Below are 56485 nucleotides of genomic sequence, written 5' to 3' on the forward strand. Positions count from 1 at the left end.
GTGTGGCCGTCGCCATTTCCCGTGTGGGACAACGCGTCGTCGACGGCGGCCTTCAGGGCGCTGGGCTTGCCGCGGCGGTAGGTGCCGTCGGCCGTGACCACAAGCTTGGCCTCCGCGTCGTCAATCCGGGAACGCAGGGCCTCGGCGGAGAAGCCGCCGAAGACCACGGAGTGGATCGCGCCGATCCTGGCGCAGGCCAGCAGCGTGATGACGGCCTCGGGGATCATGGGCAGGTAGACCGCGACGCGGTCGCCCTTGGCCACGCCCAGGGACTCGAAGGCGTTCGCGGCCTTCTTCACTTCCTCGGTGAGCTGTGCGTAGGTGTAGGTGCGGGTGTCGCCGGGCTCGCCCTCGAAGTAGATCGCCACCCGGTCCCCGTGGCCGGCCTCGACGTGGCGGTCCAGGGCGTTGTAGGCGGCGTTGACCTCCCCGCCGACGAACCACTTCGCGAACGGCGGGTTGGACCAGTCAAGCGCCTGGGTGAAGTCCTTGGACCAGCTCAGCAGTCCCCGGGCCTGCTTCGCCCAGAACGCGGGGCGGTCGGCGTCGGCCTCGGCGTACTCGCCGGCGGTGACCACCGCATTCGCCGCGAACTCGGCCGAAGGCGCGAACCGGCGGTTCTCCTGGGACAGGTTTTCGAAAGCGTCGCCTGCCTGGATGAGGCCGGGTGATACCACGGTGCGGGCGTTGGACATGGGTAACCCCTGTTCTTTCTTACATATTCTGCGGTGACAAATGCGTGCCTGCGGCGGCGGCGTATCCCCAGGGTGCCTAGGGATACGCCGCCGGCGCAGCCAGCCGGGATTGCTCAGTACTTGATGACCACGCGGCCGTCGATCTTGGCGTGCTTCATCTCGTCAAGAACAGCATTCACTTCGGAGAGCTCCCTCGTGGACACCGTGGGGTGGATCTTGCCCTGGGCGTAGAACTCCAGGGCTTCCTCCAGATCCTGCCGGGTTCCCACAATGGAACCGCGGACCGTCAGGCCCTTGAGCACAATCTCGAAGATCGGCGCCGGGAAGTCCCCCGGCGGCAGCCCGTTGAACACGATCGTTCCGCCACGCCGTGCCATCCCAATGGCCTGCCCGAACGCTGACGGGTGCACTGCCGTGACCAGGACTCCATGGCATCCTCCGGTTTCGCGCTGAATGACTTCGACGGGGTCTTCGTGCAGGGCGTTGACGGTCAGTTCGGCGCCGTGCTTCTTGGCCAGGGCGAGCTTGTCGTCGGCAATGTCCACTGCCGCGACCCGCAGCCCCATGGCTACGGCGTACTGGACGGCGATGTGCCCGAGTCCGCCGATCCCCGAGATGGTGACCCACTGGCCCGGCCTGGCCTCGGTCATCTTCAGGCCCTTGTAGACGGTGACGCCGGCGCAGAGCACGGGTGCGATTTCCACCGGGTCCGATCCGGCCGGAATGCGGGCGGCAAAACGGCTGTCCACCAGCATGTATTCGCCGAAGGAACCGTCGACGCTGTAGCCGGCGTTCTGCTGGGTCTCGCACAGGGTTTCCCAGCCGGTCCGGCAGTACTGGCAGTCGCCGCAGGCTGACCAGAGCCACGCGTTGCCGACCAAATCGCCGACGGCCAGATCGGTGACGCCCTCGCCGAGGGCCACGACCTCGCCGACGCCTTCGTGGCCGGGAATGAACGGCGGTGACGGCTTGACCGGCCAGTCTCCCTCCGCGGCGTGCAGGTCGGTGTGGCAGACACCCGTGGTGATGACCTTGACCAGTGCCTCGCCGCGTCCCGGGGTGGGGACAGGAAGGTCCTGGATCTGGAGATCCTTACCAAATTCAGTAACTACAGCTGCTTTCATCGTCGTCATTGTCGATATTCCTTCGTCGTTTTGTAGCCGCAGCAAATAATGCGCAGGCATGAATTGAACATCGGGCCAGAAGCCGGGCGTGAAGCCCGTTGTCCGCCGAAAGCCTCACCTGGGGTGTGCGGTGAGGCCCGCGGATTGTCAGGGTATGGATAACCCGCCACAGTTCCAGTCCGCGTCGCTGCCGTGGAACGTGACCCAGGCAGTCCTGGTCTGGAGTGTGAAGCACAATCATCCCCGGCACTTCTGCTGAGCAGGATGATGGCTGTTGCCTAAAGCTTAGGGAAGGGAGGGTTGCGACGAGGTTGCAGCCTTGTGAGTCAGGTCACCCGGGCTGGCGTGTTCCGAGTTCGGATTCCAGGCGCTCCAGGTCGGCCACCACCGCAGCCCTCTTGGGTGAGCGGGGCGGCAGCAGCTTCAGCGCTGCCATGCGGACGGCAATGTCATCGCTCGCTTCGGGAAGTTCCGCATACTGGAGCAGGGCTTCCGCGCTGCCGTCCGTTAGAACCGCCTCCCGAAGGAGTGTGGAGACGCGCCTCCGCAGCGTCACCACACCCGGAGCCTCCGAGCGAGGCAACACCGGGCCGCGATAAATTTCCAGGGCAACCCTGTGTGCCCCGCGCTGGAGGCAACTGAGAACCTGTCCGGCGTCCGGCAGCACGTCCACGGTGAGTCTGTAGGGCCGGGATTCCGGCACGGCGGCAGGATTGAACTGCTGAAGGACTTTCCTCAACCGGACCATCTCCGCCCGAAGTGTCATGGCTGAGACTTCCCCGAACAGCATGCTGCCCAGCTCCTCGCCGCTGAGACCATCCGGATGGATGCTCAGCAGGGCCAGCATCTCACTGTGCCGCGGAGACAGCGATACCGTTCTTCCTTCGATGCTGAGCAGCGCGTGGTCGCGGCCGAGCAGCTGCAGGCTGTTGCGATAGAGGCTTCGGACCGGGCTGCTGGGAACCGTTCTGGGCCCGGTGGCGGAAACAGGTTTTCGCCGCCGTGCGAGCCGGTCGCGCTTCGCGGCGGCCAGCAGAAGACGCTCCACGCGCAGCTGCGCCTGTGCGGCCGCGACCGCAGCCTCCACGAGGGAAAGGGTATGCGGAGCGACTGCCGTCTCGGTGCCGGTGATATCCAGGACTCCGATCACGGCCCCGGTATCTGGATCACGGAACGGCACCGCCGTGCAGCTCCACGCGTGAACAGCCCGGTTGAAATGCTCGGGACCGGAAACCTGGATGCTGCGGCCCAGCGCCAGGGCGGTTCCAGGAGCGCTGGTGCCCACGCTGGCCTCGGACCAGTCCGCGCCCTCAACGAAGAGCATGCCCTCGGCACGCCGGCGCAGGGCAGCATCCCCGTCGACCCACAGGAGCCTGCCCAGCTCATCCCCGACGGCCACGAGCAACCCTTGTTCGGAACTGGGCTGAATCAGCAGTTTGTTAATCACCGGCATGATTGACGCCAGCGGATGGCCGCGACGGTACTCCTCAAGCGCCTCACCATCGAGGAGTACCGAGGACGGCGGCATGTCAGGGTTGGCCTGCAGCCGCAGCGAACGCTTCCAGGACTCTTCAATGATTCTGCGAAGCGGCCCCTGCCCGGACCTGATGCCGAGCTGCATCGATGCTGTGACACGCCTGGCAGCAGACGGCGTCGGGGCCGTTACTGGGGTTGGAGATAGCGACCGGGGACTACGCACGGTGGCTCCATTGTCGTCAAGCGAAATTGGGGCCCAACTGTGGCCCAATCACAAGCATACTGCCGCTGGGCACCTTGATCGCGGCCTGGCCCCTTCACAACCTGCTGACGGAGTTCATCTAGACGCGCCCCAGGTCGTCGATGTCCTCGAGGAACTGCTGGTGCACTTCGGCGCTGACCGTGGTGCGGGTGTCCGCGATCGCATCGAGGTAGTCCTGGGTGGCCGGACCCTTCCGGACCGCCTCGCGGACTGAGGCGCTGCCGCCGGACGCCAAGCCGCCGTCGTCGTACACCGCTTTTTCGAGAGCCCGCTGGGAGGCGCTGCGGGCCGCATACTCGATGTCCGCAGGGGAGAAGCCCTCGGTGCGGTCCACCAGGAGTTCGACGTCGACGTCGTCCACCACGGCGACGGGGATGAAGCGCTGCCACATCGCCTCGCGGGCCTGCCGGTCCGGCAGGCCGATCGGGATGACGTAATCGAACCGGCCGTGGCGCAGGAACGCCGAATCCAGCGCCCGGATGAAGTTGGTGGCGCAGACCAGGAGCCGGCCGGGCTGTTCGCGGAAGGCGGGGATGATCTTGAGGAGCTCGTTGGTGACGCCCTGCAGGGGAGAGGGCGGTTCGCCCGAGCGCTGCGCGGCGATCTCCTCCACCTCGTCGATGAAGACCACCGCGTGCTCGAGTTCGGCGATCTCCAGGAAGGTCTCGCGCAGCGCCCCGGCCAGCCCCTTGGGGTCGGAGGCCAGCCGGGAGGGGAAAACCTCCACGAACGGCCATTCGAGCCGGGACGCGATCGCCTTGGCAAACGTCGTCTTGCCGGTACCGGGCGGTCCAAAGAGGACCACTGCCCGCGGCGGCACCACGCCGTATTCGTCGGCGAGGTCGGCCTCGGCGAGCGGAAGGACCAGCCGGCGTTCCAGCAGTTCCTTCTCGTTGCGCATACCGGCCACGTTCTCCCACAGGTCGCGGGCCAGGATCCGGCCGCCAAGCAGGCTGAGGGGTTCCAGCTCCTGGCGCTGGACCGGGATTTTCCGTTCGAAGTAGCGCAGATTCTTCTTCAGCGCGAATCCGCGGCCCAGGAACGCCTCCACCCGGGTTTCGGATTCGGGCATCAGGGCCGAGAGCTTGTTGAGCCCGTGCGGGGCCATCCGGTTCTCGACCGAGGCCAGCAGCGAGGTGCCGATTCCGCGGCCCCGGAACTCGGGCAACGTGGCCAGGAAAACGATCCAGCCCTGGTCATGCGCGGCCCGTCCGACCGCAGCGCCCACCACCTGCTCGCCCTGCACCGCGACGACGGCGTGGTCCTTTTCGCAGGAGGCCAGGACCTCCGAGAGCGCGTAGACGGGCTCCACGTTTGATTCTTTGAGGGATTCCCAGAGGTGCAGGATGCCGTCGAGGTCGGCCGAATGGAAGTCCCTGATCCGCCAGTTGGTCATGAAGTGTCTCCCGGATGGTTCGTCGCTGAGCCGGTGGGCGCCAGTGTGGGCTGGTCTGCTGAGCATATGCGAACGGGGTGCATGAGAGGTTGCGGGGACGTTGCGTTACGCGGAGGCGGACTGCCGGGGTGTCACTCCGAATCCCCGTCGGCGCTCCCATCGGCGCTGCCCATGGGCCGGTTGGCGACGAGCGGATACGGGCCGGTGAACCCGTCGCGGACCGCGGCAATCTCCAGGATGCGGTGCCGGCAGAGGCGCCAGCCGAGCATCAGGAGCGGGATGATGACTGCGAGGGAGGCGATGGTCCACGTTCCTACAGGCGAGTCGAAGGCCATGAGGACCAGCACCGCCAGGAGGAAGGCCAGGGTGATCCAGCCCGTGACGGGTGCGCCCGGCATCCGGAACGCGGGCCGGAGCAGTTCTCCGCGGGCTGCGAGCCGGGCAAGCTGCATCTGGCACAGGACGATCATGGCCCAGGTGCTGATGATGCCCAGCGATGCGACGTTAAGGACGATCTCGAAGGCCTCGGCCGGGACCACGGCATTCAGGATCACGCCCAGGACAGCCACGCCGGCAGTGAGGGCGATGCCGCCGTAAGGGACACCGGACTTGTTCATCCGGGCGGCGAACTTCGGCGCGGAACCCGAAACGGACATCGAACGCATGATCCGGCCGGTGGAGTAGAGGCCCGCGTTGAGCGAGGACAGCGCCGCGGTAAGGACCACGAGGTTCATGATGGCGTCCACGCCGTCCACCCCGATGGAGCCGAAGAATGTCACGAAGGGGCTTTCGCCGGCCTTGTAGGAGCTGTAGGGCAGCAGCAGGGAAAGCAGCACGAGCGAGCCGACGTAGAACACGGCGATGCGCACAATCACCGTGTTGATGGCCCGCGGCATGATCTTCTCCGGGTTTTCGGTCTCGCCGGCGGCGGTGCCGATCAGTTCGATCGAGGCGTAGGCGAACACGACGCCCTGCATCACCACGATGGCCGGCAGCAGGCCGTTGGGGAACATGCCGCCGTTGTCCGCGATGAGGCTGAAGCCGACCTCCTGGCCGGCCACGGGCGTGCCGAAGATGACGAAGTAGATGCCCACGAGCAGGAAGGACACGAGCGCCACGACCTTGATGAGCGCGAACCAGAATTCAAGCTCGCCGAACACCTTGACGCTGATGAGGTTCAGGCCAAGGACCAGGATCAGGGCCGCCAGGGCCCAGGCCCACTGCGGTACGTCCGCGATGGGCGCCCAGTACTTCTTGAAGAAGTTCATGTACAGCGCGACGGCGGTGATGTCCACGATCGCCGTCATGGCCCAGTTCAGCCAGTACAGCCAGCCCGTAACGAACGCGGCTTTCTCGCCGAAGAATTCGCGGGCGTAGGAGACGAAGGAGCCCGACGACGGCCGGTGCATCACGAGTTCGCCGAGGGCGCGCAGGATCATGAAGGCGAAGAACCCGCAGACCGCATAGCTGATGATCAGGGCCGGTCCGGCGGTGGCGAGGCGGCCGCCGGCGCCCATGAACAGGCCGGTGCCGATGGCGCCGCCGATCGCGATCATCTGGACCTGCCGGGGTTTCAGGCCTTTGTGGTAGCCCTGGTCTTCGGCGTGGAGCGCGGCCCCGGAGGCGTGGGCATGCGCCGGAATGGTGTGGTCGGAGATGGCTTCTCGTGGTGGGGCCGGTAGTTCTTGGGTTGGCTGTTTTAGGGCGCGGGCAGTGTCGGGATGAGTCATGAGGGTCCTTCGGGGTTCGGAGGTGCGCTACTTGCTCAGGTTGGCCAGGCGTTGTGGGCTGAGGAGCTCGGTGAGCTGCTCGGCGGTGAGCAGTCCATGTTCGAGTACGAGCTCCGCGACGCCCTTGCCGGTGGCGAGGGCTTCCTGCGCGATGGCCGTGGCCGTGGCGTAGCCCAGTTGCGGGTTCAGGGCGGTGACGAGGCCGATTGACTGTTCCACCGTGAGGCGGAGGTGTTCGGTGTTCGCGGTGATGCCCCGGACGCAGCGGGCCGTGAGGGTGCGGCAGGCGGCTTCCAGGTGGGAGATGCTCTTGTGGAGGCTGTGGACGATGATCGGTTCGAAGGCGTTGAGCTGGAGCTGGCCGGCTTCTGCGGCCATGGTGATGGTGACGTCGTTGCCGATCACCTCGTAGGCCACCTGGCTGACCACTTCCGGGATGACCGGGTTGATTTTGCCGGGCATGATCGAGGAGCCGGACTGCACGGCGGGGAGGTTGATTTCGCCGAATCCGGCGCGCGGGCCGGAGGAGAGAAGCCGGAGGTCGTTGCAGATCTTGGAGAGCTTCACGGCGACCCGCTTGAGCACCCCGGAGAGGTGCACGAAGGCGCCGACGTCCTGGGTGGCCTCGATCAGGTCCACCGCCGTGACCAGCGGCAGCCCGGTGATCTCGGCCAGGTGCCGGCAGGCGGCCTCGGCGTACCCGGCCGGTGCGTTCAGGCCGGTGCCGATCGCCGTGGCGCCGAGGTTGATTTCGTGGATCAGCAGGTCGGCTTCGGCCAGGCGGAGCCGGTCCTCGCCGATCGTGACGGCGTAGGTGCCGAATTCCTGGCCGAGCGTCATGGGGACGGCGTCCTGGAGCTGGGTGCGGCCCATCTTGACCACCGTGCGGAACTCGAGGGCCTTGGCGGCGAAGGCGTCCTCGAGTTCGGTGAGGGCTTCGAGCAGTTCCCGGGCGGCGAAGATCGTGCCGAGCTTGACCGCGGTGGGGTAGACGTCGTTGGTGGACTGGCTGAGGTTGACGTGGTCGTTGGGGTGCAGCCGGGCGTAGTCGCCCTTGGGGTGTCCGAGGATTTCCAGGGCCCGGTTGGCGATGACCTCGTTGGCGTTCATGTTCGACGACGTCCCGGCGCCGCCCTGGATGACGTCCACCACGAACTGTTCGCTGAGCTTGCCGTTCATGACGTCGGCGCAGGCTTCCGCGATGGCCGCGGCGCGCTCGGCGTCGAGGAGCCCGAGTTCCTGGTTGGTGCGTGCGGCGGCGAGTTTCACGGCGGCCAGCCCGCGGACCAGGTGCATGTTGGAGGACAGCGGCTGGCCGGTAATGGGGAAGTTCTCCACGGCCCGGAGGGTGTGGACGCCCCAGTAGGCGTCGGCGGGGACATCCCGGTCGCCCAGGAGGTCGTGTTCCGAGCGGAATTCTGCACGTTCGTCGAGCGAGGTCATGGCGGTCCTTACAGGTCGTCGGGGGCGCGGGGGGTCGTGGGGGCAGCGAGGAAATCGGTGGCCTGCAGCAGCCCGACGGGCCGGCCGCCGCCCAGCACAGGGGTCGCGGCGAGGCGCCCCAAGGACGAGGTGTCGACGTCGAGCGCGGTCAGGACCCGCACGGTGACGGGCATCCTGGCGCGGTCGCCGCCGTCGGAGACCTTCACGGCGACGGCGCGGCCGTCCGGGAGGCCCACCAGCTGGACGCCCTCGAAGCCGTCCTTGGCCAGCATGCCGGGAACCAGCCGCATCAGCGCGGTGACGTCTCGGTCTTCGCCGGCAACCATCTCGGGGTGGCGGCGCATGGCGCGGGCGACGGCGGCTTCCGCACTGGATCCCGCTACTGCACTGCCGCCGGCTCCGGCGGCCGCGGCCAGGCGGCCGAAGGCCCGTGCCATGCCGCGCAGGGTGAGTGCGAACAGCGGGGTGCCGCAGCCGTCAGTGGTGGTGGCCTGAGGGTCCTCGCCGGTCAGGTCCACCACGGTTTGGGCCACGAGTTGCTGGAGCGGGTGCGCCGGGTCAAGGTAACCCTGGACCGGCCAGCCGTTGATGACGCAGGTGGCAGCCATCGCGGCGTGCTTTCCGGAGCAGTTTTGCGCCAGCTGGGTCGCCTGGCCGCCGTCCCCGAGCCAGTCCTCTCGCTCGCGGGCGCCGTAGGGCAGGTCAGTACTGTTCTCGAGGTCCGCGGGCGTCAGGCCATGCAGGTCCAGGATGCGCCGCGCGCCGTCACGGTGGGTGGCGGCTCCGGAATGGCTGGCGGCTGCGAGGGCGAGGAGATCGTCCGGGAGCTCCAGCCCGGCACGGACCATGGCGACGGCCTGCAGGGGCTTCAGGGCGGACCGCGGGTAGAACGGGGCGAGGGGATCGCCGGCGGCCAGGAGGATCCGGCCGTCCGCTGCGGTGGCTATGACCGAGCCGTAGTGGACGCTTTCGACGATGCCGTCCCGGGTCTGGACCGCGAGCGGGGCGTGCTGCGGGAGCCGCTCCGGGGCCAGCGGCGTCGGGGCGTGCGCGAGAGCAGGGGAAATCATTGCGTCCTTTGGTGGCGGTCGGTGTGGTTGTGGTGGCTGGTCACTCTGTTGGTGCTTTTGGTGCTGACAACGGCGTCAGGAATCTGCCGTCAGGCGTTGAGGATCGAGTCGAGGGCGATGCCAACGGCATGGAGGTGCTGGCTCATGGCGATGCGCGCCGTCGCCGCGTCGCCGGCTTCGATCGCGGCCAGGATGCGCCGGTGCTCCTCGTCGGAAGCGTGCTGGCGGTCCGCCACCATGTTCAGGGTTTCGGACTGGTGGGCGAGGGCATCCCGGATGTCCGCGACGACGTTTTCGAACACCTTGTTCCCGCTGGCCCGCGCGATCATCGCGTGGAAGCTGGAGTCCAGGCCCACCCACACTTCCGGGTCGTCCTCGCCGCTCATCGCGGCAACGATCTCCCGCATGGTGTCCAGCTCCTCGGGTGAACGGCGTTCCGCGGCCAGTCCGGCGGCAGGAACCTCGATATGGGGACGGGCCTCGGTGAGGTCTCGTGCGGAGTATTGGCCCAGGACCAGGTCCTTGGCCACGTGGTTGGCGACGACGAACGTGCCCCGCCCGGTCTTGGTGACGGTCAGGCCCAGGGCGGTGCAGGAGCGCAATGCCTCGCGGACCACGGAGCGGCTCACGCCGTACTGCTGGGCGAGGCTGGCCTCGGAGCTCAGCTTGGCGCCGACGCCGAGCTTGCCGGATTCGATTTCGGAGCGGAGGACGTTGAAAACGGCTTCGGCGGCACTGAGGCGGGCCAAAGGCTGTCCTGCTGTCCGGCTGTCTGACAGGTTCACCCTTAAAACATGGCAGGGATCACACCGCGGTGTCAATTGTGACGGCGGCCCCGGATGTCCGGGGCCGCCGTCGTCTCTCGCGCCGGAGGTCCGGGGCAGGTTACTTAACTGCGTTACTTGCCTGAGTTACTTGACCCGGACGGGCGGGTGCGGGCCAGGGCCGTCAGGCCCGCGGCGAGTCCGAGCAGGCCTGCGGCCAGGCCGATCCAGCCGGCCACGGAGCCGGCATCACCGGATGTGCTTGCTTCCGCGACCGGGGCGGCGGACGGCGAGGGGGCCGTCGTAGTCGTGGCTGCGGCGGGGGCTGCGGCATGGGCATCGGCGTCCTTGGCCGTGGTCACGAACGAGGGCGCCGGGTGCTCGGGTTCCGCCTGCCCCTCTACCGTCTTCTCGTCCCATTTCACGACAGTCCCGTCGGTGTAGGTCTGGGCCGTCGGCAGCGTCACCGTGGTTCCCGCGTCCGGCAGGACGCCGACGGAGAGGGAGAAGGCCTGGTATTCGTCTGGCCCGATCTGGTGGGCCTCGTCGGCCGTCCAGACCACGGAACTCGGAGCCTTGGTGACCGTGGCGCCGGCGATCGTGATCGGCTTCGGCAGCTCGCTCGTGGTGATTACGGCTTTCCAGCCCTCGACAGGCTTCACCGACACCGAAGTGAACGGCGTGTCCGTGGGCAGCGTGACTTCGAGCTTGCTGGTCTTGGCCGAGTCGGACTCATTGGGGACATTGAACGTCAGGTGGCTGTAGCCGCCCGCGGCCGGGTCGTCGGAGTCGACGTGGACGTGGGCGGAGGCGGCTGCAGCGCCGGCGGCGAGCAGGCCGGCGGTCATCGTGGCGGCCGCGGCGGTCTTGAGGGTGCGGCGGAGGGAGGATTTCATGGCAAAGGGGCCTTTCACTAACGAATAAACGGTGGGAACCGGCCGGTCCGGTGTTCGTCCGGCGGTAGCAGCGGGTGGCCGCCCGTGGCCCCCGTCCGTGTGTGAAAGGGGTTGGTCAGGCGGCGGGCAGCGGTTCCGGAGGTCCGCGCCGGGTCGGCAGGCGGAGGCCAACCCGGATTTTGGGGAGGGCCAGGTTGACTGTGCAGGGGCCGGGAGCGCGCATCGGCATTGCGGGGCAGGGGCGGGGCAGCTGCACGAGTGGGCGCAGCCAGGAGGCCAGTGCGGACAGTGCCCGCTCACCGCGGGCGAGCAGCAGCGCCGTGCCGAGGGTAGCCACCGCGTGGGCGGCGAACATGGCTCCGCCCATATCGGCCGCGGACACCGCCATGGACGGGTCGAGCATCTCCGGGGAAATGGCAGCCGCCGCATGGCCCGGATGGCCCTCGACCATCCGCGCCCGGCCGGCCGCGGGCGCCCCTGCGGACAGAGCGCCGAACGACCAGTGCAGCCACAATTGGCCCACTCCCAGCAGCCCGGCAAGGGCAGGAAAGGACAGTCGGAAGCGGGTCAGGATGGCCACCGGGACGATTGCCACGGCACACAGCGCCGTCACGATCACCGGCTCGGGCAGCCGCCCCCCGCCGGCCAGGTGGCCGCCGGCCGCCAGTGCCACGATGATGGATCCGATCAGCCCGGTGCGGAACAGCCGGAAGGAAGCGTGCGTCATGCTGAGCAGTCCTTTCCGGATTCCCTGGGCGGGCTGGTTTTCTTGGGCCCCTTAAATCCTAAGGGTCATTGTGCACCGCTACGCCCCCACCCGGCAGAGCCGTCCGTTCTGTGACTGCGGGCGCCATGAATCCCAGGCCTGCATCCCCAGCAGGCTGTCCCTGCCATTTGCACCCGCGCCGGTACGAACGTGCCGGAATAGCACTGTGCAGGCGCATTTGTTCGCTCTATACTGAAAATGCACGCAAAACGGCACGTTCGTACCTATGGGGGCAGGGTGGCTCGGGCGTATTTTGATCAACGGGGAGGCGGCCATGGAGAACTCGTTTCCGGACGAGCTCGCAGCCGACGTCCGGGCCCGGCGCGGGTCGCTCCGGTTGAGCCAGCGCGAATTGGCCGAACTGGCCGGGGTCTCAGAGCGCTTCGTCCGGTTTGTCGAACAGGGCAAACGCACGGTGCAGTTGGATTCCCTGCTGGCGCTCATTGACACGTTGGGGCTGGAGCTCCGGGTCCAGACCCGCACCAGCGCCGCCGCCCGGAGCCTCGCCGGCCCTCGGGACAACGACGAACTTCGGGCCCACAGCGAACTGCGGAACGGCCCGGAAGTCCGGCCATGAGGCACCGCATCGCAGACATCTACAAGGCCGGCGTGCTGGCGGCACGGCTGGAACGGCACGACGGCGGCACCAGGTTCAGCTACTTGCCGGCCTATCTGGCTTCCGGGGGACCAGCTGTCGCGAGTTCCCTGCCGCTGGCTCCGGACCCGGTGCTGTCCGCGGCGGGGGCAGCCCCGCCGTATTTCACCGGGCTCCTGCCGGAGGGCCGGCGGCTGAATGCACTGCGCCGCTCCATCAAGACCAGCGTGGACGATGAGCTGTCCCTGCTCATCGCGGCCGGTGCCAACCCGGTGGGTGACGTGCAAATCGTTGGCCATGGCGAGAAGCTGGACCCGGACGAGCACGCCGTCGAGCTTGACCCCGGGACGCCCCTGGATTTCGAGGCCCTTCTGGGGGATTCCGGGCTGATCGACCCGGTGGCGTTGGCCGGCGTGCAGGACAAGCTGTCCGCAGGCATGATCTCCATGCCGGTGGCCAGCGCCGGCCGACGGTACATCCTCAAACTCAATGCGCCCGAGTTCCCGCACGTCGTCGAAAACGAATTTGTGATGTTCCGCTACGCGGCCCGGCTGCGGATCCCCTTGAGCCGGGTCCAGCTGATCCGCGACGTCGCTGGCCGGCCGGGGTTGCTCGTGGAGCGCTTCGACCGGGTGCCTGTATCCGGTGAGCCTGTATCCGGTGCGCCCAAGGCGGCGGCCGGGGCGGTGCAGCGGCTCGCCGTCGAGGACGGGGCACAGGTGCTGGGGCTTTACCCTGCGGACAAGTACAACGTGGGATACGGGCAGGTGTGCCATGCGCTTGCGGCGTATTGCGCGGCGCCGCTGCCCGCGCTGCGGAATTTGGCCCTCCAGGCGGCATTTGCGTGGCTTACGGGCAACGGTGACCTGCACGCAAAAAACGTTTCCATGGTGCAGCAACCGGCCGGCGAGTGGTCCATTGCGCCGGTGTACGACATCCCCTCCACTGTGGTCTACGGGGACAAGACACTGGCCCTGACCCTGGACGGCAAACGGACGGGGATCTCCCGGAAGCACTTCCTGGGCTGGGCCGCGGGGATGGGGCTGACCGAGCGTGCGGCTGTCCAGGTGCTGGAACTCGCGCTGAGGGCGTCGGAGCCGCTGCTGGCGGACCTTCAGGCGGGCACGGCGTTCCGCTCCATGACCGACGACGGCGCCTCGCCGTTTTCGGCGCTAGTCACCCGCGACTGGGTCAAGGAACTCAAGCACCGGCGCAGGCTGCTGGCGGGCTGAGGCCGCCGGCGTCGGTTGTTGCCAGCGTCGGATGCTGCTGCGTGAAGCCTCAGAGGTGCTGGATGCCGGCCCGCTGCATGGCGTCTTTGTAGACTTCAACGTTCTTGGCGAGCAGCTCTTCCTGCTTGGCCGGAGAGACTGCGAAGGCGCGGCCGCCGAGCGCGGTGGCCTTGTAGATCTTGACGCCATGGTTCTTCAGCGAGGAATGGTAGGTCTTCTCGAAGAGCGTCAGGAAGGAGTGGGCGTCCGCGCCATGGGCAATAACGGCCGAGACGCGCTTGTTGATCTTGAGGAACTGGCGGAAGGGCCGAAGGCCGTCCGTCTTCTCCTGGACGTTCAGGGCCGAGGAAGCGTCCGGATCGCGGATCCACGGGTACGCGTTCCACGGCATCACATAGCGGGGATCGAGCTCTGCGGCCTCGTAGATGGAGGTGGCGCGGCGTGCGGCTTCATCGTCGTTGAAGTGCGAAACAAAGCCCGATTCTGTGCCCTTGCCGGGGCTGATATGCAGGCTGACGATCCGGCATTCGTCCTCATCATGGATGGGGTCGATGTACGGGACCACCGATCCAGGCTTCTTCTCCATGAGTTCGTCGCACAGTTGCGTCACGGCGGCGATGTTCGGCTCCTGCAGCAGGGTCTTTTTTTCGTCCCAGTCAATCGTCACGATTTCTCCCTCAGCACTTGGCGTCCAGAATCAGGCGGCTTCCTCCACTCTACGCTTTTGCGGCGGGGGGTGTTTCGGCCGGGGCCTTTGTGGCCGGGCCTCCATAGTGGGGTTGTCACGATGGTCTTCGTGGTGGGGCCGGTGGCTTTCGGCCTCTGGTGATGGAGTTGAGGCGGGCGTAGGCTTAAAGCGCCTGCAGGTAACCAACTGATGACGCCGGGTTGTTCGGGACATGGAAGTGTCCGAGCCGTCTCATAGCGAGATCGCGAAGGTACCTGCAGGCCTGACGTCAGCCCGCCACCCGGGGTGGGAGGGCGTTTTTCTTTGTCGCCGTCGCCGTCGCCGTCGCCGGGTCAAATTTGTCAGCGCGGCCAGAGGCTGGGACCGGTCGCTTTCCAACCGAACGTGGAGCCCCCGTCGCGGGCAGCTCCCCGTCCCAGCAAGGAGCATCGCCATGGCACTTTCCGTGGTTTTTCATAAGGTTGCCGACTACGACGAATGGCGCAAAGTCTACGATTCCGTGGCCGAACTGCAGTCCAGCAGCGGCGTTACCCAGCAGTCCGTCCACCAGTTGGCAGGCGACCCAACGCCGTCCTCGTGCTTCACTACTTCGATTCCGTCGACAACGCGCGGTTTTTCTTTGCCAACCCAGAACTGCTGGACGCCATGAAGCGTGGCGGAGTCCAAGGCGAGCCGCGAATCGAGTTCTTCGAGTAGCGGCCCGTCGCCCGACCTCCGGTGGCCCGGCCAGCGTCAGCCGGGTCCCGCACGGCAGCCAGCTGACTGGTCCCTAGGCTGCAGCAACCACATTGAACCTCCCGCGCTTCAGCGTTTTGGCCTGGTGACGGAGCTGGCGCCGGTCGCGGGAGCCCGGCTGATCCGTGGCTGATCGGCGGAGCGGCGTGCCCGGCAGGGGTGGCGCGGTGGAGTGGTAGGTGTGGCTCGTGGGGGTGGTGAGTTCGATGGTGTGCCTGTGCCTGTCCCTGAGGCTGGAAGCGGATCCGGGTGCGGGGCGGGCGGTCCAGCCGGGCGTTTCCTTGGTGTGGTTGCAGGCTTCGCAGAGTCCGGCGCCGTTGGCCTGGGAGGTTTGGCCGCCGTGGTGCCAGGGGATGATGTGGTCCAGGTGGCGGATGGGCGCGTCGCAGTACGGGGTGCGGCAGGTTTCGTCGCGGACTTGGATGAGGCGGCGGAGCCCGGGCGGGAAGATCCGGGTGCGGGAGTCCATCGCGACGAGCCCGCCGGTGCCGGGGTGGGTGTAGAGCCGGCGGATCCACACGCCGAACGCGGTGTCATCGGATGTCCCGGCAGCGCCCTTTGGTCTAGGGGGACTGCCGGGTCCCGGGGAACCGCCGGCTATGCCGCCGGGGCCCGTGCCGGGGGCGGGCCCGCCCCCGATGCCAAGTCCTGTCTCCGTGTCCGTGCTCTGGGCCGCGCCGCCGACGGCTTCCGGGGAACTGCCTGCCGAGCCACCGGGTTTAGGGGATCCGGCGGATTCTGTGGCCGCTGTGCCGTTGATGAGGCTGCGGGCCCAGCCGGCGGGGACGGTGCCGTAGCCGGGGAGCCGGGCCGGTTCGGCGTCGGCCTGGAAGAGGGTGCGGTCGGTCATGACGAGCTGGATTTCGACCCCGGTGATCCCGCCGGGGGTGCCGGTGCTGCGTTCGACCAGGGCATCAGCCATCAGCTGCCCCCGGCCCCTCGGATCCCCGCTGTTCCTGAGGGCGTCGGCGTGCCGGGTCAGGGCGGTGTAGACGGCGACGCCGGCGGTGACCGGGAGCAGGGCGGTGAGGTGGCACATGGTGTCCGGGGCGGGGCGGAGGCTGACGTGCCGCTCGGTGGCGGCGTGCGCGGCGCGTTCGGTGACGGTGCGCGCATCCAGCCGGTACGCGGCGGCACGGGCGGCGGCCACCAGCCGCCGGTCACCCACCCCGGCGAGGGTGCCCGTGTCCGCGGCGAGGTCCGCGTCCACGGCGGCCCGGTCAACCGCGGCCAGGCACGCGGTTTCGCGCACGAGCAGGGTGGCGCGCCATTCGTTGAGCTGTCCGGTCTGCAGCGCGGCGAGGGTATGCGGCATCTCGGTGACCAGGGCTTTGGCCAGGCCCAGGAGCCGGCCGCCCTTGGCGGGGGATTCGCGCCGGGCGAGGGCGATCTGCGCGCCAATCCCGGCGCCGAGTTTCTCGGCCGGGACCCCGGCGGCGGTCTGCTCGTGGCGTTGGAGCAGGTCGAAGGCGACGGCGTGCCGGGCCTGCCGGGCTGCCATGGCGGACTTCAGGTCCTCCAGGTACCGGATCTCGTCGATCAGTGCGGCGGCGCTGTCCGGAGCCGGGAGGAAGGCCAGGATCCGGGCCAGTGCAGCGACCGTCACAGCATTTGCCGGTGCCGAGTCTGCCGGAACCACTTCGGGCCCCTGATTGCCGTCCATGAATCAAGTCTCCCAAGGGGGTCTGACATTAATAGGCACAGCCGGAGGAGCCCGCGAGGTTCGCGCCATACGTGGTTTCGCGGGCGGGTGTCGAGGTGGGGACGTGCGGGTCCTGCGGATGCCGGGACACCGCGGGGCGCCAGAATGATGCTGAGTCCAGAGCCAGAGCCAGAGCCAGAGCCAGAGCCAGAGCCAGAGCCAGAGCCAGAGCCAGAGCCAGAGGCGGAACCGGAGCCGGAGCCGGAGCCAGAGCCAGAGCCAGAGGCGGAACTGGCGAGGGTGAAAATGTCTGAGTTTCCTACGGGCTGGCAGACCCGCAGAACGGCCGGCCGGCCCGAGTGCCCCCGCCTTCCGTCGGCCGGCCCGAGTGCCCCCGCCTTCCGTGCCCAGCCTCGATGCCGCCCCGAGCACCCCGATAGTCCCTCGGACCCGACATCCCCTGTCTCAAACACCGGCGCGGGTCCATCATGGGAGAGGGCGTCAGCTCGACGCCCCAGGCGGTATCGGGCGGAGGGTTGTCCATGAAACAAAGGGAATCTATCGCGATGAGGGTCGGCTCGCTGCCCTCGGACCGCCGCTCGCTACTTAAGGCGGTCGGCGTCGGGGCCGCGGGCATAGCGGGGATGCCGCTGCTGGCCGCCTGCACGGCCCAAACTGCCCCCGCCGGTGCCGCAAGCAGTGGCCCCGGCGCCTCCGGTACGCCGTCGGCATCGTTGCTTCCGGCGCCGGAACCGCAGGTCAAACCACTCCTGGACCAACAGAAGGTCAACGACGCCTTGGCCAAGCTGGACGGGATGGTCCAGGGCGCGATGGAGAGTACCGGTGTTCCCGGGGTCGCCGTTGCCGTGGTCTACAGGGACCAGATGGTGTACGCCAAGGGCTTCGGCGTGCGGGAGTCGGGCAGGCCCGAAACGGTGGACGCGGACACCGTTTTTCAGTTGGCCTCGGTGTCCAAACCCCTGGCCTCCACAGTGGCGGCCGTGGCCGTGGGCCGCAAGGCCATCTCCTGGACGGAGCCGGTGATCAACCACAGCCCCGGCTTTGCGTTGAAAGACCCCTACGTCACGCGAAACGCCACGGTCGCCGACTTGTTGTCGCATCAAGGCGGCCTAAGCACGGGGGCGGGCGATCTGCTCGAGGACCTCGGATTCGACCAGTCCTACATTCTCAGCCACCTTAACCAGGAGCCGCTGGACTCCTTCCGCTCGAGCTATAACTACAGCAACTTCGGCTACACGGCTGGCGCATTGGCAGTTGCCGATGCCATGAAACTGCCCTGGGCAGACCTCGCCGACGAAGTCTTGTTCAAGCCTCTGGGGATGACATCCACGAGCTATCGCCACGCGGACTACCAAAAGGCGTCGAACAGGGCATTGATCCACGTGCCCGCTGGTAACAAGACCTGGGTGGCCAAATACACCCGGAACGCCGACGCCGAAGCACCCGCCGGCGGGGCCAGCTCCTCCGTGCATGACCTGGCCCGCTGGATCCGCCTGCAGCTCGCCAACGGCAGTTTTGAGGGCAACGAGGTTATCGCCACGGACGCGCTGGGTGTCACGCATGTCCCGCACGCGGTATCGGGCCCTCCCGGGACACCGGCCGCCCGCACCCGCTTCTACGGCCTGGGCTGGAATGTCTCCTACGACGACCACGCCCGGCTCTCGCTCGGGCACTCGGGAGCCTTCAACCTTGGTGCCGCGACCGCCGTCTCGCTGCTCCCCGGTGAGCAGTTAGGCATTGTGGCCCTGACGAACGGCCGGCCGCAGGGCATCCCCGAAGCTATCTGCGCCGCATTCCTGGACACGGCCCAGAACGGCGCCCCGACAGTGGACTGGTTCGGATTCACCGCCGGCGTTTTCCAGAAGATCGATGAGGCGGAGAAGCCAAAAGTCGATTACTCCCAGGTGCCGCCGCAGGTCGAACCGGCACGCGGCAACGATTTCTACACCGGAAGCTACGCGAACTCCTACTACGGTCCGCTCAAAGTTTCGGTGGAGAGCGGCGTGCTGACCCTGGAGCTGGGCCCGGACGGCAGGGCCACCAGGTTCGCACTCAAGCACTTCGACGGCGACACCTTCAGCTTTGAATCCATCGGAGAGAACGGCAACGGCCTTGCGGGGGCAATCTTCGCCCCCGGTGCGGACGCTGCCCCCGGCGGCACGGCGTCGAGCGTCAGGCTCGATTTCTACGATCAGACCGGACTGGGCACTTTCACCCGCGACTGAGCCCGGACTTCCGTGATCTTCTTCCGTAAGCTTCTAGGGCGAACACCCCCAAGCCAAGGAACCTATGCCGATCAACAGACGCTCACTCAAGGAAGACGGGTTTACGGGGTTTAGGACTCTCGCCGCACTGGACATCAACCGGATCCCGCAGCGGACCGGGATCTTCGCCGTGCTGCAGCCCGCAGGCTATGAGCCGCGGTTCCTGCCCAAGAGCACGGCAGGGGTCTTCAAGAAAAAGGACCCTTCCGTCCCGGAACCCGCGCTGACCGCCGAGTGGATTGACGGCGCCGACGTCGTGTATCTCGGCAAAGCGGGCGCCGGCAGCAAAGGCAACCGCGGCCTTCGCCGGCAAATCCAGGAGTTCATCGATTTCGGCAAGGGCAAGCCGCCGGGCCACTGGGACGGCAGGCTCATCTGGCAACTCGCCGATCCCGGCTCCCTCCTGATTGCCTGGAAGGAGCTGCCAGCGGAGGCAGTCAACGAAGCGGAGGCCGGATACCACGCCCGATTCCGCGACGACTACGGCCGGCTGCCGTTCGCCAACCTCGTCCAGGCCCGGGTCAAAGGCAAATAAGTCAAAGGCAAATAGCTCAAAGGCAAAACAGCAGGCAGCTATTGACCACCGTGGGTGAACCGTCCCGCCAACAGTGTGGCGGCTACCGGCATCGCGGCGAACTCCGCGTCGGGAACAGTCAGCGGGTCGCCGTCGAGCACTGCAATATCGGCGGGATCCCCGGCGCGGAGCCGGCCGCGGCCGCGGGTCGAGGCCGTCAGGGCCTCCTGCCGGGTGAGCGCCTGCTCGGCATGCCACGGCCCGCGGCCATCCTGCCGGGCCCGCGCCGTGGCAGCGGACATGGCAGTCCACGGGTCCAGCAGGGACACCGGAGCGTCGGAGCCAAGGGCCAGCGCCGCACCGGCGGCCAACAGTGAACGGAGCGGGAAGGACCGGTCCGTGCGCCCCGGCCAGTTCGCCTCGGCGGCGTCCCGGTCATCGAGGGCATGCGCCGGCTGGACGCTCGCGGTCACACCCAACCGGCCGAAGCGGGCGAAATCCTCGCTCCGGACAAATTGGGCATGTTCCACCCGCCCGGCAATGCCCGCCGCCTCAAACGCATCCAAGGCGACCCGATTGGCCGCGTCGCCAATCGCGTGGACAGCCGGCACAAAGCCTGCCTGCCGCGCCCGGACCAGCAGGGCGAGCAACTCCGGCTCGCTTACCGTCAGCAGGCCGTGCCCGCCGTTCGGATAAGGGTCAACGCAGTAGGCTGTGCGGGTATTGAGCGAGCCGTCGATCAGCACTTTCAACGGGCCCACGGTCAGGAGCCCGCCGCTGCCCGCCACTGCCAAACCTGTCCGCAGGCCCTCGGCCACGGCCCGGTCCAGATCCTGCGGGTAGACCCCCGCCTCAACCTTCAGGGCAGCGAAGCCGCCGGAGATCCGCCGCAGCCAGGCGTCGCGGTTCCATGTCATCTCGAAGTCCACGATCCCGACTACGCCCCGCGCCGCGGCAGCCTGCCCCGCCTGCTGCACCCACTTATCCACCACCGCATCCGGCAGCCGGCCGAGCGCGCGGGTCAGGGCAAACGCCGGATCTTCCCGGAGCAGCCCGTCCGCGTCCACCCGCACTCCGTAGCGTTGGGCCGCTGCGGAGTTTAGCCAGACACAGTGGAGGTCGTGGCTGATCAGCGCCGTCGGCCGGCCGCGCGTCACGCCGTCGAGGAGGCCAAGGCTGGGCAGGTCCGGCCAGACGGCGTCGCGGAAACCGACGCCCACCAGCGTTTGTACATCTCCCGGAGCCCCGGTGCCCCTGCTGACGCCAGTGCCGCCGGTGAATCCGTCGCCGGCCCCGGTGACGCGGGATCCGGCGATATGGGACCCGACGACGGCGGCCGCCTCGCGCGCCGAGCCGGCGTCGGAAAGGTCCATCCGGTTGGAGGCCAGCGCCCACTGCGTCATGTGGACATGCTCATCCCACAGCCCCGGAATGACATAGCGGCCGTCCAGGTCCACCACACGGGTAGCGGCGGGGACCGCTGGCGCGTCCTGGCGCGACGGGATGATCGCAGACACGGCACCGCCGCGTAGATGAACGTCGAAGCATATTTCGTCCCCGGGTTGCCGCGCCGAGGCCAGCACGAGGTCCGGCGCGAGGCAGGGATCGAGCGGAGCAGACATAGAAACAGGCTAGGCGTGCGCCGCTCTTGAACCTAACGAGGAGCACCTAAACCAGAAGGACCTAAAACGCACACAAGGGACTTTTGCCCCTTACCCCTCCCAGACGTGCCCACCAAGCTAAATGTGGGGAGGTTCCTGCACGGCCACTTGGGGGAGGTCGCAGTTGAGGGAGGAACCACTTCATGGAATGCGGCACGGGTCTCACCGCGACTTGGGGAAGGAAATGGCGTTTGCACTTTCCGGCTTCAGCAGGAAAAGGCAGGAGACCACGGCCACATGACTATGCACCACCATTCGGGGGACCCCAAACTCAAAGTTTTCATACGCCTGAACGCCGACGCCGAAACAGCTCGAATCGACGTGCATGGCGTGGTGACTGTAGCCAACGTGCGGGCACTGTACGTTGTTTGCCGACGCGTCACCAGCAAGCTCCCCAGTTTCGAGCTCGTGCTCGACCTCGCGCACGCCCGCGTGTCGGCCGCCGCGATCGAGGAACTCCGTGAGCGCGCCCGCGCCTCGTTGATGTATTCGGGGATCGATGGCACTGAGACTCCGTGCCGTCTGCGCCTCGTGGACCCGCTGGTCATCCTCAAAGCCAAGGAGCACGTATGAAAGCCCTCGTCTACGGTGGGCCCGGACAGAAGTCGTGGACCGATGTCCCCGATCCCACCATTCAGAGCCCCAGCGATGTGATCGTCAAGGTGGACACGACAACCATCTGCGGCACCGATCTGCACATCCTCAAGGGCGACGTCCCGACCGTGGCCAAGGGCCGCATCCTGGGCCACGAGGGGGTCGGCACCATCACGGAGATCGGCGCGTCCGTCACCAGCCTCAAGGTCGGGGACCGTGTCATCATTTCCTGCATCAAGTCCTGCGGGCACTGCGCCAACTGCAAGACAGGCCTCTACTCCCACTGCCTTGGGGAGGAAGGCACGTCCGGCATCGGCTGGGTTTTCGGGCATCTGATCGACGGCACCCAAGCCGAGTTCGTCCGCGTCCCGTACGCCGAGAACTCCCTGCACCTCCTGCCTGAGGGAGTCAGCGACCAACAGGCCGTGATGCTCTCCGACATCCTTCCCACCGGCTTTGAGATCGGCGTGCAGTACGGCCGGGTCAAGCCCGGCGACACAGTCGCCGTGATCGGCGCAGGCCCGGTCGGACTCGCCGCGATCTGTACCGCCGGACTTTACGGCGCCGCGACGATCATCGCCGTCGACCTCGACGCGAACCGGCTCGAAAAATCCCGCGAATTCGGCGCCACTGATGTGGTCCTGTCCAGCGCTGCCAACTGGAAGGAACAGGTGATGGTCCTGACCGACGGGCAGGGCGTGGACGTCGCGATCGAGGCCGTCGGCATCCCGGCCACGTTCACGATGTGTACAGATATCGTGCGGCCCGGCGGCAACGTGGCCAACGTGGGCGTGCACGGCAAAGCCGTGGAACTGCACGTCGAGGACCTCTGGATCCGGAACATCAACATCAGCATGGGCCTGGTGAACACCAATACCACCCCCATGCTGCTCAAGCTCGTGGCACAGCAAAAAATCCCTGCAGACAGTTTCGCCACCCACCACTTCATCTTCGACGAGTTCATGGAGGCGTACGACACCTTCGCCCACGCCGCGGAGACGAAGGCCCTCAAAGTGGTGATCACGGCGTGAAAGCGTTCTTCCTCTGACTTCGCTCGGGCGGTAGCGGCCCGGGCCGCCAGCTTCCGGAAGTCCTGCCCATCCGGGCGTGGCAAACGGACCATCTGAAAGGACGGCGGCCATGAAAGCAGGCCGGATTGTCATGCTGGTGATCGGCTCGCTTTGCGCGCTGGTCGGTCTGGGACTGCTGGCGGTCGCCGGCTTCGCGGGCTGGGTCAATTACCAGCAGCGCGACGGCAGGTACTTCATCACGCCGTCGGAGCAGTTCTCAGCCAATTCCTACGCGCTGACGACCCCCCGGCTGGATCTCATGACCGGAGGCGGCGTGAACGACGGCGTCCCGGTGGACTTTGCGGGCAGCGTGCTGCTCCGCGGTTCCACCACCGATCCCGGCAAGGAAATCTTCATCGGAATTGCCCCGCGGGCCGACGTCGCGGCATACCTGGCCGGTGTCCGGCGCACCGAAATCGTCGACGTCCGTTTCAACCCCTTCCGCGCGCTGTACCGCGAAGTGAACGGTGCCAGCATCCCGTCCGATCCGGCGCAGCAGAACTTCTGGGCCGCGACTGCCACGGGCCCGGGGGAACAGGAACTGACATGGGACCTTCGCTCCGGAGCTTGGGCCGCGGTGGTCATGAACGCCGACGCGAGTTCACCGGTAAGCGTGAATCTGCAGGCAGGGGCACGCACCGATCTGTTCTTGCCGATGTTCATTGGCCTGCTGATCGGCGGCCTCGTGATGCTGCTGATCGGAGTGCCGCTGATCGTGCTGGGCGCCGCAGGACTCGGCCGTGGTGGGCCGGGCCAAGGCGGGACCGGCAGCGGAGTCCCTCCCGGCTACCTGCCAGCCCAGCCCGGCCAGCCGTATCAGGCCGGACCCTACCCGCCCGGGGCCGCCCCCGGCCAGCAGAACACCGCAGCCCCGCCGGGTGCTGTAGCGGCCTACGCTGCCGCGCCGGGACCTCAGTATCCGGTGACCCCGGGAGCGACTACCCCGTACGTCTACCCGGCGCGCCTCCACGGCTATCTCGACCCGAATCTCTCACGGTGGATGTGGCTCGTGAAGTGGTTCCTGGCCATCCCGCACTGCATCATCCTGTTCTTCCTCTGGTTCGCCTTCGGAGTGGTCACGATCGTGGCTTGGTTCGCGATCCTGTTCACAGCGCGCTACCCGCGCTCGCTGTTCAATTTCAATGCCGGCGTGATCCGCTGGAACTGGCGCGTGGCCTTCTACGCCTTCAGCGCGATCGGAACGGACGCCTATCCGCCCTTCACGCTGGCTCGCACGGATTACCCGGCGGACTTCGACGTCGACTATCCCGAACGGCTATCCCGCGGCCTGGTGCTGGTGAAATCGTGGCTGCTGGCCATTCCGCATCTGCTGATCATCGGTGTCCTGACGGGGACCGCGAGGACGTGGGAGTACCGTGACGGCCAGTGGGAACAGCATGGAGTGGGCATCTCCCTCCTGGGGCTGCTGGTCCTCATTGCCGGTGTGATCCTGTTGTTCACAGGTCAATACTGGCGGGGGATCTTCGACCTCCTGCTCGGTCTGAACCGCTGGATCTACCGCGTCATCGCCTACGTTGCCCTCATGCGGGACGAATATCCGCCGTTCCACATCGATATGGGTCCCGTCGATCCGGGCGAGCTGCCGGTACCGGCTTACGCAGGGCCTGCGGGTGGTCCGGCCGTCGGACCCGCGGTAAGCCCCGGCGGTGGAGACCCCGGAGGGCCGCCCAGAATCTAGGGCCGTGCAGAATCTAGCGTCGTGCAGCGTTGAGGCCGGCATCGGGTCCGATCTGGCCCAGCGTGTATCCGCCCGGGTAGACGGCAATGTTTGCGGTGCCCGGGACAAACGAAGGACTCGTCGGCAGCGGCCTGGTCCGGACTTCGACGGCCCGTGCGCGCAGAACAGTGTTGAACGCGAGCCTCAGGGCAGCCGGTGCCCGCTTCAGCCCGAGGGCATCGGCCACCTGGGGCCTGTCCATCATCAGGGCCAGGACGAGCGGGGTAAAGCAGCGAAGCCAGGCGGGCAGCCGGTTCTCCAGTGCCGGAACCGTGGCGGCGAGAAGGGCTGCCCCCTCCGGGCTGGGGCCCAGATTCCGGGCCTCGTAGTCGTCCAGGAAGCGGCAGGCGGCCTCGTAGGACGCCGGGACAGGGCCGAGGCCCATCCGGCTGCCCAGCTCGGTGTAGAAGGCGGTTGCGGCTTCCTTCTCGAGGTCGGTCAGCCGCCGCCAGCCATGGGCGTCGGCCCATCTCAACGGCAGGACGAGAAGTGTCATGAGCACGTAGACGAAGTCCTCGGCGCTGCCCGGAACGCCCGCATGGACACGACGGAGCAGCCCGATCATGGCGCGGCTGCGTTCGTGGTCAAAGCCGTTGGCGATGATCTCGTGGATGACGATCCCGGTGTCGTAGGAGCGCTTCAGCGGGCGGGCCGCCATCTCGCCTGTCCCCGTCAGGGTCCGGGCGATCGAGGGGACCGCGAAGTTGCGGTAGTAGGAGACAAAGAACCCGGCGTGGATCTCGGCCTGGAAGTCGAACAGCACCATGTCCCGGTAGGTCGTGTGCGGGTCGGTGCCGGCGGGCCGCGGGCGCCGGGTCGGATGGGTGAAGCGCGTCCGGATGGCCGCAGCGGGACCCATCACGGGAGCCGATTCAGGTCAAGCTGCTCTTCGGCAGCCAGGAGGAAGGCGCGCTCCTGCGGGGTCAGGGTCCCGCCGGACGCCAGCTCAGCGTCCCAGACCTCGACGATCATCCGGTGAAGCCGGTCCCGGGCTGGCGCGGCGGGGTCGCTTTCGAGGAGGCGTTCCGGGTCAACATCCTGCAAAATCCGTTCCCTGATGGGTTCGACGCCGGCGAGCGTGTCGGCCTCCCAGCGGGCCCGCCGTTTGCGCCCGGTCCGGCCGGCCAGGGCTGGTACCGTCAGGCCTGCCCCGACCAGGACGATGGTGACCATTTCCAAGACTCCAATGGCCGCCTGGGATGGCACCGGGAGGGCCAGGAGCGCCGGGATCGGGACGGAGAGCAGCCCGATCGTGAACGTGACCACCACGAGCATGCCGACGACACAGCCGACGCCGACCATGGTGAAGCCGACCCTGAAGGACCGGCGCATCCGCGGGATGTAGCGGAAGCACGTGGCCGCGACGCCGGCGCAGACCCACCCGACAAATACGATGAGCATGGCCGAGAACAGGGCGGCGGGCAGCCGCTCGTGGTAGAGGCCCCAGGTGCCTGTCGTGGTGGTGGGGCCGGTCAGGACGAAGAACAGCAGCTGCAGGATCAGGGTGGCGGTCAGCGGCAGCGTGCGGATCAGGGCCCGCCGCGTGTCCGGGGGGCATGATTGCCTCGAGGACTGCGCACCGGAGATACCAGAGTCCGACGATCATTGAGGAGTGCAGGGCCAGCTTGACGACGTTGGTGCCGCCGATGACGGCATCGACCGTGGCGTACACGGCCGGCGACATCAGCACCGAAGCGATCCCGGCGAACACCGCCGCAAGGAACACGGTGTCCCGGCCGTTCCGGACCACGGCCGGGATGCGGACCGCGGCGAGAACGAAGAGGACCGCCGCCATCAGGAGCTGGATCATCCGAAGACCGAACTGAAGTTGCCCGGCTGGCCGCCGGAGCGGTCCTGGGAGTTGCGGATTCGCGCGGCGAGGCGGTCAGCCAGGAGCTCGGCGGTGACCTCGAGCTCATCGAGGAAATCCGTCCGCTTGAGCGCCTTGACTACGCGCTCCGGGTCGAGGTCCGGGAAGAACGTGCCGGCGTAGTCGACGGACACGATCTCCTGCTCGTGGCGCAGGACCATGTGGGCGAACTCGTGAAGGACAATCTGTTGCCGGTGGACTTCGGAGGCAGCCCGGGCATGCATGATGAGGTCCATGTGATCAAGGCCGAACCAGAGCCCGCAGACTTTATCGGTTGCCCCTTCGATCGGCTTGATGACGATCTTCCGGCCCCTCTGCCGTTCAAGGTGCGCCTGGATTGATGCCAGCGAAACCGGCTCGCTGAGGCGGAGGCTGGCCTCTGCTTCCCGTGCCCGCGACCGGGCGGCGTCGTAATCCATGTTCCGAGTCCTTGGCTGTTGATAGTGCGTCAGCGTGGACACGCCACTTCCTGACGGCCAGGCCTCGCCAGAATCGTATCAGTGCAGGTCAAAGCGTAGTTAGGGACTCGGGGGCGTCAGTGCTCGCCGGAATCCCCGCGGGAGAGTTGCTCGTCGATCAGGTCCCGGATCTGGAGCAGGGTTTCCGGGGAAAGGCCGTCCAGTTGGCGGGCGGCGAAGTTGCGCACCTTATTCGCCCGCATGGAGGCGAGCAAATCAAGCTGCGCCTCCACCCGGGGCGGAAGTTCGTCGTCGCCGTGGATCAGGTAGTTCTCGTTTACGCCGAAGAATTTGGCCAGGTTCTGCAGGAGTTCGACTTTTTTGACGGCCGGCCCCGAGCCCGATCGCATGTAATGCCACCTGGCCCGCGAGAGCGGCGTCCCCGCCGCGGACATGGCGTCCCGGACGTCATTGAAGGTAATTTTCCGGCCCTCGGCTTCGGCGGTATCCAAGAGGATGTTCAGCTTACGGGCCAGGGCTAGACCCGGCGCTGAGGTCGGCTGGTCGTCGCTCACAGTGGCTTCTTTCATCGGACAAATTTCATCAGGCGCGGTTTGTCACAAAACGTCAGGTCGCCTGCGAGTGTAGCAGATTGGACATGTCTAATCTGTTCCGGGTACGCTCAGGGCGAGAATTGGACGTGTCCAATTCTCTGTGTGCTGGGGCGGCAACAGTCCGCCGGCACGTCGTGGTTCGGCCAGGAGTGTGCTTTGGGGGGACGCCTGGCCGGGTCCCGGCGTGGCAATCGGCCCCGCCACGCCGCGGGCCGGGACAGTCCGCGCGGCTCCCGGTCCTCTTGCCACCGGCCCTCCGCAAGAACATAGTTGAGGGAATTCACGAACTCCGCGGCACTAGGCAGGCGACCATGCTGAATATCGGGATTCCGGAAAACGGCTTGCTTCACGGCAAGACCGCCCTGATCTACGGCGGCGGAGGTGCGGTCGGCGGGGCGGTGGCGAGGGCTTTCGCGGCCGACGGCGCCACGGTCCACATTGCCGGGAGGACCGAATCGCGACTGGAAAAAGTAGCCCATGACATTCGTGAGGCCGGCGGCACGGCCGAGACCGCCGTCGTCGACGCCCTGGACGAGGAGCAGGTGGATGCCTTCGTAAGCCGGGTGGCGAAGAAGAGCAAGAGGATCGACATCTCCTTCAACGTGATCTCGTTCGGCGACGTGCAGGAGCCGCTCATGGAAATTGATGTGGATGACTTCACCCGGCCCATCACCCTGGCCGCCCGTACGCACTTCCTTACCACCCGCGCGGCCGCCGCCTACATGGTCAAGCAGCGCTCCGGGGTCGTGCTCATGTTCGGCGGCTCGGGCCCGCAGACCATCCCCGGCCTGGGCGGCTTCAAGGTGGCGCTCGACGCCATGGAGGGGCTGCGCCGGCAGTGGGCCCTCGAGCTGGGAAAACACGGCATCAGGGTGGTCACCATGGTCACCGGCGGCATTATCGAAACCATCCCCTGGCAGGCCGAGGGCCGCGAGGAGATCGTGGTGGAGATTGCCAAGGCCGCGCACTTGAACCGCACGGCCACGCTGACGGACGTCGGAAACGTGGCTTCCTTCATCGTCTCGGACAAGGCCGCGGCCATCACGGACGCGACCGTCAACATCTCCGCCGGCGCGATCGTGGACTACTGACGCCGGCTAAGCCACCAGGTTGGCTGCGGCGACATCCATGTGTTCGAGGACCGTGGTGCGGGCCAGCGTCGCGTTGCCCGTCTCGATGGCCGCGACGATGTCGTGGTGACGGTCCACGCTCATGTTCTTGACGGCCCGCTCGATCCCGGCAAACATGATGGACATCCGAATGGAGCCCTCAAGCGACTCCCAGGAGTGCAGCAGGGTCTCGTTTCCGGTAAGCCGGCACAGTGTCCGGTGGAACTCGAGATCGGATTCAATCCTTTCCTCCAGGCCCGCCTCGGCGGCCGCGGCCATGGCATCCACGGCCGAGCGCAGGGATGCAATCACCGAGGCCCGGTCCGGCAATTCACACAGCGTCCGGACCGCTAGCGATTCGAGCGCCGCCCGGACGGCGAAGATGTCCCGGATTTCCTTGCCGTCCAGGTGCCGCACGGACAGTCGGCCGCGCGGTCCTGCCGACAGCAGTCCTTCCTGTTCCAGCTGGCGCAGGGCCTCGCGCAGTGTTCCCCGGCTGATCTGGAGCATGTCGGAAAGTTCGGTCTCCACCAGATGCCGGCCGGGCTCCAATTCACCGCTCGTGATGGCCGTGCGCAGGGCGGATAGCGCCTGCTCGCGGAGGCTCTTCTTTTCCAGTCCGAGAAGCGGGGCTGTTGCTCCGGCCATGGTGTGTCCTCACTGTCAGTGGTCAACTGTCTACAGTTGGTGTGTTAACAGTTGATGGTACGGCACGGACGCGGGACCGGCAGCTGCCGGCCCCGCGCATCCTCAGGCAAGCTCGGCGAGCACCTGGGCGACGATCCTCTGCACCGAGAGCCCGTACCGTTCGTGCAGGGTGGGCAGCGCGCCGGCGTCGAGGAACTCGTCCGGCAGCGCCACCGGCACCACCCGCTTGCCGAGTCCGGCCGTGACCACAGCCGAGGCGACGGTCTCGAAGAGGCCTCCCACCACGCTGTGGTTCTCCAGCGTGACCGCGAGGCGGTCGGTGTTCAGCTCGGCGAGGACCGTCGCGGTGTCGAACGGCTTGATGGTGGGGGCATGGACGACGGCGACATCCACGTGGTGTGCCGCCAGCGCCTCGGCCGCCTGAAGTGCCCGCATGGTCATGAGCCCGCTGGCGATGAAGACGACGTCATTGCCCCCGCGCAGAACTTTGGCCCTGCCGAGTTCGAACGTGTAGTCGTATTCGTCCAGCACGGTGGGGACGTTGCCGCGCAGCAGCCGCAGGTATGTGGGCCCCTCGCTGGCCGCCAGTTGCGGGACGGCCTGCTCGATGTCCAGGGAGTCGCAGGGGTCCACGATGGTCAGGTTGGGCATGCCCCGGAAGATCGCCATGTCCTCCGTCGCCTGGTGGCTGGGGCCGTAGCCGGTGGTCAGTCCAGGGAGGCCGCCGACGATGTTGACATTGAGGTTCGGCTCGGCGGCGTCCAGGCACAGGAAGTCGTAGGCGCGCCGGGCGGCGAACACCGAGTACGTGGAAGCGAACGGGACCAGGCCCGTCTCCGCCAGGCCGGCCGCGGCGCCGAAGAGCAGCTGCTCGGCCATGCCCATCTGGAAGAAGCGTTCCGGGAACGCCTGGGCGAAGATGTGCATGTCCGTGTACTTGCCCAGGTCCGCGGTCAGTCCCACGATCTTGTCGTTCTCCTGCGCGGCCTTGACCAGGGCGTGCCCGAACGGCGCGGATGTGGTCTTCTGGCCCGGATCCGCGAAGGACGCGATCATGGCCGACGTCTTCAGCTTGGGTGTAGTGGCGGTGCTCATCGGGCGGCCTTTCCTTCGAATCCTGCGGTCAGCTGCTCGCGGCAGAGCTGCCATTCGTGTTCTTCGATGCGCATGAAGTGCGCCTTTTCGCGGTCTTCGAGGAGCGGAACACCGCGGCCCACCTTCGTGTCGCACAGGATCACGGAGGGACGTCCGACGGCGGCGGCTTGGGCGGCCGCGTTGTCGAACGCGGCCAGCAGCGCGCCGACGTCGTTCCCGTCCACGCGCTGGGTGTACCAGCCGAAGGCTTCCCACTTTTCGGTGACGGGCTCGGTGCGCAGCACGGTGTCGGTCTTCCCGTCGGCCTGCAGGGCGTTGATGTCCACCATCGCGGTGAGGTTGCCGAGCTGATGGTGGTGCGCGCCCATTGCGGCCTCCCAGGTGGAGCCTTCGTCGAGTTCGCCGTCGGAGAGGAAGTTGTAGACCCGGGCGTCCGATCCCTGGTACCGCAGACCCAGGGCGGCACCGACGGCGATGGAGAGGCCGTGGCCGAGGGAGCCGCCGGAGATCTCCATCCCGGGCGTGTAGGTGGACATCCCGGACATCGGCAGCCGCGAATTGTCGGAGCCGTAGGTCTCCAGTTCCGTGACCGGGATGATCCCGGCCTCGGCGAGAGCCGCGTAGTGGCCGATCGCGTAGTGGCCGGTGGAGAGCAGGAACCGGTCGCGTTCCTCCCACGCGGGGTCGTCGGCGCGGAACCGGAGCTGGTCCGCGTAGACCGCGGCGAACATATCGGCTGCGCCGAGGGCCTGTCCCACATAGCCCTGGCCCTGGACCTCGCCCATGTTCAGGGCATGGTGCCGGATCCGGAACGCTGCCGCCTGGACCCGTGCGGTCCGCTCCGATGTTGATTCCCCGGAGATCTTGCCGGGCTGGTGCAGTTCGTCGACGGAGGCCATCAGGCGTTCACCGCCTGCGCAGTGTTTTTGGTGGCCTCGTCCGCGAGCTTGCGCTCGCGCTTGCCCCAGGTTTCGCGGGTGGCGACGGCGGCCCACAGGCCGATGGCGGCGTACGTGCCGAAGAGCAGCGCCGGTCCCATCCAGCCGAAGCTGACGAACAGCAGCGTGGTGATGAACGGGGTGAAGCCGGAAACCATGGCCGAGATCTGGTAGGCCAGCGAGGCGCCGGAGGCGCGGGTCTTGGCCTGGAAGAGCTCCGGGAACCAGGCGCCCTGGGCGCCGGCCAGGGAGTTCTGGCACACGGCGTAGGAGATCACGAGGGTGGCGATGATGAAGATGAACAGGCCGGTGTTGACCAGCAGGAACATCGGGACGGCGAACAGCACGGCGAAGGCGCAGGACCAGATGTAGAGCGGCCGGCGGCCGATCCTGTCCGTCAGCCGTGCCCAGGCCTGGGTGGCGAAGATGCCGATGGCGGAGGCGATGCACAAGGCCACGAGCGTCTGGGTCTTGTCGGCCAGGTGCTGGCTGTTCAGGTACGAAATCATGTACGTGACTGACACGGCGTAGCCTGCGGTCTCGGCGATGCGGAGGCCGATGCCTTTCACGATATTGCGCCAGTCGGTCTTGAGGACCTCGGTGATAGGTGACTTCACGATGGAGCCGCTGTCCTTGACTTCGTCAAAGACGGGGGACTCGGGAACCTTGGACCGGATGATCAGGCCGACGATCACCAGCACGATGCTGGCAAGGAAGGGAATGCGCCAGGCGAGTTCGCCGCCGAGCTGGACGCTGACGAGGAACACCAGGTTGGCCAGCAGGAGCCCCACCGGGAAGCCGGCCTGCACGATGCCGGTGTATTTGCCCTTTGACTTCCAGGGTGCGTGCTCGTAGCTCATCAGGATCGCGCCGCCCCATTCCGCGCCGAAAGCCAGGCCCTGGACAATGCGGACGAACACGAGCAAAGCGGGTGCGAGGAGGCCGACCTGGCTGTAGGTGGGGAGCAGGCCGATCAGGAAGGTGGCGACGCCCATCAGGATCAGCGAGGCCACGAGGACGGGCTTGCGGCCGAGCTTGTCGCCGAGGTGGCCGCCGATGATGCCGCCGATCGGGCGGGCCGCAAACCCCACGCCAAGTGTGGCGAACGCGGCCAGTGTTCCCGTCACCGGATCGCCGGTGGGGAAGAACGCCGTGCCGAAGTACAGGGCGGCAGCCGTACCGAAACCAATGAAGTCATAAGTTTCGATGACGGCGCCGACGCCGGAGCCGATCGCGACGCGCCGGGCTTCCTTCGTGCCGTGCACCGGGCCCCGCATGGTGAGAGCTTCGTTGCTCATGTCAATCCCTTTCGAAGAGAGCTGCCGACGCTTACGCACCGACACTGTCGACTGTTAACAGATGATATGCCAGTGTGACCCGCGCCACAGGGAATGTCAACAGTCAACTTCAAAGGTTGACTGTTGACAGTCAAATTTGTAGTGTGGTCCATATCACCACCGCCTCAGGGCGCGACCAGAGGATCAACAACGATGTTCAATTCCCGACTCGGCTGCTCGTCCATCAGCTTCCGCCACCAGGACCTGCCTGAGGCCCTGCGCACCATCGCATGCCTCGGCTTCGAGGAAATAGATCTCGGCGCCCTCCCCGGAGTGTGCGACCACGTTCCCTACGCCCTCGATGCCGAGGCCGTAACCGCCGTGACGGCCGAGGTCGTTGCCTCCGGGCTGCGTGTCCGGTCGGTCAACGGGGACATTGGGGACCTGAACGCCGTGCTCGACGCCGACGCACAGTCCGCCCGGAACCGGCACCTTGACGCGCTCCTCACCTTGGCAGCCGGCACCGGCGCCAAGGCCCTGGTCCTGCCCTGCGGCGCCCTCGGCCACGAGCCCGTCCGCAGTCTCGACGAGGACCTGGACACCATTGCAGCTCAACTCATCGGGGCCAGGCGGCGGGCGGACGGGTTCGGCGTCGAACTCTGGACCGAGTCACTCCACTTCCTGCGGTTCTGCTGGAACCTGGAGCGCGCGGAACTGCTGGCCCGGCGGCTGGCCGACTCCGGCGTCGGGATCGTCATGGACTTCAGCCATATCGTGGCCGCCGGCGAGGACCCGCTGGACTACCTCAAGCGCCATCAGGGCCGGATCGCCCACGTTCACCTGCGCGATGCCGTGCCGGGGAACATTAACCTCAGCATCGGCAACGGCCAGGCCGATTTCGCCGCCGGCCTGGGCGCCCTCGCAGCCGTTGGCTACACCGGCCACTTCTCCCTGGAGTTGGAGACCCGGGACGTCACCCACGGGGAACGCCCGGCCGCGGCCGCCAAGGCCGCCAGCTTCATCACAGACCTTCTCTGACCGTCGATTGCTCCGTAACGGCCCTTTTGGACCCTCAAAACGGCGCTTGTGGAGCAATCGATTCCATCCACAGACACAACCAAGCAATCAAGGAGCATTATGAGCACCATCCAGCGCACCGCCGTCCTCACCGGGGCAACCTCGGACCGAGGCATCGGCATCACCACCGCACGCCGCTACGCCAGCCGGGGCTGGGCCGTGGTGATCCTGGACCTCGACGGCGAGAAGTCCGCCAAGGTCGCTACGGAGATCGGCAACGAGTTCAACGTTCCCGCGTTTGGCTACGAGGTCGACGTAGCCAGCGAGGACTCCGTCATCGCCGCCTACCAGGCTGTGGCGGCCGAGGTCCGCTCCGGCAACCTCCCCGCCGTCGGTGCTTTGGCGAACATCGCCGGCATCACCTCGCCGGTGCCGTTCCTGGAGACCACGCTGGAGCTGTGGAACAAGGTCATGGCCGTGAACTCGACCGGCACGTACCTGGTCACCAAGGCGTTCCTGCCGGATATGATCGCCAGCGGCTGGGGCCGGATCGTTAACATGTCCTCCGTCTCCGCACAGCGCGGCGGCGGCGTCTTCGGCAAGGTCCCGTACTCCGCAGCCAAGGCGGCCATCCTGGGCTTCACCAAGGCCCTGGCCCGCGAAATCGGCAGCACCGGCGTGACCGTCAATGCCATCACCCCCGGCGCCGTGGACACGAACATCCGCGTGGGCAGCACCGAGGAGCAGGAAGCCGCCATCAACGCCGGTATTCCGCTGGGGCGCAACGCCAGTACCGAGGAAATCGCGGCCGTCATCACGTTCCTGTCCTCCGAGGAATCCGCCTACCTCACCGGAACCACCATCGATATCAACGGCGGAAGCCACATCCACTAGCAGTCTCGCCGCTTAGAAGACCGAGAGCAGCTGAAAGAGCCCACGATGACCAGAATATTCAACGACCCGTCCGATTTCGCCGAGGAAGCCCTCGCCGGCTTCTGCGACGTCCATGCGAACCTGGTGCGCCAGGTGCCCGGCGGCGCCGTCCGCCGGCGCCGGCCCCGCCAACCGAAGGTGGCCGTGCTGGCTGGCGGCGGCTCGGGGCATTACCCGGCCTTCGCCGGGCTCATCGGCACCGGACTGGCCGACGGCGCCGTCGTCGGAAATATCTTTACCTCGCCGTCCGCGCAGCAGGCGTACTCCGTTGCGAAGGCCGCGGACAGCGGCGCCGGAGTGGTCTTCGCCTATGGCAACTACGCCGGCGACGTCATGAACTTCGGCCTGGCCAGCGAGCGGCTGGCCGCCGAGGGGATCCAGGTGGACAACGTGCTGGTGATGGACGGCATCGCCAGCGCACCGCCGTCGGAAGCCGGCAAGCGCCGCGGCATCGCCGGTGACTTCACCGTCTTCAAGATCATGGGCGCGGCCGCCGAGGCCGGCGAGACACTGCCCGAGGTGGTTCGCCTGGGCCGGAAGGCCAACGATTTGACCCGCAGCATCGGCAGCGCCTTCAGCGGCTGCACCTTTCCCGGCGCCGACGCTCCGCTGTTCACGCTCGGGGACAAGATGATGGGGCTCGGCCTGGGCATCCACGGCGAGCCCGGACTGTTCGACACCGAGCTGCCGCCCGCGCGGAAGCTGGGACAGGAACTCGTAGCCCGTGTGCTGGCGGAGACGCCCCATGGTGCCGGCCGGCGGATCGCCGTGCTCCTGAACGGGCTCGGCTCCACGAAACAGGAAGAGCTGTTCGTTCTGTGGCTCAGCGTCGCACCGCTGCTTCGCGCCGCCGGCTACACGCTGGTGATGCCGGAAGTCGGCGAACTCGTCACAAGCCTGGACATGGCCGGCGTTTCCTTGACCGTGACGTGGCTCGATGACGAACTTGAGCCGCTCTGGACCGCTCCCGCCGAGACCCCCGCCTACCGGCGGGGGAATGCCGCCCTCCCCGACGGCGAGGCCGACGAGTCGACGCCGGCCGAGGACACTGCGGTGCCGGAGGCCTTCGCCGCGGCAAACCCTTCACGTGAGTACGCCGGGCAATGTGTCGCTGCCCTGCTGGCGGCCCGCGAGGCACTCCACGACGCCGAGAAAACCCTCGGCGACCTCGACGCCATCGCCGGCGACGGCGACCACGGACGGGGCATGGTCCGCGGCATTGATGCGGCCTGGGCCGCCGCCACCGGGGCCGCGTCCCGCGGCGCCGGTGCCGGGGCCGTCCTGGTCACCGCTGGCGACGCCTGGGCGGACAACGCCGGTGGCACCTCCGGCGTGCTGTGGGGCGCCGGCCTGCGGGCCTTCGGCGAGTCCCTCGGCGACGACCACGTGCCCGGAGCGGCCGAACTGGCGGCGGCCGTGACTGCCTTTGCCGCCCGGATCGCCGAGCTCGGCAAGGCCGACGTCGGCGACAAGACCATGGTGGACGCGCTAGTCCCGTTTGCCGAGACCTTCAGCCGGCTCGCCAGCGAAGGGGCGGGGGCGGATGCCGGCTGGGCGGAAGCGGCGAGCGAGGCTGCCTCCGCGGCGCAGGCCACCGCGGCCCTGCGTCCACTGAAGGGACGGGCGCGGCCCCTGGCGGAAAAGAGCATCGGCACACCTGACCCCGGAGCCACGTCCCTGGCGATGGTGTTCAATGTGTTCGGTCCACACCTTGCCGGTGTACGGCAGCCCGCGGGGGCACGCCCGTGAGCCCGGGGGCTGGGCTCCGGCTCATTGTGGGCGCGGACGAAGCCGGTGTGGACTACAAGGACCAGATCCTGGCGGACCTCCGGGCGGATCCGAGGGTCGCGAAAGTCATCGACATTGGGGTCAACCGTGGCGACGCCCCGGAGCACTTCGCCAAGCCTTACCCGTACGTGGGCATCGCCGCGGGGGAACTGATCCGGGACGGGCAGGCGGACCGGGCCATCCTGTTCTGCGGTACCGGGATCGGCGTCGCCATTGCCGCCAACAAGGTGGACGGCATCCGGGCTGCGACCGCCCATGACTCCTTCAGCGTGGAACGCTCCGTGCTCTCCAACGACTGCCAGGTCCTCACGATGGGCCAGCGCGTTGTGGGGCTGGAGCTGGCGCGGCGGCTCGCGCGGGAATGGATCGGCTACAGCTTCGATCCCTCGTCCGCCTCCGCGGATAAAGTCAAGGTGCTCACGGACTTCGAGGGCTGCTGAACCCCGGCTAGTCCACACTGACCATGATCCGCTGCACCACGTTGTTGCCCATGCCCTGGTAGTTCCACGCCGGTTCCAGCGGCTGCACCGCGCCGCTGGCGTCGGTGGCACGGCAGGAGAGCTCATGTTCGCCGGGATCAGCCACCCACGGCATCGACCACGCGCACCAGGCGAACGGCGCGGCCGGGTGCTCCAGATGGGCCGCGGCCCACTTCCCGTCGATCCCGACGTCGACGCGCTGCACGGCGCCCTCCCCGGACCACGCCCGGCCGGTCAGCATCACCGGTCCGCGGGGCAGGACCCGGCGCCGGGTGAAGAAATCCGGGACGCCCGGGGGAACCATGAGCGAGCGGACCTTTATCCACGTGACCGGGGTGCCGGGATCGTCAGCATCCTGCTGGTAGCGGTAGGCCACGGACTGCTGGAAACCGTCGTAGGGCTTGGTCAGTACCCTGATCGAGGACAGCCACTTCACGCTCGCCATGCCGTACCAGCCGGGCACCACCAGCCGGAGCGGATAGCCGTGCTGCGGCGGCAGGTCCGCGCCGTTCATCCGGTAGGCGAGCACGACGTCGGGCCGCAGGGCCTCGTCGATCGGCAGGCTCCGGGCGAACTGCTGGGCGACGCCGCCCTGGATGCCGCTGTCTGCCCCCGTGAAGAGCACCTCGACGGCGTCGTCCTCCACGCCGGCCTGGGTCAGGAGGTAGGCGAGCGGGACGCCGGTCCACGCCGCGGTGCCGACACCTTCCAGGACCCACGGCTGGCTCAACGGGCGGGGCCGCAGCAGGGACCGGCCGTTGCCGGCGCACTCCAGGGTGACCGGGAGGGTAATGCTCGGTGCCCGGCGCAGGGCCCGCATGCTCAGCTCCACGGCCCGCTGCACCGCGCCGCCGATCTGCAGATGCCAGTGCTCGACGTCGATGAACGGGATGTCGAAGTGCGTGAGCACATAGTGCAGCCCGGGCGGAGTGGTGTCGATCTGCAGGGCCTCGAGCGGCATGGAATGATTCCGCACGGCGAGCTGTAGCTCGTCCGCTGTCAGCGGGCCGTGGCTGGGCTCGCCGGAATGCGGCGCGAGTCTCCGGTCCTGCCGTCGCGGACTCTTCAGGACGCCGGAGCGTCTGGACATTTGCTTTGGCATGGCGTTGCGATTCTTCTCCGCACCGGCCCGTTTCTGGCCGATGTCACCTGAAATCAGGTCTACGCCGCAGCCCGGAAACCGTCAACACCGGGCTACAGCGTGTGCGCCTCGGCCAGGAACTGTTCCAGGCTCAGCGGTTCCCGCCCCGTCAGCTCATGCACTGCCGACGTCGGGCCCGCCAGCTCTCCGGCCGCGATGGCCGTGTACGTGCTCACCCAGGCGTCCACCTGCCACGGCGGCGCACCGAAGGAGGCGCGCGACGCGTAAGCCTCCTCGAGGGTCTCGTTGTGGAACGTGATGGCCCGGCCGGTTCCGGCGGTCAGCAGTTCCGCGCCGCGGGCCAGCGAGATGTTCTCCGGGCCCGTCAGATCATAGGTCCGTCGCACGTGCAGGGCCGGGTCCCGCAGCACGGTGACGGCCGAGCGGGCAACGTCCGCCCGCGCCACGGCCGCCATCACGCCATCCCCGGCCGGGCCGCGGATGACGCCGTCTTCCCCGGCCAGCAGGGGCAGGAAGTCCAGATAGAAGTTGTCCCGCAGGAACGTGTAGTCCATACCGGAGGCCTTGATGCGCTCCTCCGTCGCGAAGTGGTCCCGGCCCAGCGTGAACGTGGAGTCCGGCGCCGCGCCGAAGAACGAGGTGTACACGATGTGCCGGACGCCCGCCGCGGCCGCTGCGTCGACGAAAGCGTAGTGCTGCTGCAGCCGGTCCTCGGCCTCGGCGGCGGAGACCATGAACAGCGTTGTCGCCCCGACCAGCGCCGCCTTCGTCCGCTCCTGATCGGCGTAGGTGGTCACAAAGGGGACGGCACCTTCGAGGTCAGGCGCCCGGGCGGAGTCCCGCACCAGGAGCCGTTGTCGGCTTCCGGCCGCGGCCAGCAGCCTGGCCACCAGGCCGCCCAGGTGGCCGGTGGACCCGGTGACGGCGAGTTCGGGCGCGTTGGGCATGGCCTAGGCCTCGCGGGATGCGGGTGATTTGGTCTGCGCGGGGTCGCGTTCGGCCAGCGGGCCGATGACGGCGTCGATCTTGTCCATGATCACCGGGTCCAGCTTCACGCCCGCGGCGGCCACGTTTTTCGCGATCTGCTCCGGCCGGGACGCGCCCATGATCGCCGAGGCCACGTTCTTGTTCTGCAGCACCCAGGCGATGCTGAGCTGCGCCATGGTCAGCCCGGCCTCCTCCGCGATCGGTTTGAGCTGCTGGACGCCGGTGAGGACCTCGTTGGACATCCAGCGCTCGATCATCCGCGAACCGCCCTTTGAATCCGTGGCGCGGCTGCCCTCGGGGGCCGGCCTGCCGGGGTGGTACTTGCCGCTCAGCACGCCCTGCGCGATCGGGGACCAGACGATCTGGGACAGGCCCAGCTCGGCCGACGCCGGAATCACCTCGGCCTCGATCACCCGCCACAGCATGGAGTACTGCGGCTGGTTGGAGATCAGCTGGAAGCCCAGTTCCTTGGCGAGGGCATGGCCGTCGCGGATCTGGTTGGCCGTCCACTCGCTGACCCCGATGTACAGGGCCTTGCCCTGCCGCACGATGTCCGCGAAGGCCTGCATGGTCTCTTCCAGCGGCGTCTCGTAGTCGTAGCGGTGGGCCTGGTAGAGGTCCACGTAGTCGGTCTGCAGCCGCCTGAGGGAGCCGTTGATGGATTCCATGATGTGCTTGCGGGACAGGCCAAGATCGTTGTGGCCCTTGGGCCCGGTGGGGCCGAACACCTTCGTGAAGACTTCCAGCGACTCCCGGCGCTCGTCCTTCAAGGCTGCGCCGAGGACCGTCTCCGCCGCGGTGTTGGCGTAGACGTCGGCCGTGTCGAAGGTGCTGATACCGGCGTCGAGCGCCGCCCGCACGCACTGGGTGGCGACGTCGTTCTCCACCTGGGAGCCATGGGTCAGCCAGTTGCCAAACGTAATTTCTGAAATCTTGAAGCCGCTGTTCCCGAGGTATCTGAATTCCATGGGTTCCAACGTAGCGGACTTGCCTGCCCGGGGTAAGGGCTCAGCCGGCCTTGCGCTCCTGGGCCGGCTGTTTAGCCTTCCCGGCCGGAAGAGTGCCGCGCAACGACACCAGGGAGCCGGTATCCAGTAGAGACTTCGCCGCGGGCATGGGCGGCTTTTTGAACGCCCGCGGGACGACGCCAAGCGTTCCATTGGTGTCCGTGGCCGACTGCACGAGGGCTGAGACTTCCTTGATGTCCCGTGCCGGTGCCATGGGGTTGGGCAGGTCCCGGACGGTGACACGGACGGCCGGGCCGGCTTCGGCCCTGGCCCTTGCGGCGGCGCGGGCATCTGCCCGGGCCACGGCGGCCGCCCACTCCGGCGACAACGCCGGCTCCTTCTTGCCTGTATTCCGGGCAGGGCGGCGCGGTTTCATCGTCGCGGCCGGGCGCGCGGGCTTTGCGGTCTTGGCCGGCTCGTTACGAATCCGCTCTTCCCGTACTGCATGTTCCCGTGCTGCGGGGATTCCGCGGAGGAGCCCGGCGGCGGCCAGGACCACGACAGCAGCCAGCCGGCCGATGCCTGCGAGCACGAGGGTGGCGGCGAAGACCATGAAGAGACCGAGGAACATGAAGAACGCCACGCCGAGGGTCCCGAAAAAAGTCAGGTTCAGCGCAATGGTTGTTGGATCTTCCATGTCACCTCTCCTTGCCGGCCTGCTGCAGCGTGGTCCCTGCCGCAAGCACGTGGCAGGCAGGAGCCCCCTTAACAATACGTACTTTTCGCCGGCTCCGTGCCGCCCCGGGCGGTCCCGGCGAAGATGTGTCGAAGCCGTTATCCGCGGGCGGGGCACGGCCCTGCCGCCCCGGCGTCTATAGTCAAAGACAGCCCCGCCGGCGTCGTCCGGCCCGCCGGAAGGACACCTTGTGACGCACGCCGCAGCAGCCGATTCCGAGCGCGCCGGCGCGTCTGGCGCGGACCGGTCCGTGAACCGTCCGGCCGCGCTGTATGAGGGGAACTGCCCGTGCCTGTCCGGCGAACAGTATGTGCACTGCTGCGGGCGGTTCCATCGCGGAGATGCCGAGGCGGCGACGGCGGAGCAGCTCATGCGCTCCCGGTACAGCGCCTTCGTGGTCCGGGACGCAGGTTACTTGCTCCGGACCTGGCACCCGGACACGCGGCCCGCGGAGATGGAGTTTGATGCCGGCATGCAGTGGCGCCGCCTCGACATCCTCTCCACCAGCCGGGGCGGCCCGCTGGACAGTGAAGGCGTGGTGGAATTCGCCGCGCACTACCGGCACGAGGGCGAACGCGCTGTGCAGCGCGAAACCAGCCGTTTTGTCCGGGTGGGCGGGCGCTGGTATTACCTGTCCGGCGTCGTGTCCGGCTGACGCCTCCGGGCTAGCGGCGCCAGGCTAGCGGCGCGCAGATGAGGAGTCCCCGGCTGGGGAGTCACTGACAGAGTGCTCCTCGACCGCCGCCGGGCTGAAGCCGGCCCGATCCACCTTGCGGTGAAAATGCATGCCCGCGAGGCCGCCCAGCACCGCGCCCACCAAAGCCACCAGGGCCACGACAATCGCCGCGATGATGCTCAGGGTGTTCAGCTGGCCCTCGTTGATCGGGATCCGCGGGAAGCTGTTCAGGTTTGCCAGGATGTTGAAGCGCTGCCCGGCGACCAGGCCCAGCACGGCGACCACGATCGCGGCGATCAGGGCCCAGATCCAGACCATGAAGCCTTGCCTGGCGCCGTTGAAGCGGGCCATCCGCCCGGCCACATACCCGCCGCAGTAGTAGGCGATCAGGAGGATCACGAGCAGCACGATGATGCCGGCCAGCCCGACCGTCTGGTTGTTGGAGGCCTGGTCTACGGCATCGTTCACATCGGTGTTGGTGGCCAGTCCGACGGCGGTGCCGCCGGCCGCGACCAACGCGGTGAGCAGCACGGCCGTACCAGTGGCCGCCAGCCAGCCGAAGAATGCCGAGCCGACTTGGATGCCGCCGAACTGTTCCTTCTCGCGGGCCACGACAGTTGCGCGGGTGGGGACCTCTTCGACGACGGTTTCGTGGAGGGGTGCATCGTGATGGTGTGAGTCACGGACGGGGTCGTCGTGGCGGACCGCTGTAACCGGCGCGGCCGTGGCGTCGTCCTGCGTGGTGTGGCGTGTCGTCTTGTCGTCGGGGCCTGCCGTGCTGCTCATGAGGGCTGCTCACTTTCGCTGAATGACCGGGCACCGTAGGGGTGACAGTCTGGCATCCACCTAACCACGGCGGAATCCGGTTAGCAAGGATGCTTACTATCCGTCGTGGGAGGTTCAGCGGTACTTGCGGTGCAGGTCTTCCCGGACCGAGGCGCGCCGGCTGGCGTCCGCGATCCACGGACCGGTCCCTTCGGACTGGTCAAGGACCCCGGCCTCCAGCCAGGCGTAGTCGCCGGCCAGGGTCTTGCGGGCCAGGGCGTGGTCGGCGTCGTCGGTGTTCCGCCACAGCCGGTCGAAATATTCGTCGACGCGAACACGGGCCTGTTCGCAGTAGGCCTCCGCGAGTTCGTAGGCCGAGGCGCCGCGTTCCGGCTGCGTCCGCAGCAGCATCTCGGCGCGGGAACAGCAGGCCGCCATGGCAAACAGCTCCGCACCGATGTCCACGATCCGGCCCAGGAACGCCTGCTTGTGCTCAAGCTTCGCCTGCCAACGGCCCATCCCGTAGAAGGTCTGCCGCGCCAGGCGCCGGGAGGAGCGCTCCACGTAGCGCAGCTGTTTGGCCAGCCGGCCGAAGTCGCTGTAGGACCGCGGATCCATGCCCGCGCCGGCCACGAGTTTGGGCAGCCACTTCGCGTAGAAGCCGGAGGCGCCGACGGCGGCCTTGGCCTTGTCCGACAGCCGGGCGTCCTCCGAGGCGAGGTCTCCCGCGGCCGCCAGGTGCGCGTCCACGGCTTCGCGGGCGATCAGCAACTTCATGATTTCCGAGGACCCCTCGAAGATCCGGTTGATCCTCATGTCGCGGAGCTGCTGTTCCGCGGCAACGGCGCGCTCGCCGCGGGCCTCGAGCGAGTCCGCCGTTTCAAAGCCCCGGCCGCCGCGGATTTGCACGAGTTCGTCCGCGATGAGACAGCTGATCTCCGTGGACCACAGCTTGGCCAGGGCCGCCTCGATCCGGATGTCCTTCTGCCCGGCGTCGGCCATTTCCGCGGAGAGTTCGAACACGGCATCCAGGGCGAAGGCGCTGGCCGCGATGAAGGCGATTTTCTTGCCCACGGCCTCGTGCTGGCCGATCGGCCGACCCCACTGCGTGCGGGCGTTGGACCATTCGCGGGCGATCTTCAGGCTCCACCGGCCCGTGGCGACGCACAGCGCGGGGATTGAGAGCCGGCCCGTGTTGAGTGTGGTGAGGGCGATCTTCAGGCCCTGTCCTTCCCGGCCCAGCCGGTTGGCGGCGGGGACCCGGACCTGATGGAAGCGGGTGACGCCGTTTTCGATCCCGCGGAGCCCCATAAAGGTGTTGCGGTTTTCCACGGTGATGCCGGGGGAGTCCATTTCCACTACGAACGCGCTAATGCCGCCTTTGTGGGCGGTGCCGTCCGCATCGGTGTGCGGCGGCACGAGGGCCATCACCACGACGAGTTCGGCGATGACGCCGTTGGTGGTCCACAGCTTGACGCCGTCCAGGACGTACGACTCGCCGTCGTCGGAGAGGACGGCCGTGCTGCCCATCCGGGCCGGGTCGCTGCCGACGTCAGGCTCGGTCAGCAGGAAGGCGGTGATGGCTCCTGCGGCGCAGCGGGGCAGATATTCCCGCTTCTGGGCCGGGGTGCCGAAGACCTTGACCGGCTCGGGGACGCCGATCGACTGGTGCGCGGAGAACAGGGCGCCGAGGCTTGGGTGAACCGAGCCAAGCAGGGCCAGTGCGCGGCCGTAGTACACGAGGGTGAGGCCCAGCCCGCCGTATTCGCGGGGAATCTTCATTCCGAACGCGCCGAGCTCGGCAAGCCCCTTGAGATAGTCGTCGGGGATCCGGTCATCGCGCTCGATGTCGCGCCCGGACATCGTGCGGCAATAGTCGGTCAGCCGGGCCATGAAGGCTTCGCCGCGTTCGACGTCGTCAGCGGGGGCCTCGGGCCACGGGTGGATCAGGCTCAAATCGAAGCTGCCGAGGTAGAGGCCCTTCGCGAAGCTGGGCTGGTTCCAGCTGGTCTCGCGGGCGGCCTCGGCAATGGCCCGGGCGTCGGCGGCAGTCGCGTCGGGGCCGATGTGGTCCGGCGCCCCGGCGGTCTCCTGCGCCGGGGCGCCGGGTGTAGCAGTGCCTGGTGTTGGAACGTCGGATGCGGTGGCGGGGTCTTCAATGGCGGAGCTCACGGGGCATCTCCTCTAACCGGGTGGCCGGCTTGAGCCCTGGATCCGCCGCGGGTGGAGGACCCTTCAGCTGTCCCGCAATACTACTCGCGGGTAAGTGCCTGTGCTAGGGGAGGCCTGGCCCGGATAGTCGGGCCGGAGGTCCGTGCCGAAGTCGACCTGGAAATCGGCGGGCAACTCCACGGTTGAGGCGTGGTGGACCAGCCGGTCCCAGCCGTGGTTGATGCCGTGGACCAGGCCAACCACCGCGCCGGCCACGAGATACCAGGCGAGCCGGCCCACGCCGACCAGAACCATGGCCGCGAACGCGGACACCATCATGAAGGCGCCGATCATCAGGGCGAACACGAGGGTTCCGATCACCACCATCGTGCCCGTCTCCACTGCGCTTAGGTCGAACTGCATTCTTCCCCCTGCACCATTGCTTCGGTTGAATCAGTAGCCCGAGCGTAGAGTGCCGGAGACGTGCTGAACTAGGGTCCTTTGGACGTTCCCGGCCTCTTGATGCGGGATCGAAATGCTACCCGGGCGTAGGTCACGGCCCGGTCGCGGCAGCCCCACCAGTATCAGGCGTTACGCCGGTTGTTCTTGTCGGGACCCGTCGACGGCTCAGTCGTCGTCGTCGTCGTCGTCGTCGTGTTCCGGGGCGCTCTGGTTCAGGACCTGGAAGTCCGCGCCGAGGGCGACTTCGACCTCGGATCCGTCAGTCAGGCGCACTTCCACCTCATAGCCGGACGCGCCGTCGTCGGCCCGCTCCACTTCGGTGACACTGCCCTGGCCTACCTTCGCCAAGGCGGCGCTGCTTGCCATCGCGCGGTCGGCGTCGGTGAGGGCCGGCCCGTCGGAATCGTCGCCCAACTCAAGGTTTCCAATGCTGACTGCGAGGGCGCTCATGCGCTCGGCCTGGAGATCCCTGCCCTGCTGGGTCGCCGCGACCGCGATTGACGCTCCCCCCAGCACCACCGCTGCAGAGGCTGCCCCCGTGATCCACATCGTTCTCTTCCGCATGGTGGTCTCCTTTCAGCTGGTCATTCAAGTGTGCGCCGACTTCCGGGAGCAGACAACGATGAAATTCGGCCGGAGCCCTGCGTTAACCTTGTAGCTGGCAGTTTTTCGAATCCGCTGCCCCGCAGTACCACCCCAAACCATCCTTGGCAGCTGAAGGAGAGTGCGTGTCCCGCTCCGCCGTGTCATCAGCCGACGCCATCAGCGCCCGGCTCCGGGACCTCGAGCTCCTCACCAAAGGACCTGCCTGGGCGCTGACGCGCTCGGCGCCGTGGGTGATCGCCGTGCTCCAGGCCTCCTTCACCCGCACCCGCGCCCAGCTGCCTCTGGAACAGTTCCACGCCGACGTCGACGCCTTCCTCGAGCAGCTCCGCCGGCAGGCCCCGGGCACGGGAGAGCAGCACAGTGGCTCGGCCAACGGCGCACTTTCCGGAAAGAAATATGCGGACGAGTGGACCCGCAAAAACTTCCTGACCCGCCGGAACCAGTCGGGCCAGATCGTGTACGAAGTCACCGAGCCTGCTGCCCGCGTCCTGGCTTTCCTGGACAGCCTCTCGAGCGAGCGGTCCACCCTGAACGGCTCCCGGCTCGGCACACTGCTCGGCGATGTGGAGAAACTCGCCAACGAGACCAACCCGGACCAGAGCGCACGGATTGAATCCCTCGAAGAGGAGATCGACGAGCGCCGCCAGCTGATGGAGGACATCAGCTCCGGGGACTTCGACGGGCTGCTCGACGACGACGAGGCTGTGGAGGCCGCCGGCAACATCCTCGATCTCGCCGCGAGCCTGCCCGCTGACTACAAGAAAATGCGTGACCGGATCGAAGAGCTCGTGGGGGAGCTGCGGAACCAGATCATCGAGGAATCCCTCAGCAAAGGCGCCACCATGGCCCAGGTGCTCGAGGCCGACAAGCGGCTGCGGCAGAGCCCCGAAGGCCGGACGTTCCGCTCCTTCACCGCGTTCCTGGAGGACCCGCAACAGCAGCTGAGGTTCCGGTCGGCGATCGGCGAGGTGCTGAGCCGGCAGTTCGCGGACGAGCTCAGCCACGACGAACGCGAGACCCTCAAGAACCTCGTGGCCGAACTCCGTAGCCAGCACAGCCAGATCCAGAGGATTTACGGCAAGCTCAGCGAGAGCCTCAACACCTACGTCCAAAGTGACGACTTCCGGCAGTCGGTCCGGCTCCGCAAGGTCCTGCGGGAGGCCGAGCAGGCCATCCGCTCCCTGCCCTACGAGCGCGAACGGCCCGGCCTGGTCCGCGGTCCGGTGTTGTTCAGTGCCGGCTTTGAGTCCCTGGCCATGGTCAAGCTCTTCGACCCGGACGAATTCGCGGCTCCGCCCAAGCTGGCCGATCCCATCGCGTTCTCCGACTCGGACCGTGCGCGCTCGCCCCGGACCGCCAAGGCCAAACCGGAAGCCATCCGCGCCGCGCTCGCAGGGGCCTCAACCCTGACCGAGGCATGGGCGCAGCTCCCGGCCGGGGAACGCCACATCAACTCCATCCGGGCCCTGCTGTCGCAGACCCTGCACGAAGGCGCCGGCTTCGACCGCGGGGCCTGGGGTCCCATCGAATTCGAACAAATCGACGGCACCACCCGCACCGCCTACCTGCCCGTCGTCACGCTCGCGAAGGATTGACCATGACTGAAGAGACCGCGACATTGACCATGACTGAAGAGACCGTGACAGAGACCGTGACAACGGACCTGCAGCCCGCACCAGCGCCAGCGGACAACGACGGCGGCCGCGTCCGGAGCGACTCCTTCACAGTCACCCCCCGGGACACGTTCGTCGACGGCGCCGCCCTCTTCCCGGGCGACACCGGCGTGCTCCCGATGAAAGTCCGGCAGGCGCTCGTGAAGCTGCTCAAGGGCCCGTACATCGACGGCGGCCGCGACGAAAAACTCTGGACCACGCTCCTGGACAACCAGCTGATCCTGCGCAGCCGCCTCTCCGAACTCTTCCTCACGCTGCAGCTGGACCACGAACGTAAGGTCGCCGTCCTGCGCCCCGTAGATCCCGAAGCGATCGGCGGCAGCACCCGTTCCAGCATCCTGCGCCAGCAGCGGGCACTGAGCCGGGTCGAAACCATCGTCCTGCTCCGCCTGCGCCTGCTCCTGGACCGGCACGTCACCGCCCAGACGGACCCCACGATCACGCGCGAGGAAATCGCCGAACTCGTGGCCCACTATCAGCCCACCGGCCAGCAGGACGCCCTGCGCGATGCCGACGTCGTCAACCGCGCCATCACCAAGCTCCTGGCCCGCCAACTCCTCCTCACCACGGGCCTGGACGACGTCTACACCATCTCCAATGCCCTCCCCCTGGCCCTCCCGTTCGAAAACATCGGCGACATCCCGGCCCAAATCGAAGCCCTGGTCGCGGCCAGCACAGACCAGTCAGGAACAGAACCCCTGCTGGAGCTCGACGCCGACACCCCTGCGACTGTGGAGGATGACTCGGACGACGACGCCGATGCCGCCCCCGCCGGTGACCCGACCAGCGACGACGACGCCGATGCCGCCCCGGGAGTGGCATCGGGCCTGTCGGAGCCGGACGGCCTGCTGCTTGCAGCAGAGCCGTCCGGCGAAGGGGCGGGGGCGGCATCGCCGTCGGCGTCCACCGCAACCACGAACGAAGGAGCCAAGTGAGCATCGCAACCATGCTGCCGATGGGCGAGCTCACCAACCCCGGCCAGATGCGCCTGGTCCTCGTCCAGGTGGTCAACTGGGGCACATTCCATGGCGCCCACACAATGCACGTGGACCGCAACGGCACACTGCTGACCGGCAATTCGGGCGTCGGGAAGTCCACGCTGTTCGACGCCATGCTTCGGGTCTTCGACGCCCGTCCCCGCTCCAACGAAGCCGCGGCGCAGCGGGCCGGAGGCGCTGTCGAGGACAAGCGCACCACGTTCACGTACATGCGCGGCAAGGTGGGCGACAAGGCCGTGGGCGAGGGCTCGGCGAGTGCGTTCCAGCGCCCCGGCGCCACCTGGTCCGCCGTCGCGCTCACCTTCGACAACGCCGCCGGCACCCGGGTGACGGTCTCGGCGCTGTTCGACCTGCCCAAGAACGGCACGGAGTCCAGCGTCGGCCGGTACTACGTGATCGACAACAAGCCGCTGGACCTCGCGGCGATCGAGGGCATCGCGGAGAAGCGGTTCACCAAGTCCGCGCTCGACGCGATCTTCCCGGACGCCCAGATCTTCGACGTCCACAAGGCCTTCGCCGAACGCTTCCGCCGGCTTCTCGGCATCAACTCGGATCAGGCCCTCCCGCTGCTGCGCGTCATCCAGGCCGGCAAGGGACTCGGCGGCAGCGTCAACACTTTCTTCCGCGACCAGGTTCTCGATGCCCCCGCCACACTCGCCGCAGCGGACGACGTCGTGGAGGAATTCAGCAACCTCATGTCCATCCGGCAGCGCCTCGAGGACGTCCGGCAGCAGCGTGACCAGCTGGCTCCCGTCCCCGGGCTGAACAAGGAATACGCGCAGGCGCTGCTGGACGCGAACCGGCTGCGGGACCTGTCCGGCGAGGAATTCGAGGCCTATAAGCAGCAGCTCGCTGTCACGGTCCGTGAGAAGACCCTGGCCCGGTTGAAAGAGCTCGCCCAGGCGAAGGCCAGTGACCTTGCCGCCGAACGTGCTGTCCGCGATGGCTTCGCCAAGGAACTGCGCCAGCTGGAGGGGGAGTACAACAACCAGGGCGGCAATGCGATTGCCGCGATAGAGCAGTCCCGGGAGAACGCCCGGGTGGGGCTCAAGCTCCGGCAGGAGGTGGAGGAATCGACCCGCAAGGCGCTGACCGACGCCGGGCTCGAACTCCAGTGGTCGGCCGCCGGCTGGGAACAGGCCCATGAGCACGCCGCGGCACGCTCGGCCGAGCTCCAGGACGATTCCGAGGCGCTCAAGGAACTGCGCTTCGAGGCCTTTGACGGCCACGCCACCAGGAAGCGCGAACTTGCCGCGGCCCAGCAGGAGCTTGTCTCGCTGAAGACGCGCAAGTCGCTGCTGCCGCCGTCGAGCATTGAAAACCGCAGCGCCATTGCGGCCGCCACAGGCGTGCCCGAGGAGCAGATGCCCTTCGGCGGCGAGCTGATCGACCTCGCCGAGGGCCAGGAACAGTGGCGCCCGGCCGCCGAGCGCGCGCTGCGGAGCCTGGCCACCACGCTGCTGGTTCCGGGAGAGCACTTCGCGGCGGTCACCCGGTTCCTCAACGACCACTCCGTGCGCGGTGCGCTGCGTGCCGTGGACGTCTCGCGGACGCTGGCCGGCGGCGCGCTGGCCGTCGAGGACGTGGCCGATGGCGATCTGCTGACCAAGCTCAGTTTCCTCACCGACGCCGGCCCCCACTCGGAGGCGCTTGCGCAGGCCAGTGCCTGGCTCCGCGAACGGATTGCGCTCGACTTCTCCTACCCGTGCGTGGAAGACCCGGACCAGCTCGCCGGCCTGGACAAGGGCCTGAGCCTGGGCGGCGTGGTCAAGCGCAACCGCCACACGGTGGAAAAGGATGACCGCTTCAGGTCACGGCAGGACTACGTCCTCGGGTTCGACAACGCCGCCAAGCTTGAACTCGTGGCGGCCCAGGTGGAGGACCTGCAACAGGAACTGGCCAAGGCTGCCGAACTGGCGCAAACCCGGGAAGAGTCACACCAGGGCATGACCCGGCAGCTCGATGCCCTGCGCCGTGTGGCCGACGACCACCGGCCCTGGGAGCAGGTCTCGGCAGCGGAGGCCGCGGAGGAGCTCGCCCGGATCGAGCAGCGCCTCAAGGATGCCCTCGCCGCACAGGCGGACCTCGAACCGCTGCGTGCCAGCATCGAAGCCGCGCGGCACAAGCACCAGTCCAGCACTGAGGCCGCGGCCGTGCTGCAGAGCGAGTACAAGGCCCTCGATGCGCGCATGACCGCCGCTGATTCGCTGCTCGACGCGGCACGGAACCGGCTGGGGCAGGCGCCGCCGTCGGACGCCGGCGTCGCCGCCCTGGAACCGTACTTCACCGGTTTCGGCGACGTCCTGGAGATGCACGAGCTCGACAACCTCGCCAACCAGGTCCGCACCCGGCTCCTTGCAGAACTGCATGGGGCCGAGTCCCGCGGGCAGGCCACCTCGGAGCGCCTCACCCGGATTTTCGAGGGCTTCGTCCGCGAATGGGGCACGGCGATTTCCGCGGACCACGGCACGTCAATCGGCGCCGCGGGGGAGTTCGAATCCCGTTACCACGCGATTGTCAGCGACGGGCTGCCCGCACAAGAGGCCGAGTTCCGGCAGTTCTTCAACCAGCGGACCCACGAATCCTTTTCCACCCTGCTGCACCTTCTGGACGAGGAGCGCCGCGCCATCACCAGCCGCATCCTGCCGCTGAACGGGATCCTGTCCGAGGTCAACTTCCACGAGGGCAGCTTCCTGGAACTCGACATCAAACAGACGCTGCCGGCGACGGCGAAGCAGTTCAAAGACGCCATTCAGAACGCGCTCAAGGTCCGGCACACCAGGCCGGGCAAGCCGGTCAATGCGGCGTCCGCCGCCGTGTCCGGGGCGGAGACGGACGCCGACGCCGAGCTCACCACCCGCTACAAGTCGCTCGAAACGCTCGTGAAGCGGCTCGGCTCGCAGACTCCCGAGGACCGGCGCTGGCGTGCCGAGGTGCTGGACGTCCGCGGCCATCTGTTCATCCAGTGCAAGGAGCACCGCGACGTGCAGGGTACCGGTGCCCAGGGCGCCGGCCCCAAGGGGGCGGGGAAGGGTGCGAAGAAGACCGAGGTCTACATGCACGCGGACACCGGCTCCATGTCCGGCGGCGAGCGGCAGCGCTTCACCGCGTTCATTATGGCGGCGGCGCTGAGCTACCAGCTGGGCATCGCCGAACAGGGCTTCACTACCTACGGCACCGTGATGATGGACGAAGCCTTCGTGCTCGCCTCCGAGGAATTCGCCGGCGCCGGCATCAAGGCGCTGCACGAGTTCGGCTTCCAGCTGCTGCTGGCCGCGCCGGAGAACGTGATCGACCTCTCCCGGCACCTGGGGTCGGTGACGGAGATCCTGCGGGACAAGCGCACCAACCGCTCCGGCGTCCTGACCGCCCCGGTGATTGCCCCACGTCAAGGCATGGAGGGCTCCTGGCGGTCCGAGGCGAACCCCGTGGACATCGTCCTGCGCTGACACAACCCTCCCCGCGTTGCCTTTTTGGCGGCTGGATCTGGTGCCGCACCACCGATTGAGACAATTACGTTACTCAAACCTTTCCTAATTGCTCAAAGGATAGGCTAGCCTTACTTAGGTTTGCATCACTTACCTAAGGAGTTCCGTGGCTTCCGCCGTCTTCCCCCGTTCCGCCGGCCGCCCGGCCGGCCGCCGCCTCCGCAAGACCGCAGGGCGGGCCGCGGTTCTTCTGGCCGCCGTCGCGCTGACCCTGACCGCCTGCTCCACCGGGCCGGCAAGTTCGACGGCGGCGGACGCCCCCAGCGAGCCGGTCAGCATCGCCTTCCCGGTCAGCATCAAGCACCTCTTCGGCGAGACCACCATCAAGGAACAGCCCAGGCGCGTGGTTACCGTTTCCTGGGTCAACGACGACGTTGCCATCGCCCTCGGAGTGGTTCCCGTTGGCGTCCCCAAGAACGAATGGGGCGGCAACGACAAGGGCTCCACACCGTGGAAGGACGCCGCGCTGGAGAAGCTCGGCGCAGGCTTCGGCTCGGCGAAGGCCCCCGTCCAGTTCTCCGAGGCCGACGGCATCAACTTCACCGAGATCGCCAAGCTCAATCCGGACGTCATCCTCGGCGCCTACTCCGGCCTGACGGAGGAGGACTTCAAGAAGCTCAGCGAAATCGCACCGGTCGTGGCCCAGCCGGAGGTCGCCTATGGCACCTCCTGGCAGGATTCCACCACCATCATCGGGAAGGCCCTCGGCAAGGAAGCCGACGCCGCCAAGCTGGTCTCCGACACCGAGGCCACCATCAAGGACAAGGTCTCCAAGTACCCGCAGATCGCCGGAAAATCCTTCATCTACGGCAACCTGGAGCCGGACAAGAGCGACGGCGTCAACGTCTACACGGCCAACGACAACCGCCCGCGCTTCCTCAGCGAAATTGGCATGAAGCTCGCATCCGTTGTGGAGGACAACTCCAAGGGTTCCAAGGAATTCTTCATCCCGTGGTCCGCCGAAAAGGCCAACGAACTCAACTCGGATATCTTCGTGACCTGGGTGCCGGATGCGGCCACCACCGGCTCCATCAAGGCCGACCCGCTGCTGGGCCAGATCCCGGCCATCAAGAGCGGCGCCCTGGTTGCCGACTCGGACAACACCCTGACGCTGTCCATCTCCGCTTCCTCGCCGCTGAGCCTGCCGTGGTCACTGGATACGTTCCTGCCGCAACTGGCCACCGCAGCGGACAAAGTCACCGCAGCGAAGTAACACCCTCCCCATGACGAACAGTACGACGACGGCGCCCGCCGCCAGTGCGCCCGGCGCACCGCCGGCCCCCACCGGGAAGAAAGCCCCCGCAAAGCAGGCCGCCTGGCTGCTGGCCGCCGTCGTCGTACTTGTTCTGGTTTGTGCAGCGTCGCTGGCTGTCGGGGCCCGCGGGGTTCCCTTCGGGACGGTCTGGCAGGCGCTGACGCAGTTCAACCCCACCGACGGCAACCACGCCGTCATCCACGCCCGCATCCCGCGCACCGTGCTGGGTCTGCTCGCCGGCGGCGCACTCGGGCTGGCGGGCGCGGCCATGCAGGGGGTGGCCCGCAACCCGCTCGCCGACCCCGGCATCATCGGCGTCAACGCCGGCGCCGCCCTCGCCGTGGTCACCGGGATCTACGTCTTCGGCGTTTCGTCCCTGACCGGCTACATCTGGTTCGCGTTCATCGGCTCGGCAGCCGCCGCCATCGTCGTCTATCTGATCGCGTCCATGGGACGCGACGGGGCGACGCCGGTCAAGCTGGCACTGGCCGGCGCGGCCCTGAGTGCGGGGCTGTATTCGCTGATGAACGTCGTCCTGGTCTCCAGCCAGGACACCCTGGACCGGTTCCGTTTCTGGCAGGTCGGCGGGATCGCCGGCCGGGACTGGTCGGTGGTCCTGCCGGGGCTGCCGTTCCTGGCCGCCGGGGCACTGATCGTCCTGTTCACCGGGCGGATCCTGAACAGCCTCGCCCTCGGGGACGACATTGCCCGCGGCCTGGGCCAGCGCGTCGGCCTGGCCCGTGGCGTCACCGCGCTGGGCATTGTGCTGCTTTGCGGTTCGGCCACGGCACTGGCCGGCCCGATCGGATTCGTCGGCCTGGTGGTTCCGCACGCCGTCCGCTTCCTGACCGGCCCGGACTACCGCTGGATCCTGCTCTTCTCGCTGGTCCTGGCGCCCGTGCTGCTCCTGCTCTCGGACGTGGTGGGCCGTGTCATCCTGCTGCCCGGCGAAGTCCCCGCGGGCATCATGACAGCCCTGGTGGGTGCGCCCGTCTTCGTGTGGCTGGTCCGCCGCGGGAAGGGGGCAGGGCTGTGAGCAGGGCAGACCTCGCCAACGTCAGGCACGAGCTGGGAGACAACGCCCCCGCGGAGCGCCAACTGGCAGGCAATGCCCGGTTCATGAGCCGCACGGCCCTCCTCGCCTTCGCCGTCGTGGTGCTCCTCGCCGTCAGCATCCTGCTGGGCAGTTACACCGTCACCATCCCGGACTTCTTCAGGATCCTCACGGCCCACCTCACCGGTGGCGGGAAAATCCCCGGCGCCAGCTTCATCGTGATGGAGAACAAGCTCCCGAGGGCAGTCGTCGGCACCATGATCGGGATTGCCTTCGGGCTCTCGGGCGCCCTGTTCCAGACCATGCTGCGAAACCCGCTGGCCAGTCCCGACGTCATCGGCATCAGCTACGGGGCCAGCGCGGCCGCCGTCACCGCCATCGTCGTCTTCGGGGCCTCCGGCGCCGCCGTCTCCGGGGCGGCGCTGTGCGGGGCCATGGCCGTAGCCGTCCTGATCTACACAATCTCCCGGAGCGGTTCCCTCGGATCAGGCGGCGGCAACCGTGGCAACGCAGCCGGAAGCCGGCTCATCATTGCCGGCATCGGCATCGCCGCGGCACTGAACGCCGTGGTCAATTTCCTGATGACGCGGGCCGACATCCGCACCGCGGCCGAGGCCCTGATCTGGCTGAACGGATCCCTGAACTCCGCCAGCTGGGACCGCGCCGGCGTACTGGGCCTGGCGCTGCTGGCCCTGGTGCCCGCCGTCGCCGTCCTCGCCGGCCCCCTCCGGATCCTGGAACTGGGAGACGACGCCGCCGCCGGACTCGGCATCCGGGTGGGCATCACCCGGCTCGGCGTGGTGGCCGCTGCCGTAGCCCTGGCCGCCGTCGCCACGGCAGCAGCCGGGCCCGTGGCCTTCGTGGCCTTCCTGGCGGGGCCCATCGCGCGCCGCTTCACCGGCAAGTCGAGCCTCCCGGCCGGCGCGTTCGTCGGCGCCCTGATTGTCCTCGCCGCGGACTACTTTGCCGCCAACATCGCCCCCCTGCTGCTGGACGGCACCGTCCTTCCCGTCGGCGTGGTCACAGGCGCGCTCGGTGCACCGTTCCTGCTGTGGCTCCTGGTCACAGCCAACCGAAAGGACGCCTGACATGGCAGTTCTCAACGCCAAGAACCTGACGCTGCAGTACGACCAGCGCCGGGTGGTGGAAGACCTCACGGCGGAGATCCCCGAGGGCAAAGTGACGATGATCGTGGGCGCCAACGCCTGCGGAAAATCCACGCTCCTGCGCGGCCTGTCCAGGCTGCTGAAGCCAGCCCGCGGTACCGTGACCCTCGACGGCAAGGACATTCATTCCCGCCCTGCCAGGGAACTCGCCCGCATCCTCGGCCTGCTCCCGCAGCACCCCACCGCCCCGGACGGCATTCTGGTCCGGGACCTCGTGGGCCGCGGCCGCTACCCGCACCAGGGCTTCTTCCGCAGCTGGAGCGCAGCCGACGATCTAGCCGTGCAGCGGGCGCTCGAAACCACCGAAACGCTGGAACTCTCCGAGCGGAACGTCGACGAACTCTCGGGCGGGCAACGCCAGCGCGTGTGGATCGCGATGGCGCTTGCCCAGGAAACCGAGGTGCTCCTGCTCGACGAGCCCACCACCTACCTGGATCTGGCCCACCAAGTGGAGGTCCTGGACCTGGTCACCGACCTGAACCGGCAGCGCGGCACCACCGTGGCAATCGTCCTGCACGACCTGAACCTGGCGGCCCGGTACGCGGACCACGTGATCGCCATGAAGGCCGGCAGAATCGTGGCCGAGGGCACCGCCGCCGACGTGGTCACCGAGGACCTGGTCCGTGACGTCTTCGGCCTGGACTCGCGGGTGCTGCCCGATCCCATTTCCGGCACGCCGCTGATCATTCCGCTCGGCCGGCACCACACCGATTTCCCACAAGCCGAAACAGCAACCCTGGAGTTGGTCCCATGAGGGCAGTTAGCAGCACTGCAACAAACAGCAGTGCAACGGACGGCACGACAGTAGACCTCAACCAGGCGCGGGCACGCCGCGCGCCTTCGGCGGTCAGGGACCAACCGGCCACCCAGCCGATGACCCTGGCGTTCGACGTGACGGTCGCCGCGGTGCAGCAGCTCAGCCCCAACTTCCGCCGCGTCACCTTCGGCGGGTACTCGCTGCGTGACTTCGGCGTCCACGGGGGAACCCTGGACCTACGCGTGAAACTGATGATCCCGTCCCTCGCCGAGGACGGCACGGCGCTGCCGCTGCCGGTGTTCGCGATGGAGCAGTCCGGCTGGTACCAGGAATGGCTGGCCATGGATCCCGCGATCCGCGGCTCCATGCGCACCTACACCGTGCGGCAGGAACGCCTCGACGCCGTCTACCCGGAGATCGACGTCGACTTCGTGCTGCACTTCGATGCCGCCGGCAACGGCGGACCCGCCGCGAACTGGGCCCTGAACGCCAAGCCGGGGGACGCCCTCACCATCATCGGACCCAACAACCGGGCCGCGCACTGTGTCACGGCGGAGACCTACTCCGGCATCGAATGGCGGCCGGGCCTGGCCCAGCGGGTACTGCTTGCAGGTGACGAGACCGCCGTTCCGGCCATCAGCGCCATCCTGGAAAGCCTTCCGCCGTACATGAGCGGGCACGCGTTCCTTGAAGTCCCCGAGGCCGGCGACTTCCTGGATCTGTTGTCGGACGCGGACATCGAAATCACCTGGCTGGCACGCGGCGCCTCGATTGGCCGCTCACGCCCGCACGGCGAACTCCTGCAGGAAGCCGTCCGCGCCGCTGTTCCCGAACCCGGCTGGGTAGGCATCAAGGCCGCCGCCGGCGGGGCCGGGCCGGAGCCCGATGACGTCAACGTGGACCGGGACATCCTTTGGGAGACCCCCGCCCGGATGGACGCCGCGGCGATCGGAGCCAGCAAAAACCCTGACAAGCCCGCCGGCGCCCTGCCGTTCTACGCCTGGATTGCCGGCGAAGCGGGCACCGTCAAGGAGCTGCGCCGGTACCTTGTGCGGGACGTGGGGATCGACCGGAAGCAGGTTGCGTTCATGGGGTACTGGCGGCAGGGCAAGGCCGAGCT

The 56485-nt window shown here is 67.6% G+C and carries 51 protein-coding genes (1 of these 51 cut by a window edge); 22 read left to right on the forward strand and 29 right to left on the reverse strand.

Going from position 1 to position 56485, the window contains the following annotated elements:
- From MRBLAR12_RS07195 to MRBLAR12_RS07240, 10 genes are all read right to left on the reverse strand, one after another.
- Window positions 1–695 (reverse strand): AMP-binding protein (locus MRBLAR12_RS07195; protein ID WP_364744758.1); only part of this gene is annotated, 695 nt, incomplete at its 3' end.
- Window positions 696–808: 113 nt separating this feature from the next.
- Window positions 809–1819, reverse strand: a complete 1011-nt coding sequence (adhP, locus tag MRBLAR12_RS07200; protein ID WP_364744844.1) for an alcohol dehydrogenase AdhP — start codon at window positions 1817–1819, stop codon at window positions 809–811.
- 331 nt (window positions 1820–2150) lie between these two features.
- Complete coding sequence (locus MRBLAR12_RS07205) at window positions 2151–3440, reverse strand: GAF domain-containing protein (protein ID WP_229996060.1); 1290 nt, start codon at window positions 3438–3440, stop codon at window positions 2151–2153.
- Window positions 3441–3636: 196 nt separating this feature from the next.
- Window positions 3637–4953: an ATP-binding protein gene (locus MRBLAR12_RS07210; RefSeq protein ID WP_229996061.1), complete on the reverse strand. Its 1317-nt coding sequence runs from the start codon at window positions 4951–4953 to the stop codon at window positions 3637–3639.
- Between the two features lie 131 nt (window positions 4954–5084).
- A complete protein-coding gene (locus MRBLAR12_RS07215; RefSeq protein WP_364744762.1) occupies window positions 5085–6683 on the reverse strand; it encodes an amino acid permease in 1599 nt (532 codons plus the stop codon).
- A gap of 27 nt (window positions 6684–6710) precedes the next feature.
- Window positions 6711–8126 carry an aspartate ammonia-lyase gene (locus MRBLAR12_RS07220; protein ID WP_364744765.1) on the reverse strand — a complete coding sequence of 472 codons (1416 nt, stop codon included), beginning with the start codon at window positions 8124–8126 and terminating at the stop codon, window positions 6711–6713.
- An 8-nt stretch (window positions 8127–8134) separates the two neighbouring features.
- Window positions 8135–9196: an asparaginase gene (locus tag MRBLAR12_RS07225; RefSeq protein WP_364744768.1), complete on the reverse strand. Its 1062-nt coding sequence runs from the start codon at window positions 9194–9196 to the stop codon at window positions 8135–8137.
- Window positions 9197–9285: 89 nt separating this feature from the next.
- Window positions 9286–9981 (reverse strand): FadR/GntR family transcriptional regulator, encoded by a 696-nt coding sequence (locus MRBLAR12_RS07230; protein WP_229996198.1) that lies wholly within the window; start codon window positions 9979–9981, stop codon window positions 9286–9288.
- Window positions 9982–10094: 113 nt separating this feature from the next.
- Window positions 10095–10856 carry a YcnI family protein gene (locus MRBLAR12_RS07235; RefSeq protein WP_229996197.1) on the reverse strand — a complete coding sequence of 254 codons (762 nt, stop codon included), beginning with the start codon at window positions 10854–10856 and terminating at the stop codon, window positions 10095–10097.
- A gap of 115 nt (window positions 10857–10971) precedes the next feature.
- Window positions 10972–11583, reverse strand: a complete 612-nt coding sequence (locus MRBLAR12_RS07240) for a hypothetical protein (protein WP_364744772.1) — start codon at window positions 11581–11583, stop codon at window positions 10972–10974.
- Window positions 11584–11896: 313 nt separating this feature from the next.
- On the opposite strand from MRBLAR12_RS07240, the gene MRBLAR12_RS07245 reads away from it, so the two are divergent.
- Together MRBLAR12_RS07245 and MRBLAR12_RS07250 are read left to right on the forward strand one after the other, a co-directional pair.
- The gene (locus MRBLAR12_RS07245; protein ID WP_229996151.1) at window positions 11897–12199 is read left to right on the forward strand and encodes a helix-turn-helix transcriptional regulator; all 303 of its coding nucleotides are present in this window, start codon (window positions 11897–11899) and stop codon (window positions 12197–12199) included.
- Window positions 12196–13449 carry a type II toxin-antitoxin system HipA family toxin gene (locus tag MRBLAR12_RS07250; RefSeq protein ID WP_364744775.1) on the forward strand — a complete coding sequence of 418 codons (1254 nt, stop codon included), beginning with the start codon at window positions 12196–12198 and terminating at the stop codon, window positions 13447–13449. The genes MRBLAR12_RS07245 and MRBLAR12_RS07250 overlap by 4 nt, the downstream gene beginning before the upstream one ends.
- Window positions 13450–13498: 49 nt before the next feature.
- Here the strand turns inward: MRBLAR12_RS07250 and MRBLAR12_RS07255 are convergent, their stop codons facing one another.
- A complete protein-coding gene (locus tag MRBLAR12_RS07255; RefSeq protein WP_091564911.1) occupies window positions 13499–14116 on the reverse strand; it encodes a uracil-DNA glycosylase in 618 nt (205 codons plus the stop codon).
- Window positions 14117–14570: 454 nt separating this feature from the next.
- Between MRBLAR12_RS07255 and MRBLAR12_RS07260 the strand changes: the two genes are divergently transcribed.
- The gene (locus MRBLAR12_RS07260) at window positions 14571–14786 is read left to right on the forward strand and encodes a hypothetical protein (protein ID WP_364744778.1); all 216 of its coding nucleotides are present in this window, start codon (window positions 14571–14573) and stop codon (window positions 14784–14786) included.
- A gap of 120 nt (window positions 14787–14906) precedes the next feature.
- On the opposite strand, the gene MRBLAR12_RS07265 is transcribed toward MRBLAR12_RS07260, so the two are convergent.
- Window positions 14907–16535 carry an HNH endonuclease gene (locus MRBLAR12_RS07265; RefSeq protein WP_364744781.1) on the reverse strand — a complete coding sequence of 543 codons (1629 nt, stop codon included), beginning with the start codon at window positions 16533–16535 and terminating at the stop codon, window positions 14907–14909.
- 521 nt (window positions 16536–17056) lie between these two features.
- Between MRBLAR12_RS07265 and MRBLAR12_RS07270 the strand changes: the two genes are divergently transcribed.
- Window positions 17057–18760 (forward strand): serine hydrolase, encoded by a 1704-nt coding sequence (locus MRBLAR12_RS07270; RefSeq protein WP_364744784.1) that lies wholly within the window; start codon window positions 17057–17059, stop codon window positions 18758–18760.
- A gap of 64 nt (window positions 18761–18824) precedes the next feature.
- Window positions 18825–19334 (forward strand): hypothetical protein, encoded by a 510-nt coding sequence (locus MRBLAR12_RS07275; RefSeq protein WP_364744787.1) that lies wholly within the window; start codon window positions 18825–18827, stop codon window positions 19332–19334.
- A 38-nt stretch (window positions 19335–19372) separates the two neighbouring features.
- On the opposite strand, the gene MRBLAR12_RS07280 is transcribed toward MRBLAR12_RS07275, so the two are convergent.
- On the reverse strand, window positions 19373–20935 hold the full coding sequence (locus tag MRBLAR12_RS07280) for an amidohydrolase (RefSeq protein WP_364744789.1): 1563 nt from the start codon (window positions 20933–20935) through the stop codon (window positions 19373–19375).
- 276 nt (window positions 20936–21211) lie between these two features.
- On the opposite strand from MRBLAR12_RS07280, the gene MRBLAR12_RS07285 reads away from it, so the two are divergent.
- From MRBLAR12_RS07285 to MRBLAR12_RS07295, 3 genes are all read left to right on the forward strand, one after another.
- Window positions 21212–21547, forward strand: a complete 336-nt coding sequence (locus MRBLAR12_RS07285; RefSeq protein WP_229994238.1) for a hypothetical protein — start codon at window positions 21212–21214, stop codon at window positions 21545–21547.
- Window positions 21544–22599 carry a zinc-dependent alcohol dehydrogenase family protein gene (locus MRBLAR12_RS07290; protein ID WP_229994237.1) on the forward strand — a complete coding sequence of 352 codons (1056 nt, stop codon included), beginning with the start codon at window positions 21544–21546 and terminating at the stop codon, window positions 22597–22599. Before MRBLAR12_RS07285 ends, MRBLAR12_RS07290 begins: the two co-directional genes overlap by 4 nt.
- Window positions 22600–22708: 109 nt before the next feature.
- The gene (locus MRBLAR12_RS07295; protein ID WP_364744793.1) at window positions 22709–24337 is read left to right on the forward strand and encodes a DUF4389 domain-containing protein; all 1629 of its coding nucleotides are present in this window, start codon (window positions 22709–22711) and stop codon (window positions 24335–24337) included.
- Between the two features lie 13 nt (window positions 24338–24350).
- Here the strand turns inward: MRBLAR12_RS07295 and MRBLAR12_RS07300 are convergent, their stop codons facing one another.
- The 4 genes from MRBLAR12_RS07300 to MRBLAR12_RS07315 form a co-directional block, all read right to left on the reverse strand.
- On the reverse strand, window positions 24351–25235 hold the full coding sequence (locus tag MRBLAR12_RS07300) for an oxygenase MpaB family protein (RefSeq protein ID WP_364744796.1): 885 nt from the start codon (window positions 25233–25235) through the stop codon (window positions 24351–24353).
- Window positions 25235–25777, reverse strand: a complete 543-nt coding sequence (locus tag MRBLAR12_RS07305) for a hypothetical protein (RefSeq protein WP_364744799.1) — start codon at window positions 25775–25777, stop codon at window positions 25235–25237. The genes MRBLAR12_RS07300 and MRBLAR12_RS07305 overlap by 1 nt, the downstream gene beginning before the upstream one ends.
- Before the next feature lie 405 nt (window positions 25778–26182).
- Complete coding sequence (locus tag MRBLAR12_RS07310; protein ID WP_229994233.1) at window positions 26183–26665, reverse strand: hypothetical protein; 483 nt, start codon at window positions 26663–26665, stop codon at window positions 26183–26185.
- 116 nt (window positions 26666–26781) lie between these two features.
- Window positions 26782–27234, reverse strand: coding sequence for a hypothetical protein (locus MRBLAR12_RS07315; protein ID WP_229994232.1), 453 nt, complete (start codon window positions 27232–27234; stop codon window positions 26782–26784).
- A gap of 335 nt (window positions 27235–27569) precedes the next feature.
- Here MRBLAR12_RS07315 and MRBLAR12_RS07320 point away from each other — a divergent pair, with 335 nt between their 5' ends.
- On the forward strand, window positions 27570–28349 hold the full coding sequence (locus MRBLAR12_RS07320; protein ID WP_229994231.1) for an SDR family NAD(P)-dependent oxidoreductase: 780 nt from the start codon (window positions 27570–27572) through the stop codon (window positions 28347–28349).
- A gap of 6 nt (window positions 28350–28355) precedes the next feature.
- On the opposite strand, the gene MRBLAR12_RS07325 is transcribed toward MRBLAR12_RS07320, so the two are convergent.
- From MRBLAR12_RS07325 to MRBLAR12_RS07340, 4 genes are all read right to left on the reverse strand, one after another.
- A complete protein-coding gene (locus MRBLAR12_RS07325) occupies window positions 28356–29015 on the reverse strand; it encodes a GntR family transcriptional regulator (RefSeq protein WP_229994230.1) in 660 nt (219 codons plus the stop codon).
- A gap of 102 nt (window positions 29016–29117) precedes the next feature.
- On the reverse strand, window positions 29118–30110 hold the full coding sequence (locus MRBLAR12_RS07330; protein ID WP_364744804.1) for a transketolase family protein: 993 nt from the start codon (window positions 30108–30110) through the stop codon (window positions 29118–29120).
- Window positions 30107–31009 (reverse strand): transketolase, encoded by a 903-nt coding sequence (locus MRBLAR12_RS07335; RefSeq protein ID WP_364744807.1) that lies wholly within the window; start codon window positions 31007–31009, stop codon window positions 30107–30109. Before MRBLAR12_RS07335 ends, MRBLAR12_RS07330 begins: the two co-directional genes overlap by 4 nt.
- Window positions 31009–32346, reverse strand: a complete 1338-nt coding sequence (locus tag MRBLAR12_RS07340) for an MFS transporter (RefSeq protein WP_364744810.1) — start codon at window positions 32344–32346, stop codon at window positions 31009–31011. Before MRBLAR12_RS07340 ends, MRBLAR12_RS07335 begins: the two co-directional genes overlap by 1 nt.
- 192 nt (window positions 32347–32538) lie before the next feature.
- Between MRBLAR12_RS07340 and MRBLAR12_RS07345 the strand changes: the two genes are divergently transcribed.
- From MRBLAR12_RS07345 to MRBLAR12_RS07360, 4 genes are all read left to right on the forward strand, one after another.
- The gene (locus MRBLAR12_RS07345) at window positions 32539–33363 is read left to right on the forward strand and encodes a sugar phosphate isomerase/epimerase family protein (protein ID WP_229994227.1); all 825 of its coding nucleotides are present in this window, start codon (window positions 32539–32541) and stop codon (window positions 33361–33363) included.
- 99 nt (window positions 33364–33462) lie between these two features.
- Window positions 33463–34236 carry an SDR family NAD(P)-dependent oxidoreductase gene (locus tag MRBLAR12_RS07350; protein WP_229994226.1) on the forward strand — a complete coding sequence of 258 codons (774 nt, stop codon included), beginning with the start codon at window positions 33463–33465 and terminating at the stop codon, window positions 34234–34236.
- 45 nt (window positions 34237–34281) lie between these two features.
- A complete protein-coding gene (locus tag MRBLAR12_RS07355) occupies window positions 34282–36024 on the forward strand; it encodes a dihydroxyacetone kinase family protein (protein ID WP_364744813.1) in 1743 nt (580 codons plus the stop codon).
- On the forward strand, window positions 36021–36503 hold the full coding sequence (locus tag MRBLAR12_RS07360; protein WP_229994224.1) for an RpiB/LacA/LacB family sugar-phosphate isomerase: 483 nt from the start codon (window positions 36021–36023) through the stop codon (window positions 36501–36503). The genes MRBLAR12_RS07355 and MRBLAR12_RS07360 overlap by 4 nt, the downstream gene beginning before the upstream one ends.
- Before the next feature lie 7 nt (window positions 36504–36510).
- On the opposite strand, the gene MRBLAR12_RS07365 is transcribed toward MRBLAR12_RS07360, so the two are convergent.
- The 4 genes from MRBLAR12_RS07365 to MRBLAR12_RS07380 form a co-directional block, all read right to left on the reverse strand.
- On the reverse strand, window positions 36511–37644 hold the full coding sequence (locus MRBLAR12_RS07365; RefSeq protein ID WP_414645475.1) for a sulfite oxidase: 1134 nt from the start codon (window positions 37642–37644) through the stop codon (window positions 36511–36513).
- 92 nt (window positions 37645–37736) lie between these two features.
- Window positions 37737–38591: an SDR family oxidoreductase gene (locus MRBLAR12_RS07370; protein ID WP_229994223.1), complete on the reverse strand. Its 855-nt coding sequence runs from the start codon at window positions 38589–38591 to the stop codon at window positions 37737–37739.
- Window positions 38592–38594: 3 nt separating this feature from the next.
- Complete coding sequence (locus MRBLAR12_RS07375) at window positions 38595–39599, reverse strand: aldo/keto reductase family protein (RefSeq protein WP_229994222.1); 1005 nt, start codon at window positions 39597–39599, stop codon at window positions 38595–38597.
- 40 nt (window positions 39600–39639) lie between these two features.
- Window positions 39640–40275, reverse strand: coding sequence for a hypothetical protein (locus MRBLAR12_RS07380; protein WP_229994221.1), 636 nt, complete (start codon window positions 40273–40275; stop codon window positions 39640–39642).
- A gap of 289 nt (window positions 40276–40564) precedes the next feature.
- Between MRBLAR12_RS07380 and MRBLAR12_RS07385 the strand changes: the two genes are divergently transcribed.
- Window positions 40565–40969, forward strand: coding sequence for a YchJ family protein (locus MRBLAR12_RS07385; protein ID WP_229994245.1), 405 nt, complete (start codon window positions 40565–40567; stop codon window positions 40967–40969).
- A 24-nt stretch (window positions 40970–40993) separates the two neighbouring features.
- Here the strand turns inward: MRBLAR12_RS07385 and MRBLAR12_RS07390 are convergent, their stop codons facing one another.
- From MRBLAR12_RS07390 to MRBLAR12_RS07405, 4 genes are all read right to left on the reverse strand, one after another.
- Window positions 40994–41776, reverse strand: a complete 783-nt coding sequence (locus MRBLAR12_RS07390) for a hypothetical protein (RefSeq protein WP_229994220.1) — start codon at window positions 41774–41776, stop codon at window positions 40994–40996.
- Window positions 41777–41890: 114 nt separating this feature from the next.
- Window positions 41891–43822, reverse strand: coding sequence for an acyl-CoA dehydrogenase family protein (locus MRBLAR12_RS07395; RefSeq protein WP_229994244.1), 1932 nt, complete (start codon window positions 43820–43822; stop codon window positions 41891–41893).
- A gap of 168 nt (window positions 43823–43990) precedes the next feature.
- Window positions 43991–44329: a hypothetical protein gene (locus MRBLAR12_RS07400; RefSeq protein ID WP_229994219.1), complete on the reverse strand. Its 339-nt coding sequence runs from the start codon at window positions 44327–44329 to the stop codon at window positions 43991–43993.
- A 204-nt stretch (window positions 44330–44533) separates the two neighbouring features.
- Window positions 44534–44932 (reverse strand): hypothetical protein, encoded by a 399-nt coding sequence (locus MRBLAR12_RS07405; protein ID WP_364744818.1) that lies wholly within the window; start codon window positions 44930–44932, stop codon window positions 44534–44536.
- Window positions 44933–45096: 164 nt separating this feature from the next.
- On the opposite strand from MRBLAR12_RS07405, the gene MRBLAR12_RS07410 reads away from it, so the two are divergent.
- The 8 genes from MRBLAR12_RS07410 to MRBLAR12_RS07445 all read left to right on the forward strand — a co-directional run.
- The gene (locus tag MRBLAR12_RS07410) at window positions 45097–46569 is read left to right on the forward strand and encodes a DUF3375 family protein (protein WP_364744821.1); all 1473 of its coding nucleotides are present in this window, start codon (window positions 45097–45099) and stop codon (window positions 46567–46569) included.
- Between the two features lie 2 nt (window positions 46570–46571).
- Window positions 46572–47582 (forward strand): DUF4194 domain-containing protein, encoded by a 1011-nt coding sequence (locus MRBLAR12_RS07415; protein ID WP_229994216.1) that lies wholly within the window; start codon window positions 46572–46574, stop codon window positions 47580–47582.
- Complete coding sequence (locus MRBLAR12_RS07420; protein ID WP_364744824.1) at window positions 47579–51094, forward strand: ATP-binding protein; 3516 nt, start codon at window positions 47579–47581, stop codon at window positions 51092–51094. The genes MRBLAR12_RS07415 and MRBLAR12_RS07420 overlap by 4 nt, the downstream gene beginning before the upstream one ends.
- Before the next feature lie 145 nt (window positions 51095–51239).
- Entirely contained in the window at window positions 51240–52346 is a 1107-nt protein-coding gene (locus MRBLAR12_RS07425) for an iron-siderophore ABC transporter substrate-binding protein (protein WP_364744827.1), read from the forward strand.
- 10 nt (window positions 52347–52356) lie between these two features.
- Entirely contained in the window at window positions 52357–53424 is a 1068-nt protein-coding gene (locus MRBLAR12_RS07430) for a FecCD family ABC transporter permease (RefSeq protein ID WP_229994213.1), read from the forward strand.
- A gap of 83 nt (window positions 53425–53507) precedes the next feature.
- Window positions 53508–54530 (forward strand): FecCD family ABC transporter permease, encoded by a 1023-nt coding sequence (locus MRBLAR12_RS07435; protein WP_364744848.1) that lies wholly within the window; start codon window positions 53508–53510, stop codon window positions 54528–54530.
- Between the two features lies 1 nt (window position 54531).
- Window positions 54532–55362 carry an ABC transporter ATP-binding protein gene (locus MRBLAR12_RS07440; RefSeq protein WP_229994212.1) on the forward strand — a complete coding sequence of 277 codons (831 nt, stop codon included), beginning with the start codon at window positions 54532–54534 and terminating at the stop codon, window positions 55360–55362.
- Window positions 55363–55481: 119 nt separating this feature from the next.
- On the forward strand, window positions 55482–56485 hold the 5' portion of the coding sequence (locus tag MRBLAR12_RS07445; protein ID WP_364744851.1) for a siderophore-interacting protein. It continues 4 nt past the right edge of the window; 1004 of the gene's 1008 nt are visible here — the first part of the coding sequence; it begins with the start codon at window positions 55482–55484; the stop codon falls past the right edge of the window.

Origin of the sequence: Arthrobacter sp. LAR12-1-1.1, assembly GCF_040676555.1 — a bacterium.
Classification (GTDB): Bacteria; Actinomycetota; Actinomycetes; order Actinomycetales; family Micrococcaceae; genus Arthrobacter.

Bases quoted from the DNA above. Each gene is read 5' to 3' on its own strand.
- adhP (WP_364744844.1), bottom strand. From the start codon at position 1,819: ATGAAAGCAGCTGTAGTTACTGAATTTGGTAAGGATCTCCAGATCCAG.
- MRBLAR12_RS07205 (WP_229996060.1), bottom strand. From the start codon at position 3,440: ATGCAGCTCGGCATCAGGTCCGGGCAGGGGCCGCTTCGCAGAATCATT.
- MRBLAR12_RS07210 (WP_229996061.1), bottom strand. From the start codon at position 4,953: ATGACCAACTGGCGGATCAGGGACTTCCATTCGGCCGACCTCGACGGC.
- MRBLAR12_RS07215 (WP_364744762.1), bottom strand. From the start codon at position 6,683: ATGACTCATCCCGACACTGCCCGCGCCCTAAAACAGCCAACCCAAGAA.
- MRBLAR12_RS07220 (WP_364744765.1), bottom strand. From the start codon at position 8,126: ATGACCTCGCTCGACGAACGTGCAGAATTCCGCTCGGAACACGACCTC.
- MRBLAR12_RS07225 (WP_364744768.1), bottom strand. From the start codon at position 9,196: ATGATTTCCCCTGCTCTCGCGCACGCCCCGACGCCGCTGGCCCCGGAG.
- MRBLAR12_RS07235 (WP_229996197.1), bottom strand. From the start codon at position 10,856: ATGAAATCCTCCCTCCGCCGCACCCTCAAGACCGCCGCGGCCGCCACG.
- MRBLAR12_RS07240 (WP_364744772.1), bottom strand. From the start codon at position 11,583: ATGACGCACGCTTCCTTCCGGCTGTTCCGCACCGGGCTGATCGGATCC.
- MRBLAR12_RS07245 (WP_229996151.1), top strand. From the start codon at position 11,897: ATGGAGAACTCGTTTCCGGACGAGCTCGCAGCCGACGTCCGGGCCCGG.
- MRBLAR12_RS07250 (WP_364744775.1), top strand. From the start codon at position 12,196: ATGAGGCACCGCATCGCAGACATCTACAAGGCCGGCGTGCTGGCGGCA.
- MRBLAR12_RS07260 (WP_364744778.1), top strand. From the start codon at position 14,571: ATGGCACTTTCCGTGGTTTTTCATAAGGTTGCCGACTACGACGAATGG.
- MRBLAR12_RS07265 (WP_364744781.1), bottom strand. From the start codon at position 16,535: ATGGACGGCAATCAGGGGCCCGAAGTGGTTCCGGCAGACTCGGCACCG.
- MRBLAR12_RS07270 (WP_364744784.1), top strand. From the start codon at position 17,057: ATGAAACAAAGGGAATCTATCGCGATGAGGGTCGGCTCGCTGCCCTCG.
- MRBLAR12_RS07275 (WP_364744787.1), top strand. From the start codon at position 18,825: ATGCCGATCAACAGACGCTCACTCAAGGAAGACGGGTTTACGGGGTTT.
- MRBLAR12_RS07280 (WP_364744789.1), bottom strand. From the start codon at position 20,935: ATGTCTGCTCCGCTCGATCCCTGCCTCGCGCCGGACCTCGTGCTGGCC.
- MRBLAR12_RS07285 (WP_229994238.1), top strand. From the start codon at position 21,212: ATGACTATGCACCACCATTCGGGGGACCCCAAACTCAAAGTTTTCATA.
- MRBLAR12_RS07290 (WP_229994237.1), top strand. From the start codon at position 21,544: ATGAAAGCCCTCGTCTACGGTGGGCCCGGACAGAAGTCGTGGACCGAT.
- MRBLAR12_RS07295 (WP_364744793.1), top strand. From the start codon at position 22,709: ATGAAAGCAGGCCGGATTGTCATGCTGGTGATCGGCTCGCTTTGCGCG.
- MRBLAR12_RS07300 (WP_364744796.1), bottom strand. From the start codon at position 25,235: ATGGGTCCCGCTGCGGCCATCCGGACGCGCTTCACCCATCCGACCCGG.
- MRBLAR12_RS07305 (WP_364744799.1), bottom strand. From the start codon at position 25,777: ATGCTCATCGTATTTGTCGGGTGGGTCTGCGCCGGCGTCGCGGCCACG.
- MRBLAR12_RS07310 (WP_229994233.1), bottom strand. From the start codon at position 26,665: ATGGATTACGACGCCGCCCGGTCGCGGGCACGGGAAGCAGAGGCCAGC.
- MRBLAR12_RS07315 (WP_229994232.1), bottom strand. From the start codon at position 27,234: ATGAAAGAAGCCACTGTGAGCGACGACCAGCCGACCTCAGCGCCGGGT.
- MRBLAR12_RS07320 (WP_229994231.1), top strand. From the start codon at position 27,570: ATGCTGAATATCGGGATTCCGGAAAACGGCTTGCTTCACGGCAAGACC.
- MRBLAR12_RS07325 (WP_229994230.1), bottom strand. From the start codon at position 29,015: ATGGCCGGAGCAACAGCCCCGCTTCTCGGACTGGAAAAGAAGAGCCTC.
- MRBLAR12_RS07330 (WP_364744804.1), bottom strand. From the start codon at position 30,110: ATGAGCACCGCCACTACACCCAAGCTGAAGACGTCGGCCATGATCGCG.
- MRBLAR12_RS07335 (WP_364744807.1), bottom strand. From the start codon at position 31,009: ATGGCCTCCGTCGACGAACTGCACCAGCCCGGCAAGATCTCCGGGGAA.
- MRBLAR12_RS07340 (WP_364744810.1), bottom strand. From the start codon at position 32,346: ATGAGCAACGAAGCTCTCACCATGCGGGGCCCGGTGCACGGCACGAAG.
- MRBLAR12_RS07345 (WP_229994227.1), top strand. From the start codon at position 32,539: ATGTTCAATTCCCGACTCGGCTGCTCGTCCATCAGCTTCCGCCACCAG.
- MRBLAR12_RS07350 (WP_229994226.1), top strand. From the start codon at position 33,463: ATGAGCACCATCCAGCGCACCGCCGTCCTCACCGGGGCAACCTCGGAC.
- MRBLAR12_RS07355 (WP_364744813.1), top strand. From the start codon at position 34,282: ATGACCAGAATATTCAACGACCCGTCCGATTTCGCCGAGGAAGCCCTC.
- MRBLAR12_RS07365 (WP_414645475.1), bottom strand. From the start codon at position 37,644: ATGCCAAAGCAAATGTCCAGACGCTCCGGCGTCCTGAAGAGTCCGCGA.
- MRBLAR12_RS07370 (WP_229994223.1), bottom strand. From the start codon at position 38,591: ATGCCCAACGCGCCCGAACTCGCCGTCACCGGGTCCACCGGCCACCTG.
- MRBLAR12_RS07375 (WP_229994222.1), bottom strand. From the start codon at position 39,599: ATGGAATTCAGATACCTCGGGAACAGCGGCTTCAAGATTTCAGAAATT.
- MRBLAR12_RS07380 (WP_229994221.1), bottom strand. From the start codon at position 40,275: ATGGAAGATCCAACAACCATTGCGCTGAACCTGACTTTTTTCGGGACC.
- MRBLAR12_RS07390 (WP_229994220.1), bottom strand. From the start codon at position 41,776: ATGAGCAGCACGGCAGGCCCCGACGACAAGACGACACGCCACACCACG.
- MRBLAR12_RS07400 (WP_229994219.1), bottom strand. From the start codon at position 44,329: ATGCAGTTCGACCTAAGCGCAGTGGAGACGGGCACGATGGTGGTGATC.
- MRBLAR12_RS07405 (WP_364744818.1), bottom strand. From the start codon at position 44,932: ATGCGGAAGAGAACGATGTGGATCACGGGGGCAGCCTCTGCAGCGGTG.
- MRBLAR12_RS07415 (WP_229994216.1), top strand. From the start codon at position 46,572: ATGACTGAAGAGACCGCGACATTGACCATGACTGAAGAGACCGTGACA.
- MRBLAR12_RS07430 (WP_229994213.1), top strand. From the start codon at position 52,357: ATGACGAACAGTACGACGACGGCGCCCGCCGCCAGTGCGCCCGGCGCA.
- MRBLAR12_RS07435 (WP_364744848.1), top strand. From the start codon at position 53,508: ATGAGCCGCACGGCCCTCCTCGCCTTCGCCGTCGTGGTGCTCCTCGCC.
- MRBLAR12_RS07440 (WP_229994212.1), top strand. From the start codon at position 54,532: ATGGCAGTTCTCAACGCCAAGAACCTGACGCTGCAGTACGACCAGCGC.